Source organism: Kitasatospora sp. NPDC057940 (assembly GCF_042887425.1).
In the GTDB taxonomy this organism is placed as follows: domain Bacteria; phylum Actinomycetota; class Actinomycetes; order Streptomycetales; family Streptomycetaceae; genus Kitasatospora.
Genome location: NZ_JBHVPH010000025.1, coordinates 1 through 57,671, shown reverse-complemented (window position 1 = coordinate 57,671; position 57,671 = coordinate 1). Strand labels below are relative to the sequence as shown.

Here is a 57,671-nt window from a genome sequence, read left to right as displayed (position 1 = left end):
CGTAGGTGATGCCGTCGAAGTTGAGCTTGGCGTCCTCGAGGTCGCGGATGTCGGCGGTGATCGGGTGGGTGGTGGGGAGCTGGTCCTGCCGGTAGGCCCAGGCCTTGCGCTGGTTGGCGAAGGTGACCCAGGCGGAGGAGTACCGGGTGCGGGCGCCGATCAGGCCGTAGGAGCCCATGAAGTCGGCGAAGGACTCCTTCAGCCACAGGTCGTCCCACCAGCGCATGGTGACCAGGTCGCCGAACCACATGTGCGCCATCTCGTGCAGGATGACGTTGGCGCGGCCCTCGTAGGCGGCGTCGGTGACCTTCGAGCGGAAGACGAACTCCTCGCGGAAGGTGACGCAGCCGGGGTTCTCCATGGCGCCGATGTTGTACTCGGGGACGAACGCCTGGTCGTACTTGCCGAAGGGGTACGGGTAGTCGAACTCCTCGTGGAAGAAGTCGAGTCCGAGCTTGGTGACGCCGAGGATCTCGTCCGCGTCGAAGTACTGGGCGAGGGACTTGCGGCACATCGCGGAGAGCGGGATCTCCAGGGTGGTGCCGTCGGCGAGTTCGCGGCTGTAGTGGTCGCGGGCGACGTGGTAGGGGCCGGCCACGACGGCGGTGAGGTAGCTGGAGATCGGCTGGGTCGGCGCGAACTCCCAGGTGCGGGCGGCGCCTTCCTCGGTGACCTTGTCGTGGACGGCGTTGGACCAGACGTCCCAGGCGGCGGGGGCGGTGACGGTGAAGCCGAACGGGGCCTTCAGGTCGGGCTGTTCGAAGGTCGCGAAGACCCGGCGGGCGTCGGCCGGCTCGTAGTGGGTGTAGAGGTACGTCTCGCCGTCCACCGGGTCGGTGAAGCGGTGCAGGCCCTCGCCGGTGCGGCTGTAGGCGCAGTCCGCCTCGACGGTGAGGACGTTCTCGGCGGCGAGGCCGTCGACGTGCACCCGGGCGCCGTCGTAGGCGGTGGCCGGGTCGAGCGCGCGGCCGTTGAGGGTGACGGCGTGGACGGCGGGGGCGAGCAGGTCGAGGAAGGTGTCGGCGCCGGGCCGGGAGCAGCGGAACGTGACGGTGGTGGTGGAGCGGAAGGTGGCGGCGGCCGGATCGGGGGCGGAGGTCACGTCCAGCCGGACCTGGTAGCCCTCCACGGCCAGGATGCTGGCCCGCTGCTGCGCTTCGTCGCGGCTCAGGTTCTTGCCCGGCACGGCGGTACTCCTTTGTCCGGCTCGCACGGTGGTGCGTCTGTGGGTGGTGCGGTCTCGGCGCGCGGTGTGCCGCGCCCCGCAGGGGCATCCTTTCACGCCCTCCCTCGCCGGTACCATTGCACAGGCCGTCCCGGCGGGGCCGGAATCAGCGGCGGCGGGCGGGTGTTGACGGGTCGGGGTGGCGCGCCTGCCTGCCTCGTCATCACCTCACGAAGGACGACAGCCGTGACGACTGCCGCTGAGCGCAAGACCGCCGACTTCTGGTTCGACCCGGCCTGCCCGTGGGCGTGGATGACGTCCCGCTGGCTGATCGAGGTGCAGCAGTTGCGTCCGGTGGACGTGAACTGGCACGTGATGAGCCTGTCGGTGCTGAACGAGGACCGCGACCTCCCGGAGAACTACCGCGAGCTGCTGGACAACGCCTGGGGCGCGGTGCGGGTGTGCATCGCGGCCGCCCAGGAGCACGGCGACGAGGTGCTGGGCCGGCTCTACACCGAGCTGGGCCTGCGCTTCCACAACCAGGGCCTGCCGCAGAACCGGGAGACGGTCGAGGCGGCGCTGGTGGCCGCCGGGCTTCCCGTGGGGCTGGCGGACGCGGCCGACACGGACGCGTACGACGAGGCCCTGCGCGCCTCGCACAAGGAGGGCATCACCCTGGTCGGCGAGGACGTCGGCACCCCGGTGATCGCGGTGGAGGGCGCGGACGGCGAGCGGGTCGCCTTCTTCGGCCCGGTGGTCACCCCGGCCCCGAAGGGCGAGGCCGCGGCCCGGCTCTGGGACGGCACCCTGCTGGTGGCCTCCACCCCGGGCTTCTACGAGATCAAGCGGACCCGTACGGCGGGCCCGTCGTTCGAGTAGCGCGGGGCGCGCGAAGGGCCCGGTACCGCAGCAGGCGGTACCGGGCCCTTCGCGCGTGCCGGGGTCAGCGGGCGGCGGCCGCGTCCCGCCGCTGCTTGACCAGGCCGGCGGCGCTCAGCAGCGCGACCAGCACCCCGGCCGCGTACAGCTGCTGCCGGTTGCCCTCGGTGGTGGTCATCAGGGCGAGGATGCCGGTCACGGCGGCCATCGCGATCCAGGTCAGGTACGGGTAGCCCCACATCTTCACGGTGAGCAGTTCGGGCGCCTCGCGCTCCAGCCGGCGGCGCATCCGCAGCTGGACCAGGCAGATGAACAGCCAGACGACCAGGATGGCCACGCCGGTGGTGTTCATCAGCCAGGTGAAGACGGTCTCCGGCCAGAACTTGGCGGCCAGCACGGCGCCGAAGCCGAACAGGCAGGAGGCCAGCACGGCCCGGCGCGGCACCCCGCCGGAGACCTTGGCCAGCGCCCGGGGGCCCTGGCCGCGGCCGACCAGCGAGTACGCCATCCGGGAGGCGCCGTAGATGTTGGCGTTCATAGCGGAGAGCAGCGCGATCAGCACCACCACCTCCATGATCGTCCCGGCGCCGGTCACCCCGAGGTGCCGCAGCACGGTGACGTACGGGCCGTCGGCGACCACCGCCGGGTCCTTCCAGGAGACCAGGGTGACGACCAGGGCCATCGAGCCGATGTAGAAGATCGCGATCCGCCACACCGCCGTGCGCACCGCGTTGGCGACGTTCTTGCGGGGGTCGTCGGACTCGGCGGCGGCGATGGTGACGGTCTCCAGCCCGCCGTAGGCGAAGACCGAGGCGAGCAGGCCGACGATCAGCCCGCTGACCCCGGTGGGCAGGAAGCCGCCCTGGCCGGTCAGGTTGGTCGCACCGGGGGCGCCGGGGCCGATCACCCCGGCGATGCCGAGGCCGCCGAGGACCAGGAAGGCGAGGATCGCGGCGACCTTGATGGCGGCGAACCAGAACTCGAACTCGCCGAAGTTCTTCACCGCGGTCAGGTTGCTGGCGCAGAAGAAGACCATGAACAGGCCGACCCAGACCCAGGAGGAGACGCCCGGCACCCAGCCGTTGACGATCTTCCCGGCGGCGGTGGCCTCGGCGGCGACGCCGCAGCACAGCATCACCCAGTACATCCAGCCGGCCGTGATCCCGGCCCAGGGGCCGATCTCCTTCTCGGCGTGCACCGAGAACGATCCGGAGGCGGGGCGGGCGGCCGACATCTCCCCGAGCATCCGCATGATCAGCATGACCAGCAGGCCGGAGAGGGTGAACGCCAGGATGATCGCCGGACCGGCGGCCGCGATGCCGGCGCCGGAGCCGACGAACAGGCCCGCGCCGATCACCCCGCCCAGCGCGATCATCGACAGGTGGCGCTGCTTGAGGCCGTGCGCGAGCTGCTGGCCGGTGGCCGGGGCACCGTCGGCGTCGGTGGTCCCGGACGCCTTGGGCGCGGAGGTGGGGGCCATAGGGCTGGATCCAGACTGTGCGGAATGCGGCATGAGCTGTCCAATATCCGGCGACACCTCTGTTCATGCCAAGAACTGGGACCCCGGGCCCACCATGCGGACCACGCGGTGACCAAGCGGGTGCGGCCGGTGACGCAGCGTCGATATGGGCCGGAATGGGCCGGTTCCGACAACGGTCGGGGGCGGTGCTTTGTCCGAAACCGTGGCGGTGGCGTAGTGGATCACCACGTAGGTTCACAGGTGTTCACTCACCTGAGCACCCCACAGGAGACCCCCGATGGCCACTGCCACCACCCCGATACCGCGCCGCGCCGTCCTCGCCGACCTGCTGCCCGCCGCCACCACCCGCCTCGGCGCCCAGGCCCGCGACCTGGCCCTGGTGGCCGGCGGCGCCGCCCTGACCGGCGTGGCCGCCCAGCTGTCGGTGAACATCCCCGGCTCGCCGGTGCCCGTCACCGGCCAGACCTTCGCCGCCCTGCTGGTCGGCACCGCGCTCGGAGCCCGCCGCGGCATCGCCTCGCTCGCCCTCTACCTGCTGGCCGGCCTGGCGGGGATGCCCTGGTTCGCCGAGGGCACCTCCGGCTGGACGATGCCCTCGCTCGGCTACGTGCTCGGCTTCGTCCTGGCGGCCGGCCTGACCGGCGAGCTGGCCCGCCGCGGCGCCGACCGGAGCCCGGTGAACACCGCCGTCACCATGGTCCTCGGCAGCCTCGCCATCTACGCGGTCGGCGTCCCGTACCTGGCCCTGTCGCTGCACGTCCCGCTCGCCCGGGCGGCCGAGCTCGGCCTCTACCCGTACCTGGTCGGCGACGCCCTGAAGGCCGTCCTCGCCGCCGGGGCCCTGCCGCTGGTCTGGAAGCTCGCCGCGAAGCGGTGAGCCCCCTGCCGGGCCCGGGCGCACGCGCATGCCACACTCATGGCATGCGCGTGTACCTGGGCTCAGACCATGCCGGATACGAACTGAAGAACCACCTCGTGGAGTGGCTCAAGGAGGCCGGCCACGAGCCGGTCGACTGCGGGCCGCACATCTACGACGCCGAGGACGACTACCCGCCGTTCTGCCTGCGCGCCGCCGAGCGCACCGCCGCCGACCCGGAGGCGCTGGGCGTCGTCATCGGCGGCTCGGGCAACGGTGAGGCGATCGCCGCCAACAAGGTCAAGGGCGTGCGGGCGGCACTGGCCTGGAGCGAGCAGACCGCCGGGCTCGGCCGCGAGCACAACAACGCCAACGTGATCTCCGTCGGCGGCCGCATGCACACGCTGGAGGAGGCCACCAAGTTCGTCGAGGTCTTCCTCAACACCCCCTACAGCGGCGAGCCCCGGCACACCCGCCGGATCGAGATGCTGACCGAGTACGAGACCACCGGCGAGCTCCCGCCGATCCCGGCCCACCACCCGCAGGGCTGATCCCTCCCCCCGTCCACCCTCCGTCGGCCGGCCGCACGCTCCACGCGGCCGGCCGCCGCCGTTCCCGGGCCCGTACGGCTGTGTCATCGGCCACAGGGCCGGGCGCGCCGGCGCCGGTACGCGCGGGGCGCGTGCGCCGCCCGCGTGGTTCGTACGCCCAACCGGCGCACGCCTCCTGACGCCGCGCCCGCCGTCGCGGCAATCGGCCGAAACCGGCTGACGGGCCCGCGCCACGGCACACCCGCTCGCGTCCGGCCCGTCGACGCCGGGCGGTGCCCGTGGATAGGGTCGGGCCCCATGGCTGGCAGACCGCCGGGCGCACCGCCCCAGACGACTGCGACGAGGCCCGGCGCCGTCACGGCGTCCGGACCCGTGACGGCCCGGTTGCGCAGGAGGCTCCGCCGGGTCCGCCGAAGGCTGCGCACGGCCGGTGTCGACTACTTCCGCGGCGGCGCCGCCGACTGGCCGGTGCTCTGCGCGCTCGCCCTGCTCGTCCCGCTGCTGATCCTGCTCAACATCTGGGCCCCCGCCTGGGCCCCGCCCACCGCGCTGGTCCTGCCGATCCTGGCCGGCGCGCTGCTGCTGCGCCCCGGCAGCCTGGTGGTGCTGTACGCGCTGGCGGCGCTCGGCCTGTCCGCCGAGTCGGTGATCCACACCGGCCAGCGGGTGGCCAGCGAGAACCCCGAGGCCTACATCTACGGCGTCACCCCGGGCGCGGCCCTGGTGGTCGGGGCCGCCGGGGTGGGCGGCCTGCTGCTGGCCCAGTTCCGGGCCAGGGTCGGTGTGCCCTGGTGGGGCGGCTCGACCATGCTGTTCGACCTGCGCGAGCGGCTGCGGGTGCAGAGCCGGGTGCCGGAGCTGCCGGACGGCTGGCACGCCGACATGGCGCTGCGCCCGGCCGGCGGGCAGTCCTTCTCCGGGGACTTCGTGGTCGCCGCCCGCACCGGCCCGGGCCAGCGGCTGCTGGAGGTGGTCCTCGCGGACGTCTCCGGCAAGGGCATGGACGCCGGCTCCCGCGCGCTGCTGCTCTCCGGCGCCTTCGGCGGCCTGGTGGGCTCGCTGCCCGCGCACGACTTCCTGCCCGCCGCCAACGGCTACCTGCTGCGCCAGTCCTGGGAGGAGGGCTTCGCGACCGCCGTCCACCTGGTGCTGGACCTGGACACCGGCGAGTACGAGCTGCTGTCGGCCGGGCACCTGCCGGGGATGCAGCGGCTGGCGGGCGCCGGGCGCTGGGAGGTCAAGGAGGCCGAGGGCCCGCTGCTCGGGATCTACGACGGCGCGAAGTTCGACGGCGTGCGCGGCCGGCTGAACCGCGGCGACGTGCTGATGCTGTGCACCGACGGCATGGTCGAGGAGCCGGGCCGGGACCTCTCCGAGGGGATGGACCGGCTGATGGGGGAGGCGGACCGGCTGGTGCCCGGCAGCGGTCCGGGCGCGGGGGCCGGCGCGGCGTCCGCGCTGATCGAGACGGTGGCCCGGGACATCAACGACGACCGCGCGGTCCTGCTGCTCTGGCGCGACTGACGCCCCCTCGGCCAGGCCGTCCGTCACCGGACGGACCGGCACATGCCGCGGGCACGTGCTGTCAAGCCGGGCAGCCGATCTTCGGCCAAATCGGCCGCCCCGTCGGCTGACCGGACCTGCGGCTTCCGTTACCCGCCCCCGGCCGCCTTCCGGCCGCTCAGCGCCGCCCCGGCGACGATTCGTCAGAACGGCTCCGCTATCGTCCCGGTCGGCGGAAACTCGTCTCGCATCGCAGGATATCGGCGTTGGGCTGACTGTCAGACCTTTACGCAATCGGCACGGTCGACCACACTGAGTCCGGGCGGGACTGTTCAGGATTCGGGGGATGGGGGGCGTCACGTGCGGCACGGCAGACAACGTTCGACCGCGCCGGGCTCCCTCGCCGGTGGTGTGCCGGTCGATCCGCGATTCCGCCTCGGGACCGTCGGACAGGCCGGGGTCCGGCTTCGCAGGTGCCGCCGGGCGGCGGCACCACGCTATGAAACGAGGAAGTGAGTCCGGGTGGCACTCTCCGTCTCCGCGCTGGTCCTGTTCGCAATCCTGTGCATCATCTTCATCCGCAACAAGCAGTTGAAGATCGCGCACGGCATCATCGCCGCCCTGTTCGGCTTCATGCTGCACGAGACCACGGTCGCGGGCTCGATCAACTCCCTGCTGGCGAACCTCGCCCACAGCATCTCGGGCATTACCGGCGGCTGACCCGGCCGGGCCGTCCGCGAGCCCCGCGAGGGGATCACCGGCCGGCCCGTCTGGCCTCCCGCCAGCGGGCGAACAGCCCCCGGGGGCGGGCCGCCGCCCGGGCGGGGGCGCGCATCGGCGCGGGTGCCGCGGCACCCGCCGCGGCGGTCTGCCCCGACGCCGTCGGCTCGGCCGTCAACAGCACGAACAGCCGTGCCCAGCACAGCCGTTCGCCCCGCGGCCAGTCCATCGCGCGCAGCGCCGCCGACGCGGCCTCCGACACCTCGCCGTCGACCCGGACCTCGGCGACGTCGTCGCCCGCCTTCCCGCCCAGGAAGAGCTTCACCCCGACCGGCCCCGGCCCGGCCAGCTGCGGCCGCAGCGCGGGCGCGAGCGCGGGCAGCACCCGGTGCTCGGCGAGCCAGCCCGCCAGGTGCTCGTTGCCGAAGCCGAAGACCGCCGCCGGCCCCTGGACGGCGTGCCAGCCGGGGAGTTCCGCGTGGTCCGCGTGGTCGGCGTGCACGCCGCGCCCGTCCGTCAGCTCGGCCAGCACCGAGGCGGTGGTGGTCGCCCACATCTTCACCGCGTTGGCGAGCTTCTCCTCCTCGGTCTTGCCGAGGCCGGCCGCGCAGTCCCACACCACCGGGGCGTCCGCCCGGCCCAGGTGCAGCACGTAGCCGAGGTCGACGTGGCCGGCGCCGTCGTCCCCGGGGTGCTCGCGCACCGCCACCGCCGTCGTCCCCGGGCCGCGCACCACCTCGCCGTCGGCGGTGAACTCCTGCCCGAGGCGTGCCATCTCCCGGACGACACAGCGCTGTATGACGGCCAGCCGCTCCTGGGGACGCACCGGGACTCCTCCACCTCGGAGCGCGGCGGGTGAGCTCCCGCTCGAACTGCGCTCGAACGCCGCCGAGGCTATCGGCCCGGCAGCCAGGCGGGAAACCGTCCGGCCTCCCCGGTTCTCCGGTCGCGGAAATGTCTGGAATGCACCAGTTTGGGAAGCGGAATCGCCCCGTGGCCGCCGGCCGGGGCCCTGCCGCCCGCCTGGAGAGCCCGCATGACCCGCGCCACCACGCCCCCTCCGCTGCCCCTGACGGCTCCTCCGGCGCCCCTTCCGCCCCTCCTGGCGGGCCCGGACGGCTCCGGCCTGGCCGCCGAGATCGAGGCCTACCTCGCCTCGCTGCCCGCCCCCGCGCGCCACCCGGTGCCGTACGTCTGCCCCCACGGCACCGCCGTGCGGCCGTGGTCCGCCGGCCACCCGGCGCCCCGGGCCACCCTGCTCGACCGGGCGCTGCGCCGACCGCCCCGCCCGGTGCCGGTCAGCGCCGCCGACCACCTGCGGCTCGCCTCCCGCTACATCGGCGCCCACGGCTGGCTGCAGGGCGCGATGTGGGACGCGGGCGGCCGGGTCTGCCTGCTCGGCGCCCAGGCCGCCGTCCTCGCGCACGGCTACGGCACCCCGGCCACCGTGCGCACCGCCCGGGTCCAGCTGATGGAGGTGCTGCACGCGACCGGCCGCCCGGCGCGCTCCCCGGACGAGTACAACGACCGGCCCGCCACCCGGGAGTCCGACGTCCACCGGCTGCTCGACCGGGCCGCCGCCCGGGCCGCCCGGCTCGGACTCTGAACCGGCCCCCGCGGGGCCGGGAGGGCCGCCCGGAAACGCCGACGGCCCCGGTGCGTGGAGACGCACCGGGGCCGGGCCGATGAGCGGGCGACGAGAATCGAACTCGCGTGACTAGTTTGGAAGACTAGGGCTCTACCATTGAGCTACGCCCGCGCGATCCCCCGGTCGTTGCCGGCCGGAAGTTCGGGGGACAGCGTACCTGGTCCGGCCGCTTCCGTGCACACCGGATTCCTCGCGCGCTCCCTCGGACCGCCCCCGAATATGTCGGCGAGCCGCCAGGGCCCGACGTGTACGCTTCCTCTCGGCACCACGGGGTGTGGCGCAGTTTGGTAGCGCGTCCGCTTTGGGAGCGGAAGGCCGTCGGTTCGAATCCGGTCACCCCGACAGTGCGGCAGGGTCTCGTCCACCGTGGCGGGGCCCTGTTCTGTTCGGGCCCGACGGTGGCGCCTGGCGTCCGCCTTTCGTGGTACCGGTAGGATGGGGCGCTGGCGGTAGTCCCTGCGGTCTCAACCCAGGTCAACCGCACGAGGGCGAGGAGTCACTCTCACCGTCCACCCCCCCACGGGAGATGCAGCTCCAACCCTTCATCGCCCGTCTCGCCCGACCCACTCGCACGGCTTCGGCCGGCGGCCGGGAACGGCGGAGGCAACCTGACCGCAAGCCCATAGGAGACCTAACCGTGAAGAGCGCCGTCGAGACTCTGAACCCGACCCGGGTTCGACTCACCGTCGAGGTGCCCTTCGAGGAGCTCAAGCCCAGCCTCGACGCGGCGTACAAGAAGATCAACCAGCAGGTCACGGTTCCGGGCTTCCGCAAGGGCAAGATCCCGGCTCGCGTCATCGACCAGCGTTTCGGCCGCGGTGCCGTGCTGGAGGAGGCCGTCAACGACGCCCTGCCGCGCTTCTACACGCAGGCCGTCGACGAGGGCAAGATCGAGGTCCTCGGCCAGCCCGACATCACCAACATCGAGGGTGTCGAGAAGATCGCCGATGGCGGTGACCTGAAGTTCACCGCCGAGGTGGACATCCGTCCGGAGATCACCCTTCCGGACTTCGCCTCCATCGAGGTGACCGTCGACCCGATCGTCGTCTCCGACGAGGACATCGAGAAGTCCCTGGAGCAGCTGCGCGAGCGCTTCTCCTCGGTCAAGGACGTCGAGCGCGCCGCGGCCGCCGGCGACATCGTGGTCGTGGACCTGATCGCCAAGGTCGACGGTGAGGTGCCGGAGGACGGCACCGCCAACGGCGTCAGCTACGAGATCGGCTCGGGCCGCCTGATCGACGGCATCGACGACGCCGTGACCGGCCTGGAGGCCGGTGGCACCGCCACCTTCTCCACCGAGCTCAAGGGTGGCACCCAGGCGGGCCAGACCTCCGAGGTCACCGTCACCGTCACCGCCGTCCAGGAGAAGGAGCTGCCCGAGCTGGACGACGAGTTCGCCCAGCTGGCCAGCGAGTTCGACACCCTGGAGGCCCTGCGCGACGACTCCCGCAAGCGCCTGGAGCGCATGAAGGAGTACGACCAGGCCACCCAGGCCCAGGAGAAGGTGCTGGACGCCCTGCTCGGCCTGGTCGAGATCGAGTTCCCGGAGAAGCTCCTCAAGGACGAGGTCGAGACCCGCAAGCACAACCTGGAGCACCACCAGCTCCAGCCGATGGGCCTCGACATCGACAGCTACCTGGAGACCCAGGGCAAGACCCGCGAGGAGTGGGACGCCGAGATCGAGGAGCAGGCGAAGAAGGGCATCAAGACCCAGTTCGTCCTGGACCAGATCGTCGCCGACGAAGAGCTGGGTGTTAACCAGGAGGAGCTGACCGAGCACCTCATCCGCCGCGCCGCCGGCTCGGGTCTCACCCCGGACCAGTTCGCGCAGCAGGTCGTCCAGGGTGGCCAGGTGCCGCTGCTGGTCGGCGAGGTCGCCCGCGGCAAGGCGCTGGCCACCGTGGTCGAGGCCGCCAAGGTCGTCGACACCGAGGGCAACGAGGTCAACTTCGACGACGAGGACGAGACGGCCGAGACCGTCGAGGCCCCCGCCGCCGAGGAGACCGCCGCCGAGGAGAAGACCGAGGCCTGAGTGCCCCGGTAACCCCTGAGGTCTGCGACGGGCCCGGACGCCGTACGGTGTCCGGGCCCGTCGTCGTCCCCCGGGGCGGGCCCGACCCTGCGCTCACAGCGAACAGTTCTGCGTGAGGGATTCTGCGGCCCGGCCTGCGCGTTAGGGTCCTTGGACAGCACCAATCACACCGTGATACCCGGAAGCTGTGCGACACCGTGACGGCCGTGGAGCGACCGTCCAAATCGACTGAGCAGGTGGCTAAGTGACGTTCCCGCAGATGCAGATGCCTGGCCCGATGGCGCCGCACGCCGCCTCTGGTGACGTGCTCGGCGGCCTGGGCGACCAGGTGTACAACCGGCTGCTCAACGAGCGGATCATCTTCCTCGGCCAGCAGGTCGACGACGACATCGCCAACAAGATCACCGCCCAGCTGCTGCTGCTGGCCGCGGACCCGGAAAAGGACATCTTCCTTTACATCAACTCCCCGGGCGGTTCGATCTCGGCGGGCATGGCGATCTACGACACCATGCAGTACATCAAGAACGACGTCGTCACCATCGCGATGGGCATGGCGGCCTCGATGGGCCAGTTCCTGCTGACCGCCGGCGCCAAGGGCAAGCGCTTCTCGCTGCCGAACGCCAACATCCTGATGCACCAGCCCTCCGCCGGCCTCGGCGGCTCCGCCACCGACATCCGCATCCAGGCCGAGCAGCTGCTGCGCACCAAGAAGCGGATGTCCGAGCTGATCGCCTTCCACAGCGGCCAGTCCTTCGAGCAGATCACCAGGGACTCCGACCGCGACCGTTGGTTCACGCCGGAGGAGGCCCTGGAGTACGGCCTGATCGACGCGATCATGCACAGCGCCGCGGACGTCCCCGGCGGCGGCGGCACGGGCGCCTGAGCCTCGGCCCGGCCCACGAGACCACAGCCACAACGCCCCGGAGGACAAGAACCCCCATGAACATCCCCAGCCTGTCGGCCGCCCAGGCCCGCGTCGAGGACATGCGCGCCGAGGGTCGCTACATCGTCCCGCGCTTCGTCGAGCGCACCACGCAGGGCATCCGCGAGTACGACCCGTACGCCAAGCTGTTCGAGGAGCGCATCATCTTCCTCGGCTCGCAGGTCGACGACGTCTCGGCGAACGACATCATGGCGCAGCTGCTGTGCCTGGAGTCGATGGACCCGGACCGCGAGATCCAGATGTACATCAACTCGCCCGGCGGCTCGTTCACGGCCCTGACGGCCATCTACGACACCATGCAGTACGTGAAGCCGGACATCACCACGGTCTGCATGGGCCAGGCGGCCTCCGCCGCTGCCGTGCTGCTCGCCGCCGGCACCCCCGGCAAGCGGATGGCGCTGCCGAACGCCCGCATCCTGATCCACCAGCCGTACACCGAGACGGGCCGCGGCCAGGTGTCCGACCTGGAGATCCAGGCCAAGGAGATCTTCCGGATGCGCGAGCAGCTGGAGCAGATGCTCTCCAAGCACTCCAACAAGCCGGTGGAGCAGGTGCGCGAGGACATCGAGCGCGACAAGATCCTCACCGCCGAGGAGGCCCTGGAGTACGGCCTCGTCGACCAGATCATCTCCACCCGCAAGACCTCGCTGACCTCCTGAGGCCGGCACCCTCCGAGGCGGGGCGTGCATCCTGCGTGCGCGCCCCGCTCCGGTTCGTCGGCGGCCTCCGCAACGGCATCTGTTCGGTATCAATTCGCCCAGGGCGTAGGGCAGACCCGGCGAAGAGGACGGAATCAGGGGCCCGGCAGAGTACCGTCGGATAGCGAGACCGATCGCCGTCGGCGTTGACGGTCCACAGCACCAGGCCCCGGAACCCCTGCGGGGCCCCTGGCGAAGGGGAAGCACCTCGTGGCACGCATCGGAGACGGTGGCGACCTGCTCAAGTGCTCGTTCTGCGGCAAGTCGCAGAAGCAGGTGAAGAAGCTGATCGCCGGCCCAGGCGTGTACATCTGCGACGAGTGCATCGACCTGTGCAACGAGATCATCGAGGAGGAACTCGCCGAGACCTCCGAGGTGCGCTTCGAGGAGCTGCCGAAGCCGCGGGAGATCTACGAGTTCCTGGACCAGTACGTGGTCGGCCAGGACCTCGCCAAGAAGGCGCTGTCGGTGGCGGTCTACAACCACTACAAGCGCGTCCAGGCCGGCGAGGCGGGCCGCAGCGGCGGCAACGGCCGCGAGGACGCCATCGAGCTGGCCAAGTCCAACATCCTGCTGCTGGGCCCCACCGGCTCCGGCAAGACGCTGCTGGCGCAGACCCTGGCCCGGATGCTCAACGTGCCGTTCGCGATCGCGGACGCCACCGCGCTGACCGAGGCCGGGTACGTCGGCGAGGACGTCGAGAACATCCTGCTCAAGCTGATCCAGGCGGCCGACTACGACGTCAAGAAGGCCGAGACCGGGATCATCTACATCGACGAGATCGACAAGGTCGCGCGCAAGAGCGAGAACCCGTCGATCACCCGGGACGTCTCCGGCGAGGGCGTGCAGCAGGCGCTGCTGAAGATCCTGGAGGGCACCACCGCCTCGGTGCCGCCGCAGGGCGGGCGCAAGCACCCGCACCAGGAGTTCATCCAGATCGACACCACCAACGTGCTGTTCATCGTCGGCGGCGCGTTCGCCGGCCTGGAGCGGATCATCGAGGGCCGGGCCGGCGCCAAGGGCATCGGCTTCGGCGCCAACATCCGCTCCAAGCGGGAGTCGGACGCCAGCGACCACTTCCGCCAGGTGATGCCGGAGGACCTGGTGAAGTTCGGCATGATCCCCGAGTTCATCGGCCGGCTGCCGGTGATCACCAGCGTGCACAACCTGGACCGCGAGGCGCTCCTGCAGATCCTCACCGAGCCGAAGAACGCGCTGGTCAAGCAGTACCGCAAGCTCTTCGAACTGGACGGCGTGGAGCTGGAGTTCTCCCGGGACGCGCTGGAGGCGATCGCCGACCAGGCGATCCTGCGCGGCACCGGCGCGCGCGGCCTGCGGGCCATCATGGAGGAGGTGCTGATGTCCGTGATGTACGAGGTGCCCTCGCGTCAGGACGTCGCCCGCGTGGTGGTCACCGGGGACGTGGTCTCCAAGCACGCCATCCCCACCCTCGTCCCGCGCGACATGATCAAGCGCGAGCGGCGCGAGAAGAGCGCCTGACCCGCGCCCGCCGCATCCGAAAGGGCCCCGCACCGACCGGTGCGGGGCCCTTCGGCGTCTCCCGGTGCCCGGAGGGTCACCGGCGGTTCCCGGTGGACTACTTGGGGACCTCGGCGACCGCGCGCAGGTCGCGGGTGTCGGCGGCGAGCTTGTCCAGGTCCGGCTTGGCGCTCGGGTCGGCCACCGTCATGACCATCACCAGGCCGCTGCTGTCGGCCCAGGAGCAGATGCCCATCATGGTCCCGGCCTCGTTCTCGCCGCCGGTGACCACGGCGCACTCCATCGCGCCGCCCTTGGGGCCGGCGTCCACCACGCGCCGGTCGTTGAGCTTGCGGCCGGTGGAGGCCATGCCCTGGAACGCCTGGTCCAGTTCCTGCTTCGGCGCCAGGACCTTGCCGTAGCCGCCGAACACGACCAGCTGCGGCTCCGACTGCGCGTTCTGGTAGAGGGCGCCCACCCCGGTGGGGTTCCAGTTGCCGTCGCCCTTGCCGAAGCTGGAGGTGAGCCCCTTCTCCAGGGTGTCGGCGACCTGGGGGTCGTCGCTCTGGCGCAGGTCCTTGAACGTGGCCGGCAGGACGATCTTCTGGGTGCCCGCGTTGCTGGCGACGTCGTAGACGAAGTAGGCGAGCGTGCCGCCGCCCAGCAGCACGAAGGCGCCGACGACGCCGAGCACGGTCCAGAGCGTCCTGCGGGACTTGCGCGGCGGCGGCACCGGCGGGTAGGCGCCGTACCCCGGGTAGGCGCCCGGGTAGGCACCCGGCTCGCCGACCGGCGGGTAGCCGGGCGGCGGGCTCTGCGGCGGGATGCCGCCGTAGCCCGGCGGGGCCGGCGGGGGCGGCGGTGCGTCGTGTCCCGGCTGCGGCGGGGGGCCGTAGGGGTTCTGCTCGGTCACGCGAGGCCTCTCTGATGGCGATGCCCGGGTGCCGCCCGGCGCGGCCGGCGGCGGCGGGAACGTGGTGGTGACGTGTGGTGGCGCGGCGGGGCGGTGCCCGGGTTACCTGGCGACGACCATGGCGTCGCGGATCGCCCGGGTCCGGTCCGCGGCCTGGGCCGGGGTGAGGCCCTGGACGCCGCCGGTCAGGCTGATCTTGCTGAAGGTGATCCGGCCGGTGGTGGACTTGTCCGCCCACACGCAGACCGTGGGCCCGGCCTTGCCCGCGATGACGCCGGCCACGCCGCAGGCGAGCTTCGCCGAGGAGCTGTGGCCGTCCTGCGCCGGGAAGTCCGTCAGCGGCGTGGACCAGGTCAGCCCGCCGGTGTCCTTCCTCGAGTCGTCGATGATCTGGCCGGGGTCGTTGAGGTCCCCGTAGACGCCGACCACGGAGAGCGTGTCGAGCGCGTCGGAGCCCTTGCTGTAGCTGGCCGCCAGCACGGTGAGGTTCTTGCCGAACTTCGCCGCCTCGGGCTTGGCCGGGTCGACGGCCTCCTCCTTGGCCGACTTCTGGGTGTAGCCGTCCGGCAGCGACTGCGGCGCGGAGATCTTGTACCGGCCGCCCTGGTCGTCGCCGAGGAGCTTCCACGCGGCGAAGCCGCCGCCGCCCAGCACCAGCGCGCCCACGACCAGGCCGACCACCAGGCCGGTCCGGCCCTTCTTCGGCGGCGGCGGGTAGCCCGGCTGGCCGTACGGGGCCTGCGGCGGGTAGCCGTACGGGGGCTGCGGGGCGCCGTACGGCTGCTGCGGGGCACCGTAGGGCGGCTGGGGAGCGCCGTAGGGCTGGCCGTCCTGCGGCGGGTAGCCGTACTGGGGCGGCTGCGGCGGGGCGCCGTAGGGCGGCGGTGGCTGCGGCGGGCCGTACGGGGGCTGGCCCCCGTACGGCTGAGGCTGTCCCTGCGGTTGTCCCTGCGGATACTGCTGGCCCTGGCCGTACATCTGCGTCCGTGCTCCCCCGCCGCACCCGCGGCCTGTCGTCGTGTCGTCCCGGGGCCCGTGCGGACACCGGACGAGTGCCCGGGAACGGTACCGTACGGTGTCCGCCACCGAGCCGATCGGGCGGGTCGCGTCCGCGCGGGGAAAGCGGTTCGTAACACGTGCCCGCGGTTACGTAAACTGTGCGTCGTGACCGACACGACGAACCAGCACCCCGTGAGCACCTTTGCCGGGGACGAAGCAGCAACTCTCCCGACGACCTACACCCCCGCGGACGTAGAGGGCGAGCTGTACGAGCGCTGGGTAGAGCGTGGCTACTTCACCGCGGACGCCAAGAGCGACAAGCCCCCGTTCACCATCGTCATCCCCCCGCCGAACGTGACCGGCAGCCTGCACCTGGGCCACGCCTTCGAGCACACGCTGATCGACGCGCTGGTCCGCCGCAAGCGGATGCAGGGCTACGAGGCGCTGTGGCAGCCCGGGATGGACCACGCCGGCATCGCCACCCAGAACGTGGTCGAGCGCGAGCTCGCCAAGGAGGGCAAGTCCCGCCACGACCTGGGCCGGGAGGCCTTCGTCGAGCGCGTCTGGAAGTGGAAGGCGGAGTCCGGCGGCCAGATCTCCGGCCAGATGCGCCGCCTGGGCGACGGCGTGGACTGGTCCCGCGAGCGGTTCACCATGGACGAGGGCCTGTCCCAGGCCGTCCAGACCATCTTCAAGAAGCTCTTCGACGACGAGCTGATCTACCGGGCCGAGCGCATCATCAACTGGTGCCCGCGCTGCCTGACCGCCATCTCGGACATCGAGGTGGAGTACCAGGACGACGACGGCGAGCTGGTCTCGATCCGCTACGGCGAGGGCGACGCCTCGATCGTCGTCGCCACCACCCGCGCCGAGACGATGCTGGGCGACACCGCGGTCGCCGTCCACCCGGACGACGAGCGCTACCGCCACCTGGTCGGCACCGAGATCGAGCTGCCGTTGACCGGCCGTCGGATCCCCGTGGTCGCCGACGCCCACGTCGACCCGGAGTTCGGCACCGGCGCCGTCAAGGTGACGCCCGCGCACGACCCGAACGACTTCGAGATCGGCCAGCGGCACGGCCTGCCCTCGGTCGCCGTCATGGACGAGCACGCGGTCATCACCGTGCACGGCCCGTTCCTCGGCCTGGACCGGCTGGAGGCCCGCTCGGCGATCGTCGCCGCGCTGCGCGCCGACGGCCGGATCGTCGCCGAGAAGCGCCCGTACGTCCACTCGGTCGGCCACTGCTCGCGCTGCAAGACCACCATCGAGCCGCGGCTGTCCATGCAGTGGTGGGTCAAGGTCGGCCCGCTCGCGAAGGCCGCCGGCGACGCGGTCCGCGACGGCAAGGTCAAGATCCACCCGCAGGAGATGGAGAAGCGCTACTTCGACTGGGTCGACAACCTGCACGACTGGTGCATCTCGCGCCAGCTGTGGTGGGGCCACCGCATCCCGGTCTGGTACGGCCCGAACGGCGAGGTCGTCTGCGTCGGCCCGGACGAGCAGCCGCCCACCGGCGAGGGCTGGCACCAGGACAACGACGTCCTGGACACCTGGTTCTCCTCCGGACTGTGGCCGTTCTCCACGCTCGGCTGGCCGGAGCAGACCGAGAGCCTGGCGAAGTTCTACCCGAACTCCGTCCTGGTCACCGGCTACGACATCCTGTTCTTCTGGGTCGCCCGGATGATGATGTTCGGCCTCTACGCGATGGACGGCACCCCGCCGTTCCACACCATCGCGCTGCACGGCATGGTCCGTGACCAGAACGGCAAGAAGATGTCGAAGTCCTTCGGCAACGTGGTCAACCCGCTGGACTGGATGGACAAGTACGGTTCGGACGCGCTGCGCTTCACGCTGGCGCGCGGTGCCAACCCGGGCGTCGACGTGCCGATCGGCGAGGACTGGGTCCAGGCGGCCCGCAACTTCGCCAACAAGATCTGGAACGCCACCCGCTTCGCGCTGATGAACGGCGCCACCGTCGAGGGCCCGCTGCCCGCGCCGGAGGAGCTGACCGCGACCGACCGCTGGATCCTGTCGCGCCTGAACAGCACCGTCGCCGAGGTGGACGGGCTGTACGAGGACTACCAGTTCTCCAAGCTGTCCGAGGCGCTGTACCACTTCGCCTGGGACGAGGTCTTCGACTGGTACGTCGAGCTCTCCAAGACCACCCTGGCCAAGGGCGGCCCGCAGGCCGACGCCGCGCGCCGGGTGCTCGGCGAGGTCCTGGACGTCACGCTGCGGCTGCTGCACCCGATCGTGCCCTTCGTCACCGACACCCTGTGGACCACGCTCACCGGTGCCGAGTCGCTGGTCATCGCCGACTGGCCGACGGACAGCGGTTACCGCGACGCCGAGGCCGAGGCCGAGATCGCCACGCTGCAGCAGGTGGTCACCGAGGTCCGCCGGTTCCGCTCGGACCAGGGCCTCAAGCCGGGCCAGCGCGTCCCGGCGGAGCTGGAGCTGGACGGCACCGTGCTGGCCGTCCACGAGGACGCGATCCGCTCGCTGCTGCGGCTGACCGTCCCCGAGGAGGGCTTCGCGGCCACCGCCTCGCTCCCGGTCGCCGGCGCCACCGTCGCGCTCGACCTCTCCGGCACCATCGACGTCGCGGCGGAGCGCAAGCGCCTCGCCAAGGACCTCGCGGCCGCCGAGAAGGAGAAGGCGCAGACCACGGCCAAGCTCGGCAACGAGGCGTTCCTCGCCAAGGCGCCGGACGAGGTGGTCGCCAAGATCCGGGGTCGCCAGGAGGCCGCCGAGGCCGACATCGCCCGGATCACCGCCCAGCTCGCGGCGCTGCCGCAGGGCTGAGCCCGCACCGGTCCGTGAGGGGCCGCACTCCGCGACGCGCGGGGTGCGGCCCCTCCGGCGTTTCCGGGCGGCTCGGCCGGGCCCGGCGGCGGTGTTCTTTTTGCTACGCCTAATAGCCCAGCAACATTGCTCCCTTCCGGCGAATATTCATCCTGGACCGGGTGAGGTCCTATTCCTTCCGAATTCATTCCGGTCTTGCCCGCGCGGGTTCGCGGAAGTTTGCAGGTCGGATGTGTACGGTGTGCACGGAGTTTCTGACGGGTGTTTCTGCTGAGCGTTCCTGCTGAGCCGACGGACGGGAGGGCATGGCGTGGTGGTGACCGAGGAATTGGCCGACGAACTTCCTGCCGAGGCGGTGGAGGAGGCCAAGGCCAGGGCGGCGACCCTGCTGCTGGCGTTCCGTCACGGCAACCAGCTCGCCTTCGACCACGAGCTGGACCTGCTCCTCGCCGAGCGCGCCGAGCGCGAGGTGACCACCCTGCTCGCCTGGATCGCCGCCGAGGCCGTCCGCAAGGCGTACGCGCCCGAGGTCGGCGACCGGGTGCTGCGGGCGATGGCCCGGCGAGCCCCGGCCGACAACGGCGCGGTCGAGGTGGACGAGGAGAGCGCGGACGCCGCCCGGCTGATCGAGGCGGTGGCCGCCGGCGAGGTGGCCGAGGTGCGCGGCCTGGTCGCCTCGACCGCCGACACCACCTTCCTGCTCGGCGGTCTTCTGCAGGGCGTCGCGATGATGCTGCCGCTGCTGCCCGAGGGCGAACTGGCCGAGATCACGGCCGAGTTGCGCCGCCGGCACGGCGGGCCCGCGGCACACGTCCCGGAGGCCCGGGCCGGGGTCTGAACCCCGGTCCGGGCCGGGGGCGTCACGGCATGGCGTGCAGGTGCGCGCCGATGGTGCCCGCGACCGGGTTGCCCGCCTTGGCGTCCCAGTTGGTCGACCAGGTCATCGCCCCGCCGATGCCCGGCCAGGTGGTGTCGGGCTTGTAGCTGCCGCAGTTGGTGCCGGCGGCCAGGCAGTCCAGCGCGTTGTCGACCACGCTCGGGCTGACGTACCCGCCGCCCGCCGCGCTGGTGGAGGCCGGCACCCCGAGCCCCACCTGGTCGGGCCGCAGCCCGCCCTTGAGCTGGATGCAGGCCAGCCCGGTGAGGAAGTCCTCGGTGCCCTGCGAGTAGACGTTGCCGTCGCAGCCGTTCATCGCACCGGAGTTGTAGTACTGCATGTTGACGATGGTGAGGATGTCCTTCACGTTCAGCGCCAGCTTGAAGTACTCCATGCCGGTCGACTGCATGTCGATGGTCTGCGGCGCCATGGTGAGGACGAACCCGCTGCCGCTCTTCGCCGCCAGCGAGTGCAGCGCCTGGCCCAGGTAGACGGAGTTGACGCCGTTCTCCAGGTCGATGTCGACCCCGTCGAAGCCGTAGCCCTGCATCAGCGCCCACGCGGTGCTCGCGAAGTTGGCCGCCGAGGTCGGGTCGCTCACCGACACCGTGCCGTTCTGCCCGCCGACCGAGAGCACCACCTTCTTGCCGGCCGCCCGCTTGGCCGCGATGTCGGCCTTGAACTGGGCGTCGGTGTAGCCGCCGAGGCGGGAGGAGAGGGCCGGGTCCAGGGTGAAGCCCAACCCGCCCGGTGTGGTGGTGGCGTCGGCGAAGGAGACCGCGATGATGTCGTACGCGGCCGGGACGTCGCTGATCCGCTGGACGGTGGCGCCGTTGTCGAAGTTCTGCCAGTAGCCGGTCAGGATGTGCTTGGGCAGGCCGGGCGGCTTGCCGGTCGAGGTGGCGGTCGGGCTTGCGGTGCCGGTGGCCGTGGGGGAGGGGCTGCCGGTGCCGGTGGGGCTCGGGGACGTGGTGGCGGTCGGGCTCTGGGAGGGCTGTGGGCCGCCCGGGCCGATCAGCGAGACGTCGTCGGCGAGGAAGGCGGGCTGCCCGTACCAGCCGTGCAGGTAGACGGTGACGCTGGTGGTGCCCGGGCCGGTGGTGAAGCCGGTGCTCAGCTGGGCCCAGCCGGAGGAGTTCGTCCAGGTGCCGGGGTCGGTGCCGCCGGTGCCGCGGGCGCCCAGGTAGACGTACGAGCCCTGGACCCAGGAGCTCAGCGTGTACGTCGAGGAGGGCTGCACGGCGACGGTCTGGGTGCACTCGCCGGTGTCGCCCGAGCCCGGGGTGGACTGCAGGGCGTAGCGGCCGGAGTGGACGGTCGTGCTCTGGACGGCGCCGTTGCCGCAGGACCAGCCGGACAGGGTGCCGGTCTCGAAGCCGCCGTTGGTGATCAGGTCGGGGTCGGCGGCGTGGGCACCGGTGCCGGTGGCGAGGGCGAGCCCGCTCAGGCCGAGGGCGACGGCGCAGGCCCCGGCGAGCAGGGTGTGGACGGCGCGCGGGCGCCGGTGTCGGGCAGGTGGCATGACTCCATCTCCTGTGGGGGAGGCCCGGCGGCGCGCCTGGGTGGTGGGGGTGGAGCGCCGTCCGGGGTGTCGATGGTGCGCGTGCGGGAGCTACCGACAACTCAAGTCCCTGTTGGGGAAGGAGACTTGACTCACAAGGTGGAGTAGACCAATCCGGCTGTCAAGAGGGCGCTAGGCGGCCGAAGGCCGTGCCCCGGAGTCGGCCGCCGCGCTGCCCGTCGCACCGGCGTCGGCTGTTCCGGCGCCGGCTGCTCCGGGCTCGGCCGGCTCGGCGACCGCGGCGGTGAGCGCGGCGATCCGCGCGGAGGCCAGGCCGTCGCCGTACGGGCTCGGGGTGGCCGCGAGCCGGGCGAGCCGCTCGGGGGTGTCGGCCAGCCAGGCCCGGGCGAGCTCGCCCAGGTCCTCGTCGGGGCCCACCAGCGCGGCGAAGCCCGCCGCCACCGCCTCCGGACGCTCGGTGGAGCGGCGCACCACCAGCAGCGGGCGGCCGAGCACGGTGCACTCCTCCTGCACGCCGCCGGAGTCGGAGACCAGCAGCGCGGCGTGGCCGGCCAGGCCCAGGAAGTCGGCGTACCCGACCGGCCCGGTGACGGCCAGGCGCTCCAGCAGGGCGTCCAGTGCGAAGCGTTCGACGGCGGCCCGGGTGCGCGGGTGCATCGGGAACAGCACCGGGGTGCCCGCCCGGGCGATCCGGTCCAGTTCGGCCAGCACGGCGCCCAGCGCCTCGGCGGTGTCGGTGTTCTCCGGGCGGTGCACGGTGGCCAGCACGTAGCCGTCCGGGCGCAGCCCGTGCGCGGCGAGCAGCGCGGCGCGGTCGGCCGCGGCCGGCAGCTGGCGGCGGACCACCTCGACGACGGTGTTGCCGGTGAGCGCGATCCGCTCCTCGGCGAGGGCCTCGGCGCGCAGGTTGGCGACGTTGTCCCCGGTGGCGGCGCAGAGCAGGTCGGAGACGTGGTCGACCATCACCCGGTTGTGCTCCTCGGGCATCGCCCGGTCGAAGCTGCGCAGCCCGGCCTCGACGTGCACCAGCGGGATCTCCCGGGCGTTGGCGGCCAGCGCCCCGGCGAGGGTGGCGTTGGTGTCGCCCTGGACGACCACGGCGGCGGGGCGGTCCTCGGCGAAGGCGGCGTCCAGCTGGCCGAGGGACTGGGCGATCTGGCCGGCCCGGGGGCGCCCGCCGACGCCGGTGAGCAGTTCGGGGCGGGGCAGGTCGAGGTCGCGCAGGAAGCGGCCGGACATCGCCTCGTCCCAGTGCTGGCCGGTGTGCACCAGGCGGGTGGCGTCGCCGAGTTCGTGGATCAGCGGGGCGAGCTTGACCAGTTCGGGGCGGGTGCCGAGGACGACGGCGACGCTGGCGGGGGGAAGGCACATGCTCATGGGGAGGCTCCGAGGGGGTGGGGCTGCTCAGGCTTCAGGTGCGGGGCTCAGCGCGGGACTCAGACGCGGGGCTCAAGGACCGAGGCTCAGGACTCAAGGGCGGTGGGGGCGCCGAGCGCGACCTTCTCGGCGTTGCGCCGGGTCTTGGCCCAGCCGTTGCGGCCGAGCAGCATCCGGGCGGCGGCCCGGGTGGCGACCACGAAGAGGTGGTAGGCGTAGAGCCAGATCAGGACGCCCCAGAGCAGTCCGGTGAGCCGGCTGCGGTCGGGGTGGACGAGCCGGCGGTAGGCGAAGCCCCAGAGCACCATCGGCAGGGTGGCGACCGCGAAGGCGAGCAGCATCCACGGGCCGAACCTGACGTGGAAGTCGGCGGTTTCGGCGGGGAAGAGCACCAGCCCGGCCGCGGTGATCCCGAGCGAGAGCGGGAACAGCAGGACCAGCAGCACGCAGACGACGGGCTGGAGGAAGGTGTACAGCACCTCGGCCTTGCCGGACCAGGTGTAGTAGGGGGAGCGCAGCACCCGGCCGGTGTAGCGCAGGCACTGCATGTTGCCCTGGGCCCAGCGGGTGCGCTGGGTGAGGAAGCGGCGCAGCGAGATCAGACCCTCCTGGGAGACCTGGGTCTCGGCGACGTGGGTGAGGCGCCAGCCGGCCAGGCGCAGGTCGAGGCCGGACTCGTAGTCCTCCAGCAGGGCGCGCTCGGGCCAGGGGCGGCCGGCCCGGCCCTCCTCGGCGGTGAGCGAGTCGAGGGCGGTGAGGCGGACGAACTGGCCGTTCCCGCCGAGGCCGACGCTGCCGGTGCGGCGGCGCAGCAGCTGCATGCCGGCGTTGTTGGCCTGGAACTCGATGTCCTGCATCCGGACCAGGGCGCGGGCGAACGCGTTGGCGGTGCGGCCGCGGCCGGGCAGCGGGAGTTCGTCGTCGGCGTTGCGCATCCGCACGCCGATCTGGACGGCGCCGGTGTCGGGGCGGCCGAGCGCCTTGTCGTTGCAGACCTGGGGGAGGGTGCCGGGGTCGAGCCGTCCGTCGGCGTCGACGACGCCGATCACCACGCGGGAGCGGTCGGTGTCCTCGGGCAGCCAGGCGGTGATCTCGCGGTAGGCGGCGTTGAGGGCGGCGCCCTTGCCGATCCGGGCGTGCGGGCGGCGGCGCTGGACGAGGTGGACGCGGTCGTCGTGGGCCGCGGCGGCGAGGACGAGGTCGCGGGTGGCGTCCTCGCTGTCGTCGTCGATCACCCACAGGTGGGCCCCGGGCGCGCTGTCGCGCAGGCCGGCCAGGGTCTGGGTGACCACGGCCTCCTCGTCGCGGCAGGGGATCACCAGGTGCCACTGGAAGGCGGCCGGGTCGCCGGGCTCGGCGGGCCGGTTGTGCCGGAAGGCGTGCCGGGAGCCGGCCCAGTACAGGAGGAAGCGTCCGAAGACGAAGGCCATGTAGCCGACGAGTGCCAGTGAGACCAGTCCGGCGAACCAGACGACGGCGTCCTGGCGGAGCACGATCCAGTCGTGCAGAGCGTCGGGCATGGCGTGGTGCTCCTCGTGATCAAAGGCGGTCCGGCTCCAGGGGGTGCGAATCGATGCTCCGTTGCGGTTCAAACTCGCCAAAGAGATAGTAAAGGGGGCAAATTGGAAACCCCGACCAAAGTGGTCGTTCTCACCCCGTGAGGACGGCCCGCCAACCCTCCGTAGACTGTGGTCGTGAGCGACAAGGCCGACCCGAACCCGTACACCCTCCGCCCCGCCGACGGCGACACCGACGACACCCTGCGCGATGTCGAGGTGGAGCTCTCCAAGCGCTGGCCGGAGAACAAGCTGGAGCCCTCGCTCGACCGGATCGAGGCGCTGATGGACATCCTGGGCCAGCCCCAGCGGTCCTTCCCCTCCATCCACATCACCGGGACCAACGGCAAGACCTCCACCGCCCGGATGATCGAGCAGCTGCTCAACACCTTCGAACTGCGCACGGGCCGCTACACCAGCCCGCACGTGGAGAGCGTCACCGAGCGGATCACCCTCGACGGCGCCCCGATCACCCCCGAGCGCTTCGTCGAGGTCTACCGCGACATCGAGCCGTACGTGCAGATGGTCGACGCGGCGCAGCCGGTGCCGATGTCCTTCTTCGAGGTGCTGACCGGCATGGCCTACGCCGCCTTCGCCGACGCCCCCGTGGACGTCGCCGTGGTCGAGGTCGGCATGGGCGGCTCCTGGGACGCCACCAACGTCATCGACGCCGCCGTCGCCGTGATCACCCCGATCGGGCTGGACCACACCGACAAGCTCGGCGAGACCACCGGCGAGATCGCGGTCGAGAAGTCCGGGATCATCAAGTCCGGAGCCGTCGCCGTCGTCGCCCAGCAGCAGCTGGACGCCGCCCAGAACATCCTGCGGCGCGCCGTCGAGGTCGACGCCACGGTGGCCCGCGAGGGCATGGAGTTCGGCGTGATCCGCCGTGAGCTCGGCGTCGGCGGCCAGCTGGTGACGCTGCGCGGGCTCGGCGGCGAGGAGTACGAGGACGTCTTCATCCCGCTGCACGGCGAGCACCAGGCGCACAACGCGGTGCTGGCGCTGGCCGCGGTCGAGGCCTTCTTCGGCGTCGGCGGCGCCCGCGGCGGGCAGCTCGACGTGGACAAGGTCCGCCAGGCCTTCTCCGGCGTCTCCTCGCCCGGCCGCCTGGAGGTCGTCCGCCGCAGTCCCACGATCATCCTGGACGCCGCGCACAACCCGCACGGCGCCCGCGCCACCGTCGCCGCCCTCGGCGAGTCCTTCGGCTTCACCCGGCTCGTCGGCGTGATCGGCACCTCCGGGGACAAGGACGTGGCCGGCGTGCTGGAGGCCTTCGAGCCGATCCTCGCCGAGGTCGTCATCACCCAGAACTCCACCCACCGCGCGATGGACGTCGACGAGTTGGCGGCGCTGGCCGTCGACATCTTCGGCGAGGACCGCGTCCAGGTCGAGCCCCGGCTCGACGACGCCATCGCGGCCGCCGTCACCCTCGCCGAGGAGGAGGGCGACCTCGGCGGTGCCGGGGTGCTGGTCACCGGTTCGGTCATCACGGTGGGCGAGGCCCGCCTGCTGCTCGGGAGGAAGTGACATGAGGACCCTCTGCTCCTCGACCCTGATCGGCGAGGCGCTCCTGGCCATGTTCGCCGCGCTGGTCGCGATGCAGCTGTCCAGCGTCTCCACGGCCACGATCTGGATCGTCACCGGGATCGTCATGGCGCTGTGCATCGCGCTCTGCGGCATGATCAACCGCCCCGGTGCGGTGGCCGTCGGCTGGGCGCTGCAGATCGGACTGATCGCCAGCGGCTTCATCCTGCCGACCATGTTCGGCCTCGGTGTGGTCTTCGCCGGCCTGTGGTGGTGCTCGGTGCACTACGGCCGCAAGGTGGACGAGTTCAAGGCCGCCCGGGCCGCCGCCGAGGCGGCCGCCGTACCGGTCTAGGGCCCGGACCGGCGGGCCGACACGCCGCACACGCAAGGTAATCTCTGCCGTGTCGGCTCCCGCCCGTCGGCCCGACTGCCTTGCCGTACCGAATCCCCAGGAGACGCACCGTGTCCCAGCGCACTCTCGTCCTGCTCAAGCCCGACGCCGTCCAGCGTGGCCTGGCCGGCGAGATCATCAGCCGCATCGAGCGCAAGGCCGGCTGGCGGCTCACCGCCGTCGAGCTGCGCACCTTCGACCGGGCGACGCTGGAGCAGCACTACGCGGAGCACGTCGGCCGCCCGTTCTACGAGCCGCTGCTGGAGTTCATGACCTCCGGCCCGTCGATCGCGCTGATCGTCGAGGGCGAGGAGGTCGTCCGCGGCATCCGGATGCTGGCCGGTGCGACCAACCCGCTGGAGGCCGGGGCCGGCACCATCCGCGGCGACTACGCGACGATCACCCGCGAGAACCTGATCCACGCCTCGGACTCCCCGGAGTCGGCCGAGCGCGAGATCAAGATCTTCTTCCCGGCGCACGCCTGAGTCCAGCCGGGCGACACGCCCGAGGGACCTTGGCACTGCCCCGGTCGGGACCATTGGCCCGGCCGGGGCACTTTTATCGTGAAATAAGCAACCAGAGGTGCCGACACGGCGTCCCAATGCCCGGAGAAGCGAACACGCTCCGGACAATGGACGGTATGCCCCGCATCGACGTCCGTACCGCGCCGCGTGACTACGATGGACGCGACTCAAGGGCCCGGTAAGGCAGCTCAGCTGGCTCCGCCCGAGCGTGGGCGCGCTCTCGTCCAACCCCCATGAACTCCGAGCCCGGGAAGGCAACCACACCCCATGGCGAGCAACCTGTCGTTCATCGGCCGCGACTTGGCGATCGACCTTGGAACTGCCAACACGCTGGTGTACGTCAGGGGCAAGGGGATCGTCCTCAACGAGCCGTCCGTCGTCGCGGTGAACACCAACACCGGCGGCATCCTGGCGGTCGGTGCCGAGGCGAAGAAGATGATCGGCCGGACGCCGGGCAACATCGTCGCCATCCGCCCGCTCAAGGACGGCGTGATCGCCGACTTCGAGATCACCGAGCGGATGCTCCGCTACTTCATCCTCAAGATCCACCGCCGCCGCTACCTCGCCCGCCCCCGGGTCGTGGTCTGCGTGCCCTCCGGCATCACCGGGGTCGAGCGCCGCGCCGTGATCGAGGCCTCCTCGCAGGCCGGCGCCCGCCAGGTGCACATCATCGAGGAGCCGATGGCCGCCGCCATCGGCGCCGGGCTGCCCGTCCACGAGGCCACCGGCAACATGGTCGTCGACATCGGCGGCGGCACCACCGAGGTCGCGGTCATCTCCCTCGGCGGCATCGTCACCGCCCAGTCCATCCGGGTCGCCGGCGACGAGCTGGACAACGCGATCGTCCAGCACATCAAGAAGGAGTACTCGCTGCTCCTCGGCGAGCGCAGCGCCGAGCAGATCAAGATGAGCATCGGCAGCGCCTTCGGCCTGGAGGGCGAGAAGGACGAGCACGCCGAGATCCGCGGCCGCGACCTGGTCAGCGGCCTGCCCAAGACCGTGGTCATCTCCGCCGCCGAGGTCCGCGAGGCCATCGACGAGCCGGTCAACTCGATCATCGACGCCGTGAAGACCACCCTCGACCAGTGCCCGCCCGAGCTGGCCGGCGACGTGATGGACCGCGGCATCGTGCTCACCGGCGGCGGCGCCCTGCTGCGCGGCCTCGACGAGCGGCTGCGCCGCGAGACCGGCATGCCGATCCACATCGCCGAGAACCCGCTCGACTCGGTCGCGCTCGGCTCCGGCAAGTGCGTCGAGGAGTTCGAGGCGCTCCAGCAGGTACTGGACGCCTCCCCGCGCCGTTAGCACCACCGAGAACATCCGACACTCAACTGAACGGGCTGCCGCCCGGGCCCCACAGCCCGGGCGGCCGACCAGGTACGAAGGGGCAGTACCAGCACCGTGAGGGACACACGAGAGAGCCGGCTGCTGCTCATCCTGCTGGTGGCCGTAGCCTTCGCACTCGTCACCGTGGACATCAAGGGCGGTGAGAGCTCCCCCCTCGGCGGTGCCCGACACGCCGCCGCCAGCATCCTCGGCCCGGTCGAGCGCGGCGCCGCCACCGTCGTCGACCCGGTCGCCGACACCGTCCGGGCCTTCCGCGACGCCGCGTCCAACAACGGCCGCACCGACGAGCTCGCCCGCGAGAACACCGAACTGCGGCAGAAGCTCGCCTCCTCCGACATGGCCACCGGGCGCACCAAGCAGCTCGACGACCTGCTGCGCACCGCCGGCGCCGGCGGCTACACCGTCAAGGCCGCCCAGGTCATCGCGATCGGCCCGGCCCAGGGCTTCTCCTGGACCATCACCATCGACTCCGGCAGCGACGACGGCCTCACCCGCGACATGACGGTGATCAACGGTCAGGGCCTGGTCGGCCGGATCACCACCGTCGCCCCGACCACCGCCACCGTGCTGCTCGCCTCCGACCCCGGCTTCTCGGCCGGCACCCGGCTGGAGGCCAGCGGCGAGATCGGCTTCGCCTCCGGCGGCGGCACCAGCCCGATGAAGGTCTCGCTGCTCAACGGCAAGGCCCAGGTCAAGGCCGGCGACCGGCTGGTCACCTTCGGCTCGCAGAGCGGCCGCCCGTTCGTGCCCGGCGTGCCGGTCGGCAAGGTCGTCGAGGTCGAGGCCACCCCGGGCCAGCTGACCAAGACCGTCCTGGTCGAGCCCTTCGTCCAGTTCACCCGGCTGGACCTGGTCGGCGTGGTGGTCGTGCCGCCGCGCGCCGACCCGCGCGACGCCGTCCTGCCGCCGGCCCCCGCCCAGGGACAGGCCGCCCAGACCCCGGCCGCGCCCGCCGCCCCGCCCGCCAAGCCCACTGGGGGGAACTGAGCCATGCGCCTCGCCCGCATCCCCGTCTCCGCCGGCCTGATCCTGCTCGGCCTGATCCTCCAGGTCAGCGTCTTCGGCCGGCTCCAGCTCCCGGGGGCCACCCCGGACATACTGCTGCTCGTCGTGGTCGGCCTGGCCCTGGTCTACGGGCCGTCCGGCGGCTGCGTGGTCGGCTTCTCGGCCGGCCTGCTCGCCGACCTCGCGCCGCCCTCCGACCACGCGATCGGCCGCTACGCGCTGGTGCTCTGCCTGATGGGCTACGCCGCCGGGCTGCTGCGCCCGGACCACGGCCGCCAGCGGTCGGTGTCCGGCGCGCTGATGGTGGTGGCCGCCGCGGCCGTCGCCTCCACCCTGCTGTACGCGATGGTCGGCGCCCTGGTCGGCGACACCGCGGCCCGGCACGTCGGCCTCGGCGGCCTGGTGGTCAGCGCCCTGCTGTACGACGTGCTGCTGGCGCCGTTCGTGGTGCCGCTGGTGATGCTGGTCGGCCGCCGCTTCGGGCGCGACCCGGTGACCGCGGCCGCCGATGACGACGAGGGCGGCTCCGGTCTGGGCACGCTGGCCCGCTACCGCACCACGCGCGAGTCCTCGGCCGGCCCGTCCTACAAGAAGCGGCGCATGCCCGGCTTCGCCCGGCGCCCGTAACCGGCCCGGCCCCCGACCTCCCGACTTCCCGCATCCTGGAGCGCACGAGACGTGAGCAACATCCCCGAGACCGGCCGTACCCGGCGGGTGACGATCCGTCTGGTGGTGCTGCAGATCCTGGTCCTGTCGCTGCTCGCCACCCTCGGCGGACGGCTGTGGTACCTGCAGATCCGCAACGCCAGCGTCTACACCGCCAAGGCGACCGGCAACCACATCCGCGAGGTGGTCGAACCGGCCGTCCGCGGCGAGATCCTGGACGCCTCCGGGCGGATCCTGGCCGGCAACGAGGCCCGGCTGGTGGTCTCGGTCAGCCGCACCTCGCTGCTGCAGCAGAAGGACGGCGGCAAGGCGGTGCTCGGCCGGCTGGCCGAGGTGCTGGGGATGCCCGCCAAGGACGTGCAGGAGAAGACCCGGCTCTGCGACGCCAAGACCCCGCAGCCCTGCTGGAACGGCTCGCCCTACCAGCCGATCCCGGTCACCAAGGAGGCGACCACCCAGCAGGCGATGCAGATAATGGAACGCCGCGAGGACTTCCCCGGGGTCACCGCGCAGCCCACCGCCGTGCGCCGCTACACCGGCGCCGAGGGCGCCAACATGGCCCAGGTGCTTGGCTACCTCTCGCCGGTCACCGACGAGGAGGTCAGCAAGACCGCCTCCAAGTCCGGCCTGGACCGCTACCTGCCGGCCGACCAGATCGGCCGGGCCGGCCTGGAGTCGGTGTACGACCGCGACCTGCGCGGCACCGCCGGCATCACCCAGCTGGAGGTGGACAACCTCGGCCGGGTGATCGGCACCGCCGGCGCCGCCGCCCCGCAGACCGGCAACAACCTGGTCACCAGCATCGACGCCCGGGTGCAGAAGGTGGTCGAGGACAACCTCGGGCAGGCCATGGCCGACGCCCGGAAGACCTTCGACAAGGTCACCAACCGCAACTACGAGGCCGACTCCGGCGCCGCCGTGGTGATGGACGTCCACACCGGCCGGATCGTCGCGATGGCCAGCGCGCCGACCTACGACCCCAACCTCTGGGTGGGCGGCATCACCGGCAAGGACTACCAGTCGCTGACCAGCAAGGACTCCAACTTCCCGCTGCTGAACCGGGCCATACAGGGTCAGTCCGCCCCCGGCTCGACCTTCAAGGTCGTCTCCACCACCGCCGCCGTCGAGGCCGGCTACTCGCTGGACGGGACGTACGCGTGCCCGAAGAGCATGACCATCGGCGGCCGCGAGTTCAAGAACTTCGAGAGCGAGAACTTCGGCTCCATCTCCCTGGAGAAGGCGCTGGAGGTCTCCTGCGACACCGTCTTCTACGGCCTGGCGTACGACCAGTGGATGAAGGACGGCGGCATCAAGCCGAAGAAGGAGCCGGGCGACTGGTTCTTCAAGACCGCCCACCAGTTCGGCCTCGGCGCCAAGACCGGCATCGACCTGCCCAGCGAGGTCACCGGCCGGGTGCCGGACCGGCAGTGGAAGCAGTCCTTCTACGACAACAACAAGGACGCCTGGTGCGCGCAGGCGCAGAAGGGCGGCACCAGCTTCTCCGACCAGATCGCCAAGGAGAACTGCGTCGACGGCTACCAGATGCGTGCCGGTGACGCCGTCAACTTCGCGATCGGCCAGGGCGACACGCTCGTCACCCCGGTCCAGATGGCCCGGATCTACTCGGCGCTGGCCAACGGGGGCACCTTCTACCGGCCGACCATCGCCAAGGCGGTGATAAGCCCGAGCGGGGACCTCGTCCGCGAGATCGCCCCGCACGAGGACGGCAAGTTCCCCGGCTCCCAGAAGCTGCTGAGCTACATCGACCAGGCCACCGCGGGCGTCATCACCGGCGGTACCGCCGCCTGGAAGTTCGCCGGCGCCGGCTGGCCGCAGAACAAGATCGAGCTGCACGCCAAGACCGGCACCGCCGAGGTCGAGGGCAAGCAGACCACCTCCTGGCTGACCACGTACAGCAAGGACTACGCGGTCGTCATGACGATAAGCCAGGGCGGCACCGGCTCCGGCGGCTCCGGCGACGCCGTCCGCCGGATCTACCAGGCGCTGTACGGCGTCGACGACAAGGGCAACATCGACAACGGCAAGGCGCTGCTGCCCGCACCGCAGGCCGAACTGCCGAAGTTCAACCCGGACGGCACCGCGATCGTCAAGCCGGCGGCCTACACCGCCGACACCGGCAACACCGCCGACACCGTCGACCCGGCGCAGGCCCTCGCGGGCCCGGGCCTCCTGGCGTCGCCGGAGCAGGCGCAGGGCGTGCCCGGACCGGCGCCGGCCTTCCTGGAACAGGTGCCGGGCGAGCCCGCCCCGGCCTCGGCGTTCCTGGACCCGGCGCAGCCGAAGGACCGGCCCGCCCCGGGCACCGCGGCCGACGCCGCACTCGAACCGAACCGCGGCCCGGGAAGGGGGCGGGCATGACCTCCTACGGCTCCTACCGGCAGCTGCGGCTGAGCCCGCAGCGCAGCGGGGTCTCCAAGGCCCTGGCCAAGGACTCGCCGCTGTGGCGGCTGGACTGGATACTGCTGCTCGCCGCGCTGGCCCTGTCGCTCGGCAGCTCCCTGCTGGTCTGGTCGGCCACCCGAGGCCGGGACTCGCTCACCCACGGCGACCCGCAGTACTTCCTGTACCGGCACCTGACCAACCTGGTCGTCGGGCTGGTGCTGTGCTCGGTGGTGATAGGGATAGGGAGCCGGCGCTTCCGCACCCTCGTGCCGTTCCTGTACATCGGCGTGATCCTGATGCTGCTCGCCACGCTCAGCCCGCTGGGCTCGACCATCAACGGCGCGCACTCCTGGATCCAGCTGGGCGGCGGCTTCTCCATCCAGCCCGCCGAGTTCGCGAAGCTGGGGATCGTGCTGGCGATGGCGGTCGTGCTCTCCGACCAGGTGGACGCGGGGGAGCGGGAGTACCCCTCGCACCGGGCGGTGTTCCGCGGCCTGGTCTGGGCCTTCCTGCCGATGTGCGTCGTGCTGCTGATGCCGGACGCCGGCTCGGTGATGGTGATGGCCGCGATCGTGCTGGGCATCCTGCTCGGCTCGGGGGCGGCCAACCGCTGGGTGCTCGGGCTGCTGGTGGCGGGCACCGTCGGGTGCGTGGCGATCTGGAAGCTCGGGGTGCTGAGCAAGTACCAGATCGACCGCTTCGCGGCCTTCGCCAACCCGCAGCTGGACCCCTCCGGCGTCGGCTACAACACCGCGCAGGCCCGGATCGCGATCGGCTCGGGCGGGCTGACCGGCAAGGGTCTGTTCCACGGGACGCAGACCACCGGGCAGTTCGTGCCGGAGCAGCAGACCGACTTCGTGTTCACGGTGGCCGGTGAGGAGCTGGGCTTCGTCGGGGCGCTGGCGATCATCCTGCTGGTCGGCGTGGTGCTGTGGCGGGCCTGCCGGATCGCCCGGCAGGCGACCGACCTGTACGGGACGATCGTGGCCGCGGGGATCATCGCCTGGTTCTCCTTCCAGGCCTTCGAGAACATCGGGATGTGCCTGGGCATCATGCCGGTGGCGGGCATCCCGCTGCCGTTCGTCTCCTACGGGGGGTCGTCGATGTTCGCGGTCTGGATCGCGATCGGGCTGCTCCAGGCGGTCCGCAGCCAGCGGCCGATAGCGGCCTGAGCGGACCGTTCGCGCGTCCGTGCGTCCATTGAGGGCCGGCCCGAGGATCTCTCGGGTCGGCCCTCGGTGGTTCTCAACCAGGTTCTGCGGGTGGGTAGTTGTTGCCCGCTTGCGCCTGGCCCGGATCTCGGTCAGAGCAGGCAGTCGACGGCGGTGAGTGCCGCGCGGACCTGGTGGGCCAGCTGCTCCTGGACCGGCACCCAGCGGGCGCCGAAGCGGTGGTGCAGCCGGCCCAGGCTCTCGGTGACGATGTCGCGGGCCCGGCTCCGGGCCGCCTCCACGGTCGGACCGCCGGTGTCCGCCAGCAGCCGCAGCACCGTCGACGCCACCCGCAGCGGGATCCGGGCCGCGACGATCTCGGCGGTGGTCACCCGGGACACCGTGAGCGGCTCGGCGCACCAGCGGGCCAGCCACTCCTCCGCCACCGACGGGCAGAACTCCAGGGTGAACCCGGCCGCGCGCACCAGTGCGCCGTGCGCCGCCCGGGTGTGCGCGGGCACGTGGGCCAGCAGCCCGGAGAGCTCCTCGGCGCGCTCGCGCAGCGTCCGGGCCGCGGCGCCGACCGCCCGGTCCGCCGCCGGGTGCGGACGGCCGTCGCCGACCGCGTCCACGGCCCACATCGGCACCTCCAGCACGGCCGTCACCCCGCCGTGCCGGCCGGCGTACGACCAGGTGGACAGCTCCGGCTCGTCCGGCAGCGCCCGTGACCGGCCCGCGCCGTCCGCCGAGGGCATCAGGTAGGTGCCGGGGAAGGGGCTGGCCCAGCCGACCGCGTCGAAGGGGTCGACGTCCAGCGGGATGCCGGCCCGGCGCACCGAGGAGGCGAAGAGCTCGGGCAGCCCGGGCACCGGAGCGGTCAGCTGGATGAAGGCGCCGCCGAAGTCCACCCCGTGCATCGAGCACTGCAGGAACGGGCGCAGCTCGTCGATCAGGCCGGTCAGCGCCAGGCTCTCGGGCATCGGGGGCCGGCCCGCGTCGGCGGCCGGCAGCAGTTCGGGCTGCTCCTCGAACGAGGGGCGGAAGAAGTGCTCGTAGTGCCGGCGGGCGGTGAGCGGCCCGTCCAGCCAGCCCGCGTTGAGCGCGGCGCCGTCCGGGTCCAGGCAGAGCAGCAGGTGCCAGGACAGGCCGGGCCGGGTGGGGCGTGCCAGCAGCACCTCGGCCAGCCGCAGGGCGCCGGCCGTGCCGATCGGCTCGTTGGGGTGCGGGCCGCCGACGACCAGCACCGTGCGCGGGCCCCGGTCGACGGACAGCAGCAGCAGCGGGCGCCCGGCCCGCGAGCGGCCCACCTCGCGCAGCCGGCACCGCTCCGGGTGGCGCAGCGCGAGCCGCCGGGCCGCGGCCTCGGCCTGGGCCGGCGCGGGGTAGCGGGCGGCCCGGCTGCCGAGGGGTCGGGGCGGGCGGACCCGCCGGTCGGTGTCGGTCATGGCTCTCCTAGGGCGTGACCGCGTGGCCGCGCGGCCGCCTGGCTCGTCGGGCCGCCGGGGCGCGCTGGGGCGTCGACGGACGCTGCCTGCGGGGCCGGGGGCGGGGCCCCGCGCGCCGGGGACGGGTCGCCGGGGGGGGAGTCGGCGAGGGTTGAGCGTACGGCTCAACTCCCTTGTCCGGAAGGGGTGCAGGGGTCTCTGGCGGGGCCCTGTCAGTACCGCATGGGTGGTCCGGGCATGTCAACGGCGGACGGCGCCGGGCGGCGGGCGCGCACTGCGCGTGCCGGGGCGGGCCCTACCGGGGCGGCCGCGCCGGAGCGCGGGCGGGTGCCCGGGCCGGGCGTCGGTGAGCCCGGGGGTGAGCCAGCGGGCCTTTCCCCGGATTGGGCTACCCTTGAGGGTCACCCCTCCCCGCCGTCGCCTGCCGATGCGCGCGGCACCGAATCACGTCGTAAGGGTTCCTAGTACATGACTGTCGAATCGGTCTTCCCACGCCTGGAGGCCCTCCTCCCGCACGTCCAGAAGCCGATCCAGTACGTCGGCGGCGAGCTCAACTCGACCGTCAAGGACTGGGACGCCTGCGACGTCCGCTGGGCGCTGATGTACCCCGACGCCTACGAGGTCGGCCTGCCCAACCAGGGCGTCATGATCCTCTACGAGGTGCTCAACGAGCGCGAGGGCGTGCTCGCCGAGCGCACCTACAGCGTCTGGCCGGACCTCGAAGCGCTGATGCGCGAGCACGACGTCCCGCAGTTCACCGTGGACGCGCACCGCCCGGTGAAGGCCTTCGACGTGTTCGGCCTGTCGTTCTCCACCGAGCTCGGCTACACCAACATGCTGACCGCGCTCGACCTGGCCGGCATCCCGCTGGAGGCCAAGGACCGCACCGACGAGGACCCGATCGTCCTGGCCGGCGGCCACGCCGCGTTCAACCCCGAGCCGATCGCGGACTTCATCGACTGCGCGGTGGTCGGCGACGGCGAGCAGGCCGTGCTCGACATCACCGAGCTCGTCCGCGGCTGGAAGGCCGAGGGCCGCCCGGGCGGACGCGACGAGCTGCTGCTGCGCCTCGCCCGTACCGGCGGGGTGTACGTGCCGAAGTTCTACGACGTGGAGTACCTGGCCGACGGCCGGATCGGCCGCGTCGTGCCGAACGCCCCGGGCGTGCCGTGGCGGGTGTCCAAGCACACCGTGATGGACCTCGACGAGTGGCCCTACCCGAAGCAGCCGCTCGTCCCGCTCGCGGAGACCGTGCACGAGCGGATGTCCGTGGAGATCTTCCGCGGCTGCACCCGCGGCTGCCGCTTCTGCCAGGCCGGCATGATCACGCGCCCCGTGCGGGAGCGAAGCATCACCGGCATCGGCGAGATGGTGGAGCGCGGGCTGAAGGCGACCGGTTTCGAGGAGGTGGGCCTGCTCTCGCTGTCCAGCGCCGACCACACCGAGATCGGGGACATCGCCAAGGGCCTGGCCGACCGCTACAGCGACGACAAGATCGGCCTGTCGCTGCCGTCCACCCGTGTCGACGCCTTCAACATCGACCTCGCCAACGAGCTGTCCCGCAACGGCCGCCGCTCGGGCCTCACCTTCGCCCCCGAGGGCGGCAGCGAGCGCATGCGCAAGGTGATCAACAAGATGGTGTCGGAGGAGGACCTGATCCGCACCGTCGCCACCGCCTACGGCAACGGCTGGCGCCAGGTGAAGCTGTACTTCATGTGCGGCCTGCCCACCGAGACCGACGAGGACGTGCTCCAGATCGGCGCGATGGCGAAGAACGTCATCCAGAAGGGCCGTGAGGTCACCGGCCAGAACGACATCCGCTGCACCGTCTCCATCGGCGGCTTCGTGCCCAAGCCGCACACCCCGTTCCAGTGGGCCCCGCAGCTGTCCGCCGAGGCCACCGACGCCCGGCTGGCCAAGCTGCGCGACTCGATCCGCGGCGACCGCAAGTACGGCAAGAACATCGGCTACCGCTACCACGACGGCAAGCCCGGCATCGTCGAGGGCCTGCTGTCCCGCGGCGACCGCCGCATCGGCGCCGTCATCCGCGCCGTCTACGAGGACGGCGGCCGCTTCGACGGCTGGCGCGAGCACTTCTCCTACGACCGCTGGATGGCCTCCGCCGAGAAGGGCCTGGCCGGCACCGGCGTCGACGTCGACTGGTACACCACCCGCGAGCGCACCTACGAGGAGGTGCTGCCCTGGGACCACCTGGACAGCGGCCTCGACAAGGACTGGCTCTGGGAGGACTGGCAGGACGCCCTGGAGGAGGTCGAGGTCGACGACTGCCGTTGGACCCCGTGCTTCGACTGCGGCGTGTGCCCGCAGATGGACCTCAAGATCCAGATCGGTCCCACCGGGAAGAAGCTGCTGCCGCTGGCCGTGGTCAACGGGGCTGCCCCGCAAGGCTAGTTGACGGCGCGGGTGGCGCGGACCGGGCGGGTCCGGGACGCGTGACGTGCTCGAAGTGACGGATGGAGCCCTCCCCGGGAACCGGGGAGGGCTCCGTGCGTCGGGGGGCGGCTGACCAGGGGCGGGACGAGGGGGGTGGCGGGGCGCGTACCCTTTGAGGTGACAGAGTCCGGACAGCGGCGGCAGTCGTCGCGCCGGACGGGGACAACTGACTAAGGACTGAGCGACCCTGGCACGCCGTACGCCCGACGGTCCTCCGCCCGCGCCGACGGTGCAGCGGATCCGTCTCCGCTACACCAAGCGCGGCCGGCTCCGCTTCACCAGCCACCGCGACTTCCAGCGCGCTTTCGAGCGCGCCCTGCGCCGGTCCGCCGTGCCGATGGCCTATTCGGCCGGCTTCACCCCGCACCCGAAGGTGTCCTACGCCAACGCGGCCCCGACCGGGGTGGCGAGCGAGGCGGAGTACCTGGAGATCGGCCTGGCCGCCCTCCGTGACCCGGAGGAACTGCGGGCACAGCTGGACGAGTCGCTGCCGACCGGACTGGACGTGATCGACGCGGTCGAGGTCCGGACGCCGAACTTCGTGGAGCGCCTGGAGGCCTCCGAGTGGCTGCTCCGGCTGGACGGCGTCGAGCCGCAGGAGGCCGCCCGCGCGGTCGCGGTGTTCCTCGCCGCGGAGCGGGTCGAGGTCGAACGCGTGACCAAGAACGGCGTGCGGGTCTTCGACGCGCGCGGTCCGGTGGCGGCGCTCGAGATCGCCGCGCCGCAGGTCGTCGACGGTGCGGACACGGCGGCCGAAGCGGACCGCAATGTTCGGACCGGCCGTCCCTGTGCGATACTGCGCCTGGTAGTACGACACGCCACACCCGCCGTACGACCCGACGACGTATTGTCCGGTCTCCGTGTGACGGCCGACCTGGCGCCGCCGGTCCCCGCAGAGGTGACCAGGCTGGCGCAGGGGCCGCTCGACGAGGAGTCCGGCACGGTGACCGACCCGCTGGCGCTCGACCGCGCCGCGGCTCCGGCCGGCTGACAGCCGCCGGGGTTCGCGGGGCCGCGTCCGCCTGACGGGCGGAGGCCGGGTCCAGTGCCTCACTGGGCCCGACGGTCCTCCAGGTTCCCGCGGCTCCCCAGGGGAGCGAGCGTCGTCGCAGCACAGGCCGTCCACCTGAGGCCCGCCGACCACGAAGGTCGGTGGGCCCGGGAACCCCGTCCGGGAGCCACCCGGGGTTGGGGAACGGCGCAGCTTGGGAAAACCTCAGAAGACTGGTCAGACCAGAAGACTTTCGACACCCCGCCGAGCGGCGGGGCGCCGAGCGAGACTACGAGCCCCTGTGCGGCCTCGCGTCCGCGCGGCGGCACCGTGAAAGGGTCCGGCCCGAGCATCGTCGCGATGCCGGCCGGCCACGGGTGCCGTGCCGTGCCCGGATGTGGAGCCCGGGGGCCTGACGGGAGATCCACCCGCATGCTCGATAACACCGATCCGCAGCAGAACGCGGCGACGGAACAGAACGAGACCGCCGCGACCGGCGGCGAAGGCACCTCCGCGGCGCCGCCGCGCCGCCGTCGCCGTGCGGTGTCCCGCCCGGCGGGCACCCCGCAGGGCGCGGCCGCCGAGACGGCCGAGACGGTCGTCCCGGCCGAGGCGCCCGCCGCCGAGGCGCAGGCCGCACCGGCCGCCGAGCCGGTGGCCGAGAAGCCGGTCCGGGCCCGCCGGACCCGCAAGCGCGCCGAGGCTCCGGCCGGGACGCCGGAGACGACCCCGGTCGTGGTCACCGAGCCGGCCGCCGCCGAGGCGCCCGCCGTCGCGAAGACGAAGGCGAGTGCGAAGGCGACCGCGAAGCCGGTCGAGAAGGCCGCTGAGCCGGTGGCCGAGTCGGCCGCTGAGCCGGCCGCCGAGCCGGTGGCCGAGAAGCCGGTCCGGGCCCGCCGCACCCGCAAGCGCGCCGAGGCGCCCGCCGGTGCGCCGGCCGCCGCCGAGACCCCGGCCGAGGAGCCCGCTGCCGCCGCCCCGGTGGCCGAGGCCCCCGCCGCCGAGCCGGCTGCCGAGGAGGCCCCCGCCGCTCCGGCCCGCCGGCCCCGTCGCCGCCGCGTGGTCGAGGCCGCGCCGGTCGTCGAGACCCCCGTCGAGGAGCCCGCCGCCGCGGAGGAGCCCGTCGAGGAGGAGCCGGTCGAGGAGCCCGTGGCCGTCCAGCCCGCTCCGGCCGCCGAGCCGACCCACCGGGTGCGCCGCCGGGCGGTCCGCCCGTCCACCGCGATCTTCCAGGCTCCGGTGTTCCAGGAGCCCGCCGCCGCCCCGGCCCCCGCCGCGCAGCCGCAGACGCCGCAGCAGCCCGCCGCCGCCGCTCCGGCGCCGGTGGAGGCTCCGGCCGCCGCCGCGCAGCGCGAGGAGGACGAGTTCGAGTACAGCGGCGTCGGCCGCCGCCGCCGGGTGCGCACCTCGGTGCGGGTGCAGCCGCCGAGCCGTTCGAAGGCCGCCGAGCGGAAGGCCGCCGAGAAGGCGGAGCGGGCCGAGCGGGCCGAGAAGGCCAAGGTCATCGAGCGGGCGAAGGCCGCCGAGAAGGCGAAGCCGGTCGAGCGTGCCGTCGAGGTGCCGGTCGAGGCGCCCGTCGTCGAGGCCCCCGTCGCCGGTCCGGAGACCGAGGGCGAGTGGGAGGACGACCGTCCGTCGCGCCGCCGCCGTCGGGGCGGCCGCCGTCGTCGCCGTGGCGAGGCCGAGGAGTTCGAGGCCGAGGCCGTCGAGACCGGGCGGTCCGTCGTCGAGGAGCCGGCCGCGGACGTCGAGGAGGACGTCGAGGACGACGACGACCTGGCCGCCGGCCTGTCCTCGTCCCGCCGTCGTCGCCGTCGCCGCCGCCGCAGCGGTGAGGCCGGTGCCGTCGAGACCGCCGAGACCACCGAGGACGGGGTCCGCACGGTGGTGAAGGTGCGCGAGCCGCGCCGCCGTTCCACCGAGCCGTCCTTCGACCCGGACGAGGTGCAGTCCATCAAGGGCTCGACCCGTCTGGAGGCGAAGAAGCAGCGCCGCCGCGAGGGCCGCGAGCTGGGCCGCCGCCGGGTGCCGATCATCACCGAGGCCGAGTTCCTGGCCCGCCGCGAGTCGGTCGAGCGCGTCATGGTGGTGCGCCAGAACGGCCAGCGGACCCAGATCGGCGTCCTCGAGGACGGCGTGCTGGTCGAGCACTACGTCAACAAGGAGCAGGCCACCTCGTACGTCGGCAACGTCTACCTGGGCAAGGTCCAGAACGTGCTGCCGTCGATGGAGGCCGCCTTCGTCGACATCGGCAAGGGCCGCAACGCCGTGCTGTACGCCGGCGAGGTCAACTTCGGTGCGCTGGGCCACGGCGGCCCGCGCCGGATCGAGTCGGTGCTGAAGTCCGGCCAGTCCGTGCTGGTGCAGGTCTCCAAGGACCCGATCGGCCACAAGGGCGCCCGCCTGACCAGCCAGATCTCGCTGCCCGGCCGCTACCTGGTCTACGTGCCCGAGGGCTCGATGACCGGCATCTCGCGCAAGCTCCCCGAGAACGAGCGCGCCCGCCTGAAGCAGATCCTCAAGAAGATCGTCCCGGACGACGCGGGCGTCATCGTGCGCACCGCCGCCGAGGGCGCCTCCGAGGAGGAGCTGACCCGCGATGTCCAGCGACTGCAGCAGCAGTGGGAGGACATCCAGAAGAAGGCCGCGACCGGCAACGCCCCCGCGCTGCTGTACGGCGAGCCGGACATGACCGTCCGGGTCGTCCGCGACATCTTCAACGAGGACTTCACCAAGGTCATCGTCTCCGGCGACGAGGCGTGGAGCACCATCCACGACTACGTCTCCAACGTGGCCCCGGACCTCGCCGAGCGGCTCCAGCGGTGGACCTCCGAGGTGGACGTGTTCGCCACCTACCGGATCGACGAGCAGCTGATGAAGGCGCTGGACCGCAAGGTCTGGCTGCCCAGCGGCGGTTCGCTGGTGATCGACCGCACCGAGGCGATGGTCGTCATCGACGTCAACACCGGGAAGTTCGTCGGCCAGGGCGGCAACCTGGAGGAGACGGTCACCCGCAACAACATCGAGGCGGCCGAGGAGATCGTGCGCCAGCTGCGGCTGCGCGACCTCGGCGGCATCATCGTGATCGACTTCATCGACATGGTGCTGGAGTCCAACCGGGACCTGGTGCTGCGCCGCCTGCTGGAGTGCCTGGGCCGGGACCGGACCAAGCACCAGGTGGCCGAGGTCACCTCGCTGGGCCTGGTCCAGATGACCCGCAAGCGGGTCGGCCAGGGCCTGCTGGAGTCCTTCTCCGAGCCGTGCGTGCACTGCAACGGCCGCGGCGTGATCGTTCACATGGAGCAGCCGAGCGCCCACGTCCACACCCCGGCCGTGTCGGCCGAGGCGGCCGCGGGCAGCAGCAAGCGCCGTCGCCGGGGCAAGGGCGGGGCTGCCGCCGAGGAGCCGCAGGCCGTCGAGGCCACGGTGGCCGAGGTGCTCGTCGAGGGCGAGCCGGTGCGCGAGGAGATCGAGGGCCAGCTGGCCCTGGAGGTCCCGGGCGTCGAGGCGGAGGCCGTCGAGGAGGCCCCGGCCGCCCAGCCGGACCTGGTCGAGATCCCCGCCGCCCCGGCGGCTCCGGCCGGCCGCACCCGCCGCCGCGCGGTCCGCAAGGCGACGGCTCCGGCCGGTGCGCCGGGCGAGGCCGAGATCGTGGTGCTCCAGGCGCGGGCCGACGCGGCGCTGGAGGCGGCCCTGGAGGCCGCCAACACGGCCGCCCCGGCCGTGGTGACGCCCGAGGCCGTCGAGGCCGTGGAGGCCGTCGTCGAGGCGCCCGCGGAGGAGGCCCCGGCCGTCGAGACCGCGGAAGCCGTCGTCGAGGCTCCGGCGGAGGAGGCCCCGGCCGCCGAGGCCGAGGAGCCGGCCGCGGAGGAGGCTCCGGCGCCCAAGAAGCGGGCCGCCCGCAAGACCGCCGCGAAGAAGACCGCCGCCAAGAAGACGACCACGGCGGCCAAGAAGACCACCGCCCGCAAGACCGCGACCAAGCGGACGAGCGCGGCGGCCAAGAAGGCGGCGGCCGCCGAAGGTGATACGGCGGCCGAGTAGTGCCCACGCGCCCGGGGCGGGACCCTTCCCGCCCCGGGCCGTACGGGCCGGTTTGCCCCCCGGGCGGCCGGTCCGTATTCTTGACCCTCGGCGTGTCTACGCCACACGCTCCCGAGCACATCACCTTCCCGAAGCGCCGCGTTCGCGCGGCAGCGGGCGGGGAGAGGCCCCTGTGTCCGTACCCAGGCGGCTGGCGTCGGGAGTTCCGACCGAGTAAGGAAAGCAGGTACCGCATGTACGCGATCGTTCGCGCAGGCGGCCGCCAGCACAAGGTCGCCGTCGGCGACGTGCTGGAGATCGACCGTATCGAGGCCAAGCCGGGTGACTCGGTCGAGCTCTCGACCATCCTGATCGTCGACGGCGAAGCCGTCACGTCCGACCCGTGGGTCCTGGCCGGTGTGAAGACCCACGCCGAGGTCGTCGACCAGACCAAGGGCGACAAGATCGTCATCCTGCGCTACAAGAACAAGACCGGCTACCGCCGTCGCCAGGGTCACCGTCAGAAGCACACCGCGGTGCGCATCACCAGCATCGACTCGGTCAGCAAGTAAGGGGATAGCGAGATATGGCACACAAGAAGGGCGCAAGCTCTACCCGCAACGGCCGTGACTCGAACGCCCAGCGCCTCGGCGTGAAGCGCTTCGGCGGCCAGGTCGTCTCCGCCGGCGAGATCCTCGTGCGCCAGCGCGGCACCCACTTCCACCCGGGTGCGGGCGTCGGTCGCGGTGGCGACGACACCCTGTTCGCGCTGACCGCCGGTGCCGTGCAGTTCGGCACCCGCCGCGGCCGCAAGGTCGTCAACATCGTGGCCTCCGAGGCCTGAGTCACACCAGACTCACAGTGAAGGGTGGGCCGGAATGTTCCGGTCCACCCTTCATGCTTTACGCAGGTAGCAGCAGACTTTCGCACACTGGAGGCACACCATGACCACCTTCGTGGACCGCGTCGAACTTCACGTCGCCGCGGGTAACGGGGGCCACGGCTGCGCCTCCGTGCACCGGGAGAAGTTCAAGCCGCTCGGCGGCCCCGACGGCGGCAACGGCGGCGAGGGCGGCAGCGTCATCCTCACCGTCGACGCGCAGATCACCACCCTGCTCGAGTACCACCACTCGCCCAAGCGCAAGGCCACCAACGGCAAGCCCGGCGCGGGCGGCCACCGCACCGGCGCGGACGGCGGCGACCTCGTCCTGCTGGTGCCGGACGGCACCGTGGTGCTGGACCGCAACGGCGAGGTGCTGGCCGACCTGGTCGGGCACGGCACCAGCTTCGTCGCCGCCCAGGGCGGCCGCGGCGGCCTCGGCAACGCCGCGCTGTCCTCGGCCCGCCGCAAGGCGCCCGGCTTCGCGCTGCTCGGCGAGCCCGGCGAGGCCCGCGACATCGTGATGGAGCTCAAGTCCGTCGCCGACGTGGCCCTGGTCGGCTACCCGAGCGCCGGCAAGTCCTCGCTGATCTCGGTGCTCTCGGCGGCCAAGCCGAAGATCGCGGACTACCCGTTCACCACCCTGATCCCCAACCTCGGCGTGGTCACCGCCGGCGACACCGTCTACACCATCGCCGACGTGCCCGGCCTGATCCCCGGCGCCAGCCAGGGCCGCGGCCTGGGCCTGGAGTTCCTGCGGCACGTCGAGCGCTGCTCGGTGCTGGTGCACGTGCTGGACTGCGCCACCCTGGAGCCCGGCCGCGACCCGCTGACCGACCTGGAGACCATCGAGGCCGAGCTGTCCGAGTACGGCGGCCTGGAGGAGCGCCCGCGCCTGGTCGCGCTCAACAAGGTCGACGTGCCGGACGGCCAGGACATCGCCGACCTCACCCGGGAGTCCCTGGAGGAGCGCGGCTACAAGGTGTTCGAGGTCTCCGCCGCCTCCCGCAAGGGCCTGCGCGAGCTGAACTTCGCGCTGGCGCAGATCGTCGCCGAGGCGCGCGCCGCCAAGCCGGTCGAGGAGTCGACCCGGATCGTGCTGCGGCCCAAGGCCGTTGACGACGAGGGCTTCACCATCACCGAGGAGGACGGCGCCTACCGCATCCGCGGCACCAAGCCGGAGCGCTGGGTCCGCCAGACCGACTTCTCCAACGACGAGGCCGTCGGCTACCTCGCCGACCGGCTGGCCCGCCTCGGCGTCGAGGACAAGCTGTGGAAGGTCGGGGCGCACGAGGGCGACACCGTCATCATCGGCCCGGACGAGAACGCCGTCGTCTTCGACTGGGAGCCGACCATGGCCGCCGGCGCCGAGATGCTCGGCCGCCGCGGTGAGGACCACCGCCTGGAGAGCCCGCGCCCGGCGGTCGACCGCCGCCGCGAGAAGCAGAAGGGCCGGGACGCGGCCGAGGCCGAGTTCCTCGCCTTCGAGGCGCTCTCCAGCACCCGCCCGGCCGCCATCGACGAGGGCGACGACGAGGAGTGACCCGGCCGGTCGGGACGCGTCCCGACCGGCCCGGGCGAACGGCCCCCACCACCCTCCGGGGCGGTGGGGGCCGTTCGCGTGTCCGGCTCCGCCGGAACTGACGGAGCATCAGGTCTGCCGGATCCGGGTCCGGGCCGGGGTCGGGACCGGCGATCCGGCCGTGGCGGCGCCGTGGCCGGGGCGGGTCCAGCCGGTGAAACCCCCTGCGGGCGACCTGCGCGGATCGCGTAGATTTCGGGGGTGACGGCCGGGCCCGGCCCGCCGCACCCGCACCACACCGGAAGGGCGTACAGCGAGATGAGCGAGGACTCACTGCGCGAGGAGGTGCTGACCGCCCGGCGGATCGTCGTCAAGGTCGGCTCCTCCTCCCTCACCACGGCGGCCGGCGGCCTGGACGCCGACCGGGTCGACGCCCTGGTCGACGCGCTCGCCAAGGTGCGCAGCCGCCCGGACGCGCCCGAGGTCGTCCTCGTCTCCTCCGGCGCCATCGCCGCCGGCCTGGCCCCGCTCGGCCTGGACAAGCGGCCCAAGGACCTGGCCCGCCAGCAGGCCGCCGCCAGCGTCGGCCAGGGCCTGCTGGTCGCCCGCTACACCGCCTCCTTCGCCCGGTACGGCATCCGGGTCGGCCAGGTGCTGCTCACCGCCGAGGACGCCAGCCGGCGCGCCCACTACCGCAACGCCTACCGCACCCTCGACCAGCTGCTGGCGATGGGCGCGATGCCGATCGTCAACGAGAACGACACCGTCGCCACCGCCGAAATCAAGTTCGGGGACAACGACCGGCTGGCCGCGTTGGTCGCCCACCTGGTCCGGGCCGACCTGCTGGTGCTGCTCTCCGACGTGGACGGCCTCTACGACGGCGACCCGGCCCGGCCCGGCACCAGCCGGATCGACCAGGTGGGCGGCCCGCACGACCTCGACGGCGTCGAGATCGGCAGCGCGGGCAAGGCCGGCGTCGGCACCGGCGGCATGGTCACCAAGGTCGAGGCGGCCCGGATCGCCACCGGCGCGGGCATCCCGGTGGTGCTCACCGCCGCCAGCCAGGCCGCCGACGCGCTGGCCGGACGGCGCACCGGCACCCTGTTCCTGCGCACCGGCAGCCGCACCTCCGACCGGATGCTCTGGCTGGCCCACGCGAGCAGCCCGCGCGGCGCCCTGCACCTCGACCCGGGCGCCGTCACGGCCGTCGTCTCCGGCGGCGCCTCGCTGCTGCCCGCCGGGGTCACCAAGGTGGACGGGGAGTTCACGGCGGGTGATCCGGTGGACCTTCTTGCCGAAAACGGCCACATCGTGGCTCGCGGACTGGTCAACTTTGATGCGAGGGAGTTGCCCCGCCTGCTCGGCCGGTCCACCCGCGACCTGGCCCAGGAGTTCGGCGCCGCGTACGAGCGTGAGGTCGTCCACCGCGACGACCTGGTCGTTCTGCGCGGCTGACCGGCCGGTGTGCCGGTACCGGCCGACCGGCAGAGCGCGGTGGGCGGGCCGCTCCGCACGGGGAGTGGCCCGGCCGCGGGCGAGGAGCGGTGCAGCCGTACCGGTCGGCCGCGGGCCGGCGGGTCCGGTGCGGGGGACGACACGACATCGCCGAACAGGAGGCCGCCGGTGGAACGCAGAAGCGAGGCGACGCTGACCGCAGGGACGGCGGGCCGGCGGCTGACCAGCATCGACGGCGGACGCGGGGACGGACCCGCCGAGCCGGCCGGTCCGCCGCCGCAGGGGCCCGGCGGGATGCGCAGGCCGCGGTCGCGGCACGCGGACCCGGGGGAGCCGCCCACCGTGCCCGAGCAGGCCCGGCTCTGGCACGTGGTGCTGAGCGTGTCCGGGCAGGTCACCCCGCTGTCCTCGCTGCGGACCTCGCTGGAGCGGCTGGCGCACGACCACTCGTTCTTCCTCACCGCCCGCTACGCCGCCGACCACGCCGAGATCCGGTACTGGGAGCAGGCCCGGGACCTGCACGACGCGGCGGCGATAGCGCTGCGGCTGTGGGGCGAGCACAAGGTCACCGCGAACCTGCCGCCGTGGGAGATCGTCGGCCTGGAGGTGGTCGACCGGGCGACGTACCACAAGCGGGTGGCGGAGGGCTTCGGCGATCCGCCGCCGCACCTGGGCGGGGTGCACCCGTACTGAGGGGGGCGCACCCCGGGCGCGGCCCCGGGACGAGGCCCGAAGACGGGTGGGCCGCAGGGGAGGACCGTCCCGCTGGGCCGTCTCACCGGGCGAAATGGCCGCTCGGCGGGCCCCGCGCAGTCGTTACCCTTGGCGCATGACCAGCGACCTCGCCACCGCCGACAGTCCCGTCCTCGCCGTAGCGCGCCGAGCCCGGGAGGCCGCCGCCGCGCTCGCCCCGCTGCCGCGCAGGGCGAAGGACGCCGCGCTGCTGGCGATCGCGGACGCCCTGGTGGCCCGCAGCGCCGAGATCACCGCCGCCAACGCCGAGGACGTGGCCCGGGCCCGCGCGGCCGGCACCGCCGAGTCGGTGATCGACCGGCTGAGCCTCGACCACGAGCGGATCGCCGCGATCGCCTCCGACGTGCGCGACGTCGTCGGCCTGCCCGACCCGGTCGGCGAGGTGCTGCGCGGCTACACCCTGCCCAACGGCCTGGACGTGCGCCAGGTGCGGGTGCCGCTCGGCGTGGTCGGCATCATCTACGAGGCCCGGCCGAACGTCACGGTGGACGCCGCCGCGCTCTGCCTCAAGTCCGGCAACGCCGTGCTGCTGCGCGGCTCGGCCTCCGCCTACCGCTCCAACACCGCGCTGGTCGCCGTCCTGCGGGACGCGGTCGCCGCGGCCGGGCTGCCCGCCGACGCCGTCCAGCTCGTCCCGGGCGAGAGCCGGGACTCCGTCCAGGAGCTGATGCGCGCCCGCGGCCTGGTCGACGTGCTGATCCCGCGCGGCGGGGCCTCGCTGATCCGCACGGTGGTCGAGGGCTCGACCGTGCCCGTGATCGAGACCGGCACCGGCAACTGCCACGTGTACGTGGACGCGCAGACCGACCTGGCGATGGCCGTCGGCATCCTGCTGAACTCCAAGGCGCAGCGGGTCAGCGTCTGCAACGCGGCCGAGACGCTGCTCGTCCACCAGGACGTCGCGGACGCCTTCCTGCCGCTCGCGCTGGCCGCCCTCGCCGAGGCCGGGGTGACCGTGCACGGCGACGACGCGGTGCTCAAGGCCGCCGAGGGCGGCGCCGCCACCGTGGTGCCCGCCACCGACGAGGACTGGGGCGCCGAGTACCTGTCCTACGATCTGGCCGCGGCCGTGGTGCCCTCGCTGGACGCCGCCGTCGAGCACATCCGCCGCTGGTCCTCCGGCCACACCGAGGCGATCGTCACCACCTCGCAGGCCGCCGCCCGGCGCTTCACCCAACTGGTCGACTCGACCACGGTGGCCGTCAACGCCTCCACCCGCTTCACCGACGGCGCCGAGTTCGGCTTCGGCGCGGAGATCGGCATCTCGACCCAGAAGCTGCACGCCCGCGGCCCGATGGGCCTGCCCGAGCTGACCAGCACCAAGTACATCGTCACTGGTGACGGGCACGTGCGCGGCGAGGCGACGCAGACCGTGGGCGGGGACGCGGACGCGCGCTGAGCGCGGCCCGCGCGGCGGGCCGGCCGGGCCCCGGGACGGTCCGCGGCGGCCCGCGTCACACGTGTGACGGACCAACTGCGATGAGCCACAGACAAATCGGCCGCCCGGTAATACGCTGAAGCCGTGGCTGACGATGTGGGGGGCTCGCCGTACCCCGACGGCGCCGATCACGGTGGTGCGGACGACGAGTTCGCCACCGTGGTCTTCGATGAGGCCTTCGTCCGGTCCGCCGCCGTGCACGAGCCGACGGCCAAGGAGCGGCAGCTCGCCGCCGCCGAGGCCCGGTTCGAGCCGGACACCGCGGGACCGGTCTGGGGCTATGACGTCACCGCCGGGGACGGGCTGCCGCTGGAGCTGCGCCCGCACCCGAGCGGACTCGACGACGACCACCTGTACCCCGATCCCTGGTCGGGCCCCGGCCGGGCGACCGGCCGCCCGGGCCGCCGCCGACGCGGCTACGACCCGGCGCGCGGGCGCGGGCGGTACGTGGCCCAGCAGCGCTGGCACCGGCCGGTGGCCTGGGTGCTCGCCGTGATCATGGGCGTGAGCCTGGTGGCCGTCGCGGTCGCGGCGATCTACCAGGGCGTGGGCGGCTCCTCCGGCGCGCCCCGGCGCCCGGAGTCCGGCAGCAGCAGCCCCGGGACCGATCCGCGGCCCGCGCCGGCCGAGCCGTCGCTCGTGGTCACGGCACCTGCGGGGTGACGTCGTAGGGCGTGGCGCGGGGGTGGTGCGCGCCGGGGCGGGCGGCTGCGGGGCGTTCCCGGGAATCTGCGGGCGCACCCTCGTGGAGGGGCGAGGGCGCGCCTTACCCTGGTGTCATGGGTGACCCGCGAGAGCCTCCTGAGGGTGCGCCCGACGGTGGTTCCGGCAATGAGGACGAGTACCGGTCCGTCGTCTTCGACGAGTCCTTCGTGCGGGCTGCCCGGATCCAGGAGCTGTCCGCCCGGGAGCGGCTGGCCGGGTCCTTCGGCCGGGCCACCCGCCCGCGGGTGCGGTTCGGCCCGCTGGGCAGCGTGCCGCGGCAGGCGCTCGCGCTGCTGCTGCTCGTGCTGCTGGCCTTCGGGGCCGCGGTGTACTTCGGGGTCAGCTCGCCGAACCGGATCTCGGCCCGGCCCGAGGGCAGCCAACTGACCGTCAGCCTGGTCGCGTTGAGCCCGGCCTCGGTGGTCCGGCCGGTCGCCGACCCGGCCAACCCGTTCGCCGCGCTGCCGGTCGGCTACAGCGACGGGGCGATCGGACTGGGCACCCCGACCGGGGCCGCCACCGAGCACTTCAGCCGGGTCGAGGTGACCAAGGCGCTCGACACCGTCCAGCGCTACCTGGTGGCCTCCTCGCTGGCCCCGGCCACCCTCGTCCAGGGCGCGACCGCCGACGTGCGGTCCTTCGTCACCCCCGGGGAGCAGGCCCAGTTCGACGCCAGCGTGACCCAGCCGGTCGACGACCGGCACCACGCGCTGACCGGCTGGCTGGTGCGCTTCGACCCGGCGCAGGTCGCGCTGGCCGCCGACACCGTGAAGGTGACCGGCGCGATGCGGATCGACGAGGCCGACGGCGGCACGCTGCAGATCACCACCGACCACACCTTCGTCTACGCGCTGAAGCCGGCCGGATCCGCGGCCGGTGCGCCGGTCACCCTGGAGACCGTCCGGCGGCAGCTGACCTTCCAGTTCGACCGGGTCGACCTGGCCTCGGCCCAGCTGCGGCTGGTGGACTCGGTGATCCAGGCCGGGCCGGAGCCCTGCACCACCTCGATGGCCGGCTTCCTCCAGCCGGTGCTGGCCACCCCGCAGGGCACCCAGGTCCCGCCGCCGGCGCCGATCGATCCGGGCAACCACGCGCAGCCGGCCTGGCAGGTGTGCGGGGTGCTGGCGCCCTAGATGAATGAGTCCGATGTCCTCAGTGGTCATAGGCGATGAGTGAGCGCTTGAGCGCGGCGCCGGTGTTCCAGTTGTGCCAGATCGCGGCGGCGAGGGCGAGCAGGCGTTGACCGGTGCGGGCGAAGACGCCGGCCTCGGTTCGTGCGCCGTGCTGTTCGAGACTGAGCTGGCCCTTGAGGGTGTCGATGACCGCCTCGATCCACTGGCGGACGCGGGCGAGCCTGCCGAATCGGGCAGGCTCGCCCTTGCGGTCGGGCCGGACCAGGTGCGCGCCGAGCTCGTCGGTGACGAAGGCCTCGAACGCGGCTCCGGCGAAGCCTTTGTCGCCGAGGATCACCTGGCCCCGGCGCACGAGGTGTCGGTCACGGCCGAGCATGGCCTCCATGACCTCGCGCTCGCCGAGTTTCGGGTTGGCCAGGCACCAGCTGACCGGCATGCCCTCGGCCGTGGTCAACAGGTAGAGCCGCAGACCCCAGAAGAAGCGGGAGTGACTGGCGCAGTAGCCGTACCCGGCGGTGCCGGCCAGGGCCGAGCGCTTGACCGTCTCACGGGAGGCCGCGCAGGGCAGCGGCGTGGAGTCGATCAGCCGCAGGTCGTCGTGCCAGGTCGGCACCTGCCGGGCCAGTGCGCCGACGACCTGCGGGATGAGCGGGCCGGCCGCGTTCAGACGCTTGTTGTAGCCGGACTGCCCCGGCAGGTACGGGAACAGGTGCCGCAGCCGGCCACTCGCGAAGCGGTGCCAGTGCCTCGCCGACGGGAAGCCGAGCAGTACCTGCGCCACGGCCAGGCACAGCAGTTCCGCATCCGAGAGCCTCGGAGGTCGCCCGATCCGGTGACGAGGGGCCATGTGATCGTCGATGAACACGTACAGTGCCGTCAGAAGGGTGTCCAGGTTCGTCTTCACAAACCAACCAACGGGCACCCTTCGTCATGGTCGCGGCCAGCCCAACAATCGGACTCATTCATCTAGCCCCTGTCCGGGGCGCCGGCGGCGAGCGGTAGGCGGACCACCGCGCGGGCGCCCGGGCCGGGCGGGGGCGGGTCGGTGAAGGCGGCGGTGCCGCCGACGCCGCGGGCGATCGAGCGGACCAGGGCGAGGCCCAGCCCGGCGCCGCCGGCGTCGCGGGAACGGGCGTCGTCCAGCCGGACGAACCGGTCGAAGACCCGCTCCCGGTCCTGCGGCGGGATGCCCGGGCCGTCGTCCGTGACGGTCAGCACGGCGTGCCCGTCCTCGACGGTCACCGAGACCGCGACGGCGGTGCGGGCGTGCCGGGCGGCGTTGTCGAGCAGGTTGCGCACCAGTCGGCCCAGCCGCAGCTCGCTGCCCGGGACGGGCGCGGGCTCCAGGGAGACGGCCAGGAAGGCCGGCCCGCCGGCGGACGGGTGGGCGCGTTCGGCGACCTGCTCGCCGACCAGGTCGGCGAGGTCCACCGGCTCGCCGCCGAGCGGCCCGGCGGGCTCCTCGACGGCGGCGAGCAGCAGCAGGTCGTCGGTGAGCAGTTGCAGCCGCTCGGTGTCGGTGAGCGCGTCGCGGACCACCTGCGGCCACTCCACGCCCGCCGGGTGGGCCAGCGGGACCTCCAGCGAGTTGCGCAGCGCGGCCAGCGGGCTGCGCAGCTCGTGCGAGGCGTCCGAGACCAGTCGGCGCTGCTCGTCGATCGCGTGTTCCAGGCGGCCGAGCGTGGTGTTGGTGGTCTCGGCCAGCCGGGCGATGGCGTCCCGCGAGGGCGGCACCGGGACGCGCTCGTGGAAGGCGCCGGCGCCGATCCGGGCCATGCCCCGGCGGATCGACTCCACCGGGCGCAGCGCCAGGCCGGTGACCAGCCAGGCGATCAGGGCGGTGAACAGGGTGGCGCCGGGCAGCACGTAGCGCAGCAGGATGCCGGTGGTCCGGTCCTCGGCCTGGTCGGCGGCGGTGGGGTTGACCAGCAGGTAGACGGTGACGCGCTGCGCCGGCAGGCCCGCGATGCCGGTGTACTTCTCCAGCGCCTCCGAGGACGCCTGGTCGGTGACCCGCTTGAACAGGGTGACGTCCCGGTCGGTGAGGTCGGGGCCGTCCTGCGGCGCGTGCCACAGCCGGGTGTGGACGGGCAGGTGGATCCGGATCCGGTCGGTGCGGCCCGGGGTGGCGTTCTGGGGGTAGGGCGGCATCTTGGCGAAGGGCTCGACCGGCAGGCCGGCGTACTCCTTCAGCAGGGTGCTGGCCTGGACCCAGGAGACGTCCGTGCGGGCGTCGTTCCAGACGCGGCCGGCGTCCCAGGGGCGGACGGGGAACGCCAGCTGTCCGTCCGCCAGGACCAGGACGAAGGACTCCTGCAAGGACTCGACCCAGGTCTGTGAACCGCCGGGTATGTCGTGGGTGACGAGCTGGATGCTGCGCTCGGCCTGCTTCTCGGTGACGGCCGTCCACTGGTCGTGGACCGCGCCGCCGACCCAGAGGGCGGCCACCGAGAAGGCCAGCACCGAGGCGACGGCCGCGCCGAGGGCGGCGCGGATGCGGAGCGAGGAGCGGTGCCAGGGGCGCAGCAGCGGGCGGAGGCGGTCAGTGCGCATCGGGCACCAGCCGGTATCCGGCGCCGCGCACCGTCTCGATCCGGCAGCCGATGCCGGGCACGTCCAGTTTCCGCCGCAGGGCGGCGACGTAGACCTCGACGATGTTCACGTCGCCCCGGAAGGCGGAGTCCCAGACGGTGTCCAGGATGCCGCCCTTGGGGACCACTTCGCCGGGTCGGTGGGCCAGGCATTCCAGCACGGCGAACTCCTTGGTGGTGAGCCGGACCTGTCGGTCGGCGGCGGTGCAGCGGCGGGCCGCGGGGTCGATCCGCAGCGCGCCGACCGCGAGCACCGGGGGGCGGGCGGCGGCGCCGCGGCGCAGCAGGGCGCGCAGCCGGGCGGTGAGGACGACGTAGGAGAACGGCTTGCTGAGGAAGTCGTCCGCGCCGCAGTCCAGCGACTCGGCCTCGTCGTACTCGCCGGTCTTCGCGGTGAGCATCAGAATCGGTACGGAATTCCCGGCGGCGCGCAGTTCGCGGCAGACCTTGAAGCCGTTGAGGCCGGGCAGCATCAGATCGAGCACGATCGCCGAATAGGGCTCGGTGAGGGCGAGTTCGAGCCCGTGGGCGCCGTCGTGGGCCAGGTCGACCGCGTATCCCTCGGCTGCCAGCCCCTGCCTCAGGGACTGCGCGAGCCGCTCCTCGTCCTCGATGATCAGTAGCCGCATGACGGACATCCTTGGGGGAATTGCGTTTTCCCGCAACGGCCTTGACCGGCTTGCCCGGGATATCCGAGCTGAAGTTTTCCTCAGCTTTCCTCAGTTTCCCTTCAGTGGGGAATTCCTAGCGTCCGGTCCATGGATTTCCGACGTGTGCTGCCGTGGTCGGTGGCCGCCCTGCTCGCCCCGCTGTACGCCGCCGTCTCGCTCACCAGGTACGGCCGGTTGGAGAGTGCGGGTTTCGACCTGGGCATCTTCGAGGAGGCGGTGCGCGCCTACGCCCGGCTCGAAGCGCCGGTGGTCGCGCTGAAGGGCACGGGCTTCAACCTCCTGGGCGACCACTTCAGCCCGGTGCTGGCGGTGCTGGCGCCGTTCTACCGGCTCTGGCCGGGGGCGGGCACGCTGCTGGTGGCGCAGGCGGTGCTGGTGGCGCTGTCCGCGGTGCCGGTGACGGCGTACGCGGTGCGGGTGCTGGGGACGGCGGGCGGGGCGGTCGCCGGGGTCGCGTACGGGCTGTCGGCGGGGTTGCAGAGCGCGGTGGCGTTCGACTTCCACGAGGTGGCCTTCGCGGTGCCGCTCGCGGCGGCCGCGGTGGTGGCGCTGGCCCGGGAGCGGTACGGCCCGGCGGTGGCCTGGGCGCTGCCGCTGCTGCTGGTCAAGGAGGACCAGGCGCTGCTGGTCGCGGCGGTCGGCGGCTACGTGTGGTGGCGCGGACGGCGCCGGCTGGGGGCGGCCACCGTGCTGGCGGCGGTGGCGGCCGGGCTGCTGGTCACCCTGGTGGTGATCCCGGCGCTCAACCCGGGCGGCGAGTACACGTACGCGCACATGGGGGAGTTCGACGGCGGGAACCCGCTGGCCCGGCTGCTGTTCCCGGCGGTCAAGGCGCTGACCGTCCTGCTGCTGCTGGCTCCGACGCTGCTGCTGGCGCTGCGCTCGCCGCTGGTGCTGCTGGCGGGCGTGCTGCTGGCGGCCCGGTTCTGGGTGGACAACCCGGTGTTCTGGCGCACCGGGCAGCACTACGACGCGGTGCTGGTGCCGCTGCTGTTCACGGCGGGGCTGCACGGGGTGGGCCTGCTGCTGCCCCGGCTGCCCCGGCTGGGCCGGGGGCTGCCGGTGGCGGCGGGGATGCTCGCCGTCACGGTGGCGCTGACCGCGACCGGCCCGGTGGCGGGCGTGCTGTCGGGGGACGCCCGGCGGGGCGACGGGCGGGCGGCGCAGGTGCGCCGGGTGCTGGCGGTCGTCCCGGACGGCGCGCGGGTGGCCGCCGCCAACCGTCTGGCGCCGCAGCTGACCGGGCGCTGCACGGTGTCGCTGTTCCCGTACCTGACGCCGCCGGGCGGGGCGGGCGGAGCGGGCGGGCCGGGCGGCTGGGGGCGGCCGGTGGCGGAGTGGGTGGCGGTGCTGGAGGAGCCGGACGTCTTCCCGGTGCCGGTGGCGGAGCAGCGGCGGTTCCTGGCCGGCCTGGTCGACGGCGGCGGGTACCGGCGGGTGGCGGACGGGGCCGGGGTGGCGGTGTACCACTGGCAGCCGGGGCAGGCCGACGGCCGGTGACCCCGGGCGGGGCGCACCGGCCGTCGGCGCGGGTGCGGGGGGTCAGCCGTCGGTGCGCTCGCCCCGGTCGGTGCGGCCGTCCTCGCGGGGGGCGGAACCGCCGCGGGAGCCGCCGGTGAACGTGTCGGCGAAGGTGTCGCGGAGCTTGCCGCCGACGGTCGCGGCGCCGCCGGCCACGTCGCGGATCAGGCCCATCAGCGGGTCCTTGCTCTCCTTCACCGAGGTCGTGTAGTGGTCGGCGGCGGCCTTCCACTGCTCGCCGACCGAGGTGTCCGGGTCGTCCGTGCGGCGCGGGTAGGCGCCGGCCAGGATCGAGCGGTACTCGTCGCTCTCCGCCCACTTCTTCAGCTGGGCGACCCGTACCACCGCGAACGGGTGGCTCTGCGGCAGCAGCTGGAGCAGCTTGAGCACGCCGTCGCGCAGGTCGCCGGCCTTGTCGTACTCCTCGGCCTGCTCCAGGAAGGCGTCGACGTTCAGTTCGGCCAGGTTGTGCCCGCCGGCCAGTTTCATCAGGGCGCGCATGGACGCCTGGACGTCCTGCCCGGCGAGCAGGCCGGCCCGGTCGCTGGACAGCTCCGCCTTGCGGAACCACTCCTTGAGCGCGGTGACGATCGCCATGATCGCCAGGTTGCCGAGCGGCACCCAGGCGACCCGGGTGGCGATGTTGGTGAGGATCATCAGCATCGTCCGGTAGACCGCGTGGCCGGACATCGCGTGGCCGACCTCGTGGCCGATGACCGAGCGCAGCTCCTCCTCGTCGAGCAGCTCGATCAGGCCGCTGGTGATCACGATGATCGGGGTGTCGACGCCGATGCAGTACGCGTTGACCGTCGGGTCCTGGGTGACGTACAGGTCCGGGACCTGCTCCAGGTCGAGCACGTAGGCGGCGTCGCGCACCATGTCGTACAGCTCGGGGAACTGGCGCTCGGAGGTCTTCACGGCGGTGGCCAGGAACATCAGCCGGATCGAGCGCTCGGACACCAGCCCGGCGAGCTTCCTCAGGACGTCGTCGAAACCGGTGAGCTTGCGCAGGGCGACCAGGGCGGAACGGTCCGCGGGGTGCTCCCAGGCGCGGGTGGAGATGTCGGGGAAGCGCTGGCGGCGCCGGCTCGGGGTCTTCGCGGTCGGGTCGGTCATGGTCTGAGTACCTCCTGGTCGACGGCGGCCCCGGCCCGGCGGCCGGCCCCCGCTGGTCTACGCCTGCAACGACTGTCCTTGCAACGTCCGCGGTTGCGTACTCGTCCCCACGGGCAGCGTACGCGGGGGCCGGGCCACGCCGCAGGGGCCGGTGGGCGCCGCCGGTGTGAGGCCGGTCTACCCTGAATGCCCTGGAGAACCGAGACCGGACCCGGCCCCGGTACCGAGCAGTTCGAGGAGCCCCGCAGATGTCCACCGACGCGCTTGTCAGCCTGGCCGCACCCATCTCCAACGAGGCCGGCCCGGGCCTGTTCCTGCGGATCATCGTGGTGGCGTCGTTCGTCGGCGTCGGCCTGCTGGTCTGGATCATGGCGCGGGCCTTCCGCGGCAACTGAGCACCGCCGCCCCGGTTCGGGCTCACGCCCGGTCAGCGGCGGTGGGCCGCCGAGCGGTTGCCGGGTAAGCCCCCGTACGATGACAGGTGGGCCTTCACCGGCCCGGAAGAACCCCTGGTCCGTCCACCCGAGCCGAGAAGGTCCCGCCGACCATGAACACTGCCGCCGCACTCCCCGTCCTGAACCTGCTCGCCGAGAGCGAGGGGGGCAACCACGAGAGCCTGAACCCGTACCTCACGGGTGGCGCCGCACTGTTCATCCTGGCGCTCCTGCTCTTCGTGACCACCCGCTTCAACCGGGACCGCTGAGCCGCCTCCCGGGGCCGCTCGGGGAGCGTCCGGCGTACCGGCCGGCCGCTCCCTCACGCGTCTTCGGACAACCCCCACCCGGGCGTTCCCGCACCGTAACGGGCGTCGCGTAAGGTGTGGCGGCATGGGAGAGCAGGCCGGGAATCCCGGCGGACCGGAACCGGTGAAGAAGCGCCTCGGGGTGATGGGCGGCACCTTCGACCCGATCCACCACGGCCACCTGGTCGCCGCCAGCGAGGTGGCGAGCGCGTTCCACCTGGACGAGGTGATCTTCGTGCCGACCGGGCAGCCGTGGCAGAAGAGCGACCGCCACGTCACCCCGGCCGAGGACCGCTACCTGATGACGGTCATCGCCACCGCCGAGAACCCGCAGTTCTCGGTCAGCCGGATCGACATCGACCGCGAGGGCCCGACGTACACCGTCGACACCCTGCGCGACCTGCACGCCCAGCACCCGGACGCCGACCTCTTCTTCATCACCGGCGCCGACGCGCTCGCCCAGATCCTCTCCTGGCGCGACTCCGACGAGCTCTTCTCGCTCGCGCACTTCATCGGGTGCACCCGCCCGGGACACACCCTGTCGGACGCCGGACTCCCGGTGGGCGGGGTCTCCCTGGTGGAGGTCCCCGCGCTGGCCATCTCCTCCACGGACTGCCGCAACCGGGTCGCCAAGGGCGAACCGGTCTGGTACCTCGTCCCGGACGGCGTGGTCCGCTACATCGACAAGCGGGCGCTCTACGCGCCGCACCGGACCTGACCAGGAGCGGGCGTGACCGAGCGAAGCGGCGGAGGCCAGCGGCACCAGCAGCAGCCGGAGGACTGGTCGACCGGGCAGTACCAGCAGTACCAGGGCTACCGGCAGCAGTCCGAACAGCCTCCGCAGCAGCAGTACGACCAGCAGCAGTACGACCAGTACGGGCAGCCGGTGTACACGGCGGACCCGTACGGCGGCTACCAGGAGCAGCAGCCGTACCAGGCGTACCAGCAGCCCCAACAGCAGCAGTACGACCAGCAGTACGACCAGTACGGGCAGCCCGTGCAGGCGTACCAGCAGCAGGGGGGCTACGGCTACCAGGACCCGGCGTACGGCGGATGGGGGTCGCCCGGGCCGGAGGCCGGGGGCGGCTACCAGCAGCAGGCCTACCCGGCCGCGCCGGCGGAGGGTGCGCCGGCGGCGGTCGAGCCCGAGGCCGCCGTCGCGCCCGCGCCCGTCGCCCCCGCCGCCGCTGCGCCGGCGCGCCCGCGCGTGC

At 72.8% G+C, this 57,671-nt stretch carries 48 protein-coding genes, 2 tRNA genes and 1 pseudogene (1 of these 51 running past the window's edge); 37 read left to right on the top strand and 14 right to left on the bottom strand.

Annotation, left to right across the window (positions count from 1 at the left end; translation table 11 throughout):
- A protein-coding gene (pepN, locus tag ACFVTF_RS29760) for an aminopeptidase N (protein ID WP_387817449.1) crosses the window boundary here: on the bottom strand, window positions 1–1,186 show its start. 1,379 nt of this gene lie to the left of the window's left edge; only the first 1,186 of its 2,565 coding nucleotides appear in the window; the start codon lies at window positions 1,184–1,186; the stop codon falls past the left edge of the window.
- Window positions 1,187–1,411: 225 nt separating this feature from the next.
- Between pepN and ACFVTF_RS29755 the strand changes: the two genes are divergently transcribed.
- Entirely contained in the window at window positions 1,412–2,044 is a 633-nt protein-coding gene (locus ACFVTF_RS29755) for a disulfide bond formation protein DsbA (RefSeq protein WP_371516944.1), read from the top strand.
- A gap of 64 nt (window positions 2,045–2,108) precedes the next feature.
- On the opposite strand, the gene ACFVTF_RS29750 is transcribed toward ACFVTF_RS29755, so the two are convergent.
- Entirely contained in the window at window positions 2,109–3,524 is a 1,416-nt protein-coding gene (locus ACFVTF_RS29750) for an amino acid permease (protein WP_387817448.1), read from the bottom strand.
- 277 nt (window positions 3,525–3,801) lie between these two features.
- On the opposite strand from ACFVTF_RS29750, the gene ACFVTF_RS29745 reads away from it, so the two are divergent.
- The 4 genes from ACFVTF_RS29745 (at window position 3,802) to ACFVTF_RS29730 (ending at window position 7,154) form a co-directional block, all read left to right on the top strand.
- On the top strand, window positions 3,802–4,401 hold the full coding sequence (locus ACFVTF_RS29745; RefSeq protein ID WP_350886174.1) for a biotin transporter BioY: 600 nt from the start codon (window positions 3,802–3,804) through the stop codon (window positions 4,399–4,401).
- 44 nt (window positions 4,402–4,445) lie between these two features.
- Window positions 4,446–4,931, top strand: coding sequence for a ribose-5-phosphate isomerase (locus tag ACFVTF_RS29740; RefSeq protein WP_387817447.1), 486 nt, complete (start codon window positions 4,446–4,448; stop codon window positions 4,929–4,931).
- A gap of 384 nt (window positions 4,932–5,315) precedes the next feature.
- Entirely contained in the window at window positions 5,316–6,455 is a 1,140-nt protein-coding gene (locus tag ACFVTF_RS29735; protein WP_371516941.1) for a PP2C family protein-serine/threonine phosphatase, read from the top strand.
- A 501-nt stretch (window positions 6,456–6,956) separates the two neighbouring features.
- On the top strand, window positions 6,957–7,154 hold the full coding sequence (locus ACFVTF_RS29730; RefSeq protein ID WP_063347574.1) for a hypothetical protein: 198 nt from the start codon (window positions 6,957–6,959) through the stop codon (window positions 7,152–7,154).
- 34 nt (window positions 7,155–7,188) lie between these two features.
- Here the strand turns inward: ACFVTF_RS29730 and ACFVTF_RS29725 are convergent, their stop codons facing one another.
- Window positions 7,189–7,980 (bottom strand): DUF6348 family protein, encoded by a 792-nt coding sequence (locus ACFVTF_RS29725; protein ID WP_387817446.1) that lies wholly within the window; start codon window positions 7,978–7,980, stop codon window positions 7,189–7,191.
- Between the two features lie 210 nt (window positions 7,981–8,190).
- Here ACFVTF_RS29725 and ACFVTF_RS29720 point away from each other — a divergent pair, with 210 nt between their 5' ends.
- Window positions 8,191–8,760 (top strand): hypothetical protein, encoded by a 570-nt coding sequence (locus tag ACFVTF_RS29720; RefSeq protein ID WP_371516939.1) that lies wholly within the window; start codon window positions 8,191–8,193, stop codon window positions 8,758–8,760.
- Window positions 8,761–8,842: 82 nt separating this feature from the next.
- Here ACFVTF_RS29720 and ACFVTF_RS29715 read toward each other — a convergent pair.
- Window positions 8,843–8,913, bottom strand: a tRNA-Gly gene (locus tag ACFVTF_RS29715).
- Window positions 8,914–9,070: 157 nt separating this feature from the next.
- Here ACFVTF_RS29715 and ACFVTF_RS29710 point away from each other — a divergent pair.
- The 5 genes from ACFVTF_RS29710 to clpX all read left to right on the top strand — a co-directional run bounded on the left by ACFVTF_RS29710 (window position 9,071) and on the right by clpX (window position 13,975).
- Window positions 9,071–9,144: transfer RNA gene (locus tag ACFVTF_RS29710), tRNA-Pro, on the top strand.
- Window positions 9,145–9,439: 295 nt separating this feature from the next.
- Window positions 9,440–10,834, top strand: a complete 1,395-nt coding sequence (tig, locus tag ACFVTF_RS29705; protein ID WP_350886166.1) for a trigger factor — start codon at window positions 9,440–9,442, stop codon at window positions 10,832–10,834.
- Window positions 10,835–11,099: 265 nt separating this feature from the next.
- The gene (locus ACFVTF_RS29700) at window positions 11,100–11,717 is read left to right on the top strand and encodes an ATP-dependent Clp protease proteolytic subunit (RefSeq protein WP_360211667.1); all 618 of its coding nucleotides are present in this window, start codon (window positions 11,100–11,102) and stop codon (window positions 11,715–11,717) included.
- Between the two features lie 56 nt (window positions 11,718–11,773).
- Window positions 11,774–12,436: an ATP-dependent Clp protease proteolytic subunit gene (locus ACFVTF_RS29695; RefSeq protein ID WP_350886164.1), complete on the top strand. Its 663-nt coding sequence runs from the start codon at window positions 11,774–11,776 to the stop codon at window positions 12,434–12,436.
- 249 nt (window positions 12,437–12,685) lie between these two features.
- Window positions 12,686–13,975, top strand: a complete 1,290-nt coding sequence (clpX, locus tag ACFVTF_RS29690) for an ATP-dependent Clp protease ATP-binding subunit ClpX (protein WP_063347569.1) — start codon at window positions 12,686–12,688, stop codon at window positions 13,973–13,975.
- A gap of 97 nt (window positions 13,976–14,072) precedes the next feature.
- Here clpX and ACFVTF_RS29685 read toward each other — a convergent pair whose 3' ends face one another.
- A complete protein-coding gene (locus ACFVTF_RS29685; protein ID WP_387817445.1) occupies window positions 14,073–14,867 on the bottom strand; it encodes a hypothetical protein in 795 nt (264 codons plus the stop codon).
- Between the two features lie 102 nt (window positions 14,868–14,969).
- Window positions 14,970–15,845: a hypothetical protein gene (locus tag ACFVTF_RS29680; RefSeq protein WP_387817444.1), complete on the bottom strand. Its 876-nt coding sequence runs from the start codon at window positions 15,843–15,845 to the stop codon at window positions 14,970–14,972.
- 213 nt (window positions 15,846–16,058) lie between these two features.
- Here ACFVTF_RS29680 and ACFVTF_RS29675 point away from each other — a divergent pair, with 213 nt between their 5' ends.
- Together ACFVTF_RS29675 and ACFVTF_RS29670 are read left to right on the top strand one after the other, a co-directional pair.
- Window positions 16,059–18,671 carry a valine--tRNA ligase gene (locus ACFVTF_RS29675; RefSeq protein ID WP_371522655.1) on the top strand — a complete coding sequence of 871 codons (2,613 nt, stop codon included), beginning with the start codon at window positions 16,059–16,061 and terminating at the stop codon, window positions 18,669–18,671.
- Window positions 18,672–18,987: 316 nt separating this feature from the next.
- Complete coding sequence (locus ACFVTF_RS29670; RefSeq protein WP_371516936.1) at window positions 18,988–19,509, top strand: hypothetical protein; 522 nt, start codon at window positions 18,988–18,990, stop codon at window positions 19,507–19,509.
- 22 nt (window positions 19,510–19,531) lie between these two features.
- Here the strand turns inward: ACFVTF_RS29670 and ACFVTF_RS29665 are convergent, their stop codons facing one another.
- The 3 genes from ACFVTF_RS29665 to ACFVTF_RS29655 form a co-directional block, all read right to left on the bottom strand.
- The gene (locus tag ACFVTF_RS29665; RefSeq protein ID WP_387817443.1) at window positions 19,532–21,070 is read right to left on the bottom strand and encodes a chitinase; all 1,539 of its coding nucleotides are present in this window, start codon (window positions 21,068–21,070) and stop codon (window positions 19,532–19,534) included.
- Between the two features lie 171 nt (window positions 21,071–21,241).
- Window positions 21,242–22,441: a non-hydrolyzing UDP-N-acetylglucosamine 2-epimerase gene (wecB, locus tag ACFVTF_RS29660; RefSeq protein ID WP_387817442.1), complete on the bottom strand. Its 1,200-nt coding sequence runs from the start codon at window positions 22,439–22,441 to the stop codon at window positions 21,242–21,244.
- A gap of 92 nt (window positions 22,442–22,533) precedes the next feature.
- Entirely contained in the window at window positions 22,534–23,967 is a 1,434-nt protein-coding gene (locus ACFVTF_RS29655; protein ID WP_387817441.1) for a glycosyltransferase, read from the bottom strand.
- A 174-nt stretch (window positions 23,968–24,141) separates the two neighbouring features.
- Here ACFVTF_RS29655 and ACFVTF_RS29650 point away from each other — a divergent pair, with 174 nt between their 5' ends.
- From ACFVTF_RS29650 to rodA, 8 genes are all read left to right on the top strand, one after another.
- Window positions 24,142–25,533, top strand: a complete 1,392-nt coding sequence (locus tag ACFVTF_RS29650; protein WP_371516933.1) for a folylpolyglutamate synthase/dihydrofolate synthase family protein — start codon at window positions 24,142–24,144, stop codon at window positions 25,531–25,533.
- 1 nt (window position 25,534) lies between these two features.
- Window positions 25,535–25,885 (top strand): DUF4233 domain-containing protein, encoded by a 351-nt coding sequence (locus ACFVTF_RS29645; protein ID WP_063347563.1) that lies wholly within the window; start codon window positions 25,535–25,537, stop codon window positions 25,883–25,885.
- A 110-nt stretch (window positions 25,886–25,995) separates the two neighbouring features.
- A complete protein-coding gene (ndk, locus tag ACFVTF_RS29640; protein ID WP_063347562.1) occupies window positions 25,996–26,409 on the top strand; it encodes a nucleoside-diphosphate kinase in 414 nt (137 codons plus the stop codon).
- Between the two features lie 318 nt (window positions 26,410–26,727).
- Complete coding sequence (locus ACFVTF_RS29635) at window positions 26,728–27,753, top strand: rod shape-determining protein (protein ID WP_031076009.1); 1,026 nt, start codon at window positions 26,728–26,730, stop codon at window positions 27,751–27,753.
- A 96-nt stretch (window positions 27,754–27,849) separates the two neighbouring features.
- Window positions 27,850–28,782, top strand: a complete 933-nt coding sequence (gene mreC, locus ACFVTF_RS29630) for a rod shape-determining protein MreC (protein ID WP_387817440.1) — start codon at window positions 27,850–27,852, stop codon at window positions 28,780–28,782.
- Window positions 28,783–28,785: 3 nt separating this feature from the next.
- Window positions 28,786–29,427: a rod shape-determining protein MreD gene (gene mreD, locus ACFVTF_RS29625; RefSeq protein WP_371516931.1), complete on the top strand. Its 642-nt coding sequence runs from the start codon at window positions 28,786–28,788 to the stop codon at window positions 29,425–29,427.
- Window positions 29,428–29,478: 51 nt separating this feature from the next.
- Entirely contained in the window at window positions 29,479–31,845 is a 2,367-nt protein-coding gene (mrdA, locus tag ACFVTF_RS29620; protein WP_387817439.1) for a penicillin-binding protein 2, read from the top strand.
- Window positions 31,842–33,041: a rod shape-determining protein RodA gene (gene rodA, locus ACFVTF_RS29615; RefSeq protein ID WP_371516929.1), complete on the top strand. Its 1,200-nt coding sequence runs from the start codon at window positions 31,842–31,844 to the stop codon at window positions 33,039–33,041. Before mrdA ends, rodA begins: the two co-directional genes overlap by 4 nt.
- 131 nt (window positions 33,042–33,172) lie before the next feature.
- Here rodA and ACFVTF_RS29610 read toward each other — a convergent pair whose 3' ends face one another.
- A complete protein-coding gene (locus ACFVTF_RS29610) occupies window positions 33,173–34,465 on the bottom strand; it encodes a M14 family zinc carboxypeptidase (protein WP_387817438.1) in 1,293 nt (430 codons plus the stop codon).
- Between the two features lie 468 nt (window positions 34,466–34,933).
- Between ACFVTF_RS29610 and ACFVTF_RS29605 the strand changes: the two genes are divergently transcribed.
- The 11 genes from ACFVTF_RS29605 (at window position 34,934) to ACFVTF_RS29555 (ending at window position 49,819) form a co-directional block, all read left to right on the top strand.
- On the top strand, window positions 34,934–36,877 hold the full coding sequence (locus ACFVTF_RS29605) for a TIGR03960 family B12-binding radical SAM protein (RefSeq protein ID WP_350878256.1): 1,944 nt from the start codon (window positions 34,934–34,936) through the stop codon (window positions 36,875–36,877).
- A 271-nt stretch (window positions 36,878–37,148) separates the two neighbouring features.
- The gene (locus tag ACFVTF_RS29600) at window positions 37,149–37,910 is read left to right on the top strand and encodes a TIGR03936 family radical SAM-associated protein (protein WP_363620240.1); all 762 of its coding nucleotides are present in this window, start codon (window positions 37,149–37,151) and stop codon (window positions 37,908–37,910) included.
- A 432-nt stretch (window positions 37,911–38,342) separates the two neighbouring features.
- On the top strand, window positions 38,343–41,954 hold the full coding sequence (locus ACFVTF_RS29595; RefSeq protein ID WP_387817437.1) for a ribonuclease E/G: 3,612 nt from the start codon (window positions 38,343–38,345) through the stop codon (window positions 41,952–41,954).
- 233 nt (window positions 41,955–42,187) lie between these two features.
- Window positions 42,188–42,505, top strand: a complete 318-nt coding sequence (gene rplU, locus ACFVTF_RS29590; protein ID WP_350878251.1) for a 50S ribosomal protein L21 — start codon at window positions 42,188–42,190, stop codon at window positions 42,503–42,505.
- A 14-nt stretch (window positions 42,506–42,519) separates the two neighbouring features.
- Complete coding sequence (gene rpmA / locus ACFVTF_RS29585; RefSeq protein ID WP_360211510.1) at window positions 42,520–42,777, top strand: 50S ribosomal protein L27; 258 nt, start codon at window positions 42,520–42,522, stop codon at window positions 42,775–42,777.
- Window positions 42,778–42,877: 100 nt separating this feature from the next.
- On the top strand, window positions 42,878–44,356 hold the full coding sequence (obgE, locus tag ACFVTF_RS29580) for a GTPase ObgE (protein WP_371516926.1): 1,479 nt from the start codon (window positions 42,878–42,880) through the stop codon (window positions 44,354–44,356).
- 297 nt (window positions 44,357–44,653) lie between these two features.
- On the top strand, window positions 44,654–45,790 hold the full coding sequence (gene proB / locus ACFVTF_RS29575) for a glutamate 5-kinase (RefSeq protein WP_387817436.1): 1,137 nt from the start codon (window positions 44,654–44,656) through the stop codon (window positions 45,788–45,790).
- Window positions 45,791–45,958: 168 nt separating this feature from the next.
- On the top strand, window positions 45,959–46,483 hold the full coding sequence (locus tag ACFVTF_RS29570; RefSeq protein WP_371516924.1) for a hypothetical protein: 525 nt from the start codon (window positions 45,959–45,961) through the stop codon (window positions 46,481–46,483).
- A gap of 136 nt (window positions 46,484–46,619) precedes the next feature.
- Window positions 46,620–47,942, top strand: coding sequence for a glutamate-5-semialdehyde dehydrogenase (locus ACFVTF_RS29565; protein ID WP_387817435.1), 1,323 nt, complete (start codon window positions 46,620–46,622; stop codon window positions 47,940–47,942).
- A gap of 123 nt (window positions 47,943–48,065) precedes the next feature.
- On the top strand, window positions 48,066–48,644 hold the full coding sequence (locus ACFVTF_RS29560; RefSeq protein ID WP_350878246.1) for a hypothetical protein: 579 nt from the start codon (window positions 48,066–48,068) through the stop codon (window positions 48,642–48,644).
- A 116-nt stretch (window positions 48,645–48,760) separates the two neighbouring features.
- Window positions 48,761–49,819, top strand: coding sequence for a hypothetical protein (locus ACFVTF_RS29555; protein ID WP_371516921.1), 1,059 nt, complete (start codon window positions 48,761–48,763; stop codon window positions 49,817–49,819).
- Window positions 49,820–49,838: 19 nt separating this feature from the next.
- Here ACFVTF_RS29555 and ACFVTF_RS29550 read toward each other — a convergent pair whose 3' ends face one another.
- From ACFVTF_RS29550 to ACFVTF_RS29540, 3 genes are all read right to left on the bottom strand, one after another.
- Window positions 49,839–50,723: an IS982 family transposase gene (locus ACFVTF_RS29550; RefSeq protein ID WP_331744010.1), complete on the bottom strand. Its 885-nt coding sequence runs from the start codon at window positions 50,721–50,723 to the stop codon at window positions 49,839–49,841.
- A gap of 62 nt (window positions 50,724–50,785) precedes the next feature.
- Entirely contained in the window at window positions 50,786–52,372 is a 1,587-nt protein-coding gene (locus ACFVTF_RS29545; RefSeq protein ID WP_387817434.1) for a sensor histidine kinase, read from the bottom strand.
- Window positions 52,362–53,039, bottom strand: a complete 678-nt coding sequence (locus ACFVTF_RS29540; protein WP_387817433.1) for a response regulator transcription factor — start codon at window positions 53,037–53,039, stop codon at window positions 52,362–52,364. Before ACFVTF_RS29540 ends, ACFVTF_RS29545 begins: the two co-directional genes overlap by 11 nt.
- A 129-nt stretch (window positions 53,040–53,168) precedes the next feature.
- Here ACFVTF_RS29540 and ACFVTF_RS29535 point away from each other — a divergent pair, with 129 nt between their 5' ends.
- Entirely contained in the window at window positions 53,169–54,581 is a 1,413-nt protein-coding gene (locus ACFVTF_RS29535; protein ID WP_387817432.1) for a DUF2079 domain-containing protein, read from the top strand.
- Between the two features lie 42 nt (window positions 54,582–54,623).
- Here the strand turns inward: ACFVTF_RS29535 and ACFVTF_RS29530 are convergent, their stop codons facing one another.
- A complete protein-coding gene (locus ACFVTF_RS29530; RefSeq protein ID WP_387817431.1) occupies window positions 54,624–55,718 on the bottom strand; it encodes a M48 family metallopeptidase in 1,095 nt (364 codons plus the stop codon).
- Between the two features lie 248 nt (window positions 55,719–55,966).
- On the opposite strand from ACFVTF_RS29530, the gene ACFVTF_RS29525 reads away from it, so the two are divergent.
- From ACFVTF_RS29525 to ACFVTF_RS29510, 4 genes and pseudogenes are all read left to right on the top strand, one after another.
- A complete protein-coding gene (locus ACFVTF_RS29525) occupies window positions 55,967–56,113 on the top strand; it encodes a hypothetical protein (RefSeq protein WP_159398425.1) in 147 nt (48 codons plus the stop codon).
- A 152-nt stretch (window positions 56,114–56,265) separates the two neighbouring features.
- A complete protein-coding gene (locus ACFVTF_RS29520) occupies window positions 56,266–56,421 on the top strand; it encodes a hypothetical protein (RefSeq protein WP_167745857.1) in 156 nt (51 codons plus the stop codon).
- Between the two features lie 124 nt (window positions 56,422–56,545).
- Window positions 56,546–57,178, top strand: a complete 633-nt coding sequence (nadD, locus tag ACFVTF_RS29515) for a nicotinate-nucleotide adenylyltransferase (RefSeq protein ID WP_371516916.1) — start codon at window positions 56,546–56,548, stop codon at window positions 57,176–57,178.
- Window positions 57,179–57,190: 12 nt separating this feature from the next.
- Window positions 57,191–57,671 (top strand): annotated as a pseudogene (locus tag ACFVTF_RS29510) (hypothetical protein); the annotation flags it as partial.

Bases quoted from the DNA above. Each gene is read 5' to 3' on its own strand.
- ACFVTF_RS29695 (WP_350886164.1), top strand. From the start codon at position 11,774: ATGAACATCCCCAGCCTGTCGGCCGCCCAGGCCCGCGTCGAGGACATG.
- rplU (WP_350878251.1), top strand. From the start codon at position 42,188: ATGTACGCGATCGTTCGCGCAGGCGGCCGCCAGCACAAGGTCGCCGTC.
- ACFVTF_RS29700 (WP_360211667.1), top strand. From the start codon at position 11,100: ATGCCTGGCCCGATGGCGCCGCACGCCGCCTCTGGTGACGTGCTCGGC.
- ACFVTF_RS29740 (WP_387817447.1), top strand. From the start codon at position 4,446: ATGCGCGTGTACCTGGGCTCAGACCATGCCGGATACGAACTGAAGAAC.
- ACFVTF_RS29595 (WP_387817437.1), top strand. From the start codon at position 38,343: ATGCTCGATAACACCGATCCGCAGCAGAACGCGGCGACGGAACAGAAC.
- ACFVTF_RS29545 (WP_387817434.1), bottom strand. From the start codon at position 52,372: ATGCGCACTGACCGCCTCCGCCCGCTGCTGCGCCCCTGGCACCGCTCC.
- nadD (WP_371516916.1), top strand. From the start codon at position 56,546: ATGGGAGAGCAGGCCGGGAATCCCGGCGGACCGGAACCGGTGAAGAAG.
- ACFVTF_RS29610 (WP_387817438.1), bottom strand. From the start codon at position 34,465: ATGACCGACACCGACCGGCGGGTCCGCCCGCCCCGACCCCTCGGCAGC.
- wecB (WP_387817442.1), bottom strand. From the start codon at position 22,441: ATGTGCCTTCCCCCCGCCAGCGTCGCCGTCGTCCTCGGCACCCGCCCC.
- ACFVTF_RS29645 (WP_063347563.1), top strand. From the start codon at position 25,535: ATGAGGACCCTCTGCTCCTCGACCCTGATCGGCGAGGCGCTCCTGGCC.
- ACFVTF_RS29745 (WP_350886174.1), top strand. From the start codon at position 3,802: ATGGCCACTGCCACCACCCCGATACCGCGCCGCGCCGTCCTCGCCGAC.
- ACFVTF_RS29525 (WP_159398425.1), top strand. From the start codon at position 55,967: ATGTCCACCGACGCGCTTGTCAGCCTGGCCGCACCCATCTCCAACGAG.
- ACFVTF_RS29520 (WP_167745857.1), top strand. From the start codon at position 56,266: ATGAACACTGCCGCCGCACTCCCCGTCCTGAACCTGCTCGCCGAGAGC.
- proB (WP_387817436.1), top strand. From the start codon at position 44,654: ATGAGCGAGGACTCACTGCGCGAGGAGGTGCTGACCGCCCGGCGGATC.
- mreD (WP_371516931.1), top strand. From the start codon at position 28,786: ATGCGCCTCGCCCGCATCCCCGTCTCCGCCGGCCTGATCCTGCTCGGC.
- rpmA (WP_360211510.1), top strand. From the start codon at position 42,520: ATGGCACACAAGAAGGGCGCAAGCTCTACCCGCAACGGCCGTGACTCG.
- ACFVTF_RS29720 (WP_371516939.1), top strand. From the start codon at position 8,191: ATGACCCGCGCCACCACGCCCCCTCCGCTGCCCCTGACGGCTCCTCCG.
- obgE (WP_371516926.1), top strand. From the start codon at position 42,878: ATGACCACCTTCGTGGACCGCGTCGAACTTCACGTCGCCGCGGGTAAC.
- ACFVTF_RS29655 (WP_387817441.1), bottom strand. From the start codon at position 23,967: ATGCCCGACGCTCTGCACGACTGGATCGTGCTCCGCCAGGACGCCGTC.
- ACFVTF_RS29530 (WP_387817431.1), bottom strand. From the start codon at position 55,718: ATGACCGACCCGACCGCGAAGACCCCGAGCCGGCGCCGCCAGCGCTTC.
- ACFVTF_RS29605 (WP_350878256.1), top strand. From the start codon at position 34,934: ATGACTGTCGAATCGGTCTTCCCACGCCTGGAGGCCCTCCTCCCGCAC.
- ACFVTF_RS29750 (WP_387817448.1), bottom strand. From the start codon at position 3,524: ATGGCCCCCACCTCCGCGCCCAAGGCGTCCGGGACCACCGACGCCGAC.
- ACFVTF_RS29540 (WP_387817433.1), bottom strand. From the start codon at position 53,039: ATGCGGCTACTGATCATCGAGGACGAGGAGCGGCTCGCGCAGTCCCTG.
- rodA (WP_371516929.1), top strand. From the start codon at position 31,842: ATGACCTCCTACGGCTCCTACCGGCAGCTGCGGCTGAGCCCGCAGCGC.
- ACFVTF_RS29535 (WP_387817432.1), top strand. From the start codon at position 53,169: ATGGATTTCCGACGTGTGCTGCCGTGGTCGGTGGCCGCCCTGCTCGCC.
- ACFVTF_RS29565 (WP_387817435.1), top strand. From the start codon at position 46,620: ATGACCAGCGACCTCGCCACCGCCGACAGTCCCGTCCTCGCCGTAGCG.
- ACFVTF_RS29680 (WP_387817444.1), bottom strand. From the start codon at position 15,845: ATGTACGGCCAGGGCCAGCAGTATCCGCAGGGACAACCGCAGGGACAG.
- ACFVTF_RS29665 (WP_387817443.1), bottom strand. From the start codon at position 21,070: ATGCCACCTGCCCGACACCGGCGCCCGCGCGCCGTCCACACCCTGCTC.
- ACFVTF_RS29555 (WP_371516921.1), top strand. From the start codon at position 48,761: ATGGGTGACCCGCGAGAGCCTCCTGAGGGTGCGCCCGACGGTGGTTCC.